We start from the raw sequence: 55,643 nt of genomic DNA, 5'->3' as shown, positions 1-55,643 counted from the left end.
CGCGCTGTGCGAGGGGGACGGGCTCGCCTGTACGCCCCCGCCCAGCGCGGTCCGGGCGCCCTCGTCCTGGCCGCCGGCCGTCTGCGCCGCTCCCGCCTCGGAGCGGTCGTCGGCGACCTGCCCGGCGACGACGACCGCGAGCACGGTGGTGACGGCCGCGGCGGCGATACCGGTGAAGGTGCGGCCCTTGGTGCCCTTGGCGCTCTTGCCGTCGGGGGCCGCGTCGGCGGCGGGCGGCACGGAGCCGTCACCGCCGTCACCGCCGTCGCCACCACGGCCGCCACTGCCACCGCTGCCCGCGCGCGGTCCGGCGCCCGCGACCGGGCTCGTGCCGGTACCGGCGGCGGTGGGTCCCGTGGGCGGGGCGAACTGGACCGGCACCGGGCGGGGCAGCGTGCCCCGGGAGGCGCCGCGTGAGCGGGCGGTGGCGCCGGTCGCGCCGTCCTCGCCGCTCTCCGTGCCGTCGCCGTCGCCGCTCTTGCCGCCCTCTTCTGCCGCTCCGTCCCGGAACGCGTCGAGGTAGTCCTGCCGGGGACCGGCCCCCGGGGCCGACTGCGCGCGCCGCTGCCGCGGGATGGGGACGCCGGGGCCCGCTGCACCGGTGGGCACCGCGGGACCCGCCACCGAGGTCTCGCCGACGCCGGGCGCCGCGCCCGCACCTCCGCCGGAGCGTCCGGCCCCGGGGCTGAACTCCCCCCAGCCGCCCCCGGCTTCCCGCTGCTCGGGATGAGCACCGCGAGCCTGCGGCACACCATGGGCGGGTGTCCCGCCGGGGATGCGGGGCACGCCATGGGCGGGAGTTCCGTCCGGCAGACGCGGCACGCCGTGAGCGGGAGTTCCCTCGGGGAAGCGGGGCACGCCGTGAGCGGGCGTCCCGTCCGGCATACGCGGCACACCGCGCGCCGGTGTCCCGTCCGGGAAACGCGGCACGCCGTGGGCAGGCGTCCCGTCCGGCGCGGGCACGCGGGGGAACCCCTGTGCGGGAGTGCCGTCCGGCAGACGGGGTACGCCCTGTGCGGGAGTGCCGTCCGGGAAGCGCGGTGGGCCCGCCGGGCGCCTGCCCGGAGCCGGGGCGGGACCGGCGGGACCGGAGCCCGGCCAGGGAGCGGGGCCGGGGCCCCGGCCCGGCGCGGTGGCGCCCGGACCCCGTCGTGGAGGCGGCGCCTGCGCGGGACCCGCCGCCGGTCCGGGCGACGCCATCGGTACGGCGGTCTGACCGGGCGAGCCGTGCTGATCAGGTGAACCGGACTGGCCGGATGAACCGGGCCGCCCGGTCGGCCGGGCGCCGGGGACCGGTCCGGCCGGCCCCTCGAAGCCGTCCCGGCGGCCTCCTCGGTCCCGGCCCTGCCGGGCCGCGTCCGTACTCGCTGTCGTGCCCGCTGTGCCCGCGCTGTCGCCCTTCGGGGCGGGTCCGCGGCGGCTGTGGCGTCCCACCTGGTCCGTCAGCCTCCCATTTCCGCGTCGCGGGCGCCCTCGTCGGCGACCGCACCCCGGGAGCCTACGGCCTTCCCGCCCGGCGCCGCCCACGACCCCGACTCCCGCGTTTCGGCCAGGAGTTCACGGAACGCGGTCGCCACGGTCTCCGGATACTCCATCATCGCCACATGGCCCGCGTCGGGCAGGGTGAGGAGCCGGGAGTCGCGGAAGGCCCGTGCCGCGCGCTGGGCCATGCGGTATCCGACGAGCTGGTCCCGGCCGCCGTAGACCAGCAGGGTGGGCGCGAGGACCCGTTCGGCCTGCCGCCACAGACCGTGCTGACCGCCCAGGGTGTACGCGTCGACGATCCCGCGCGCGGAACGCGCCATCGCGTCCCAGAAGTACGGCAGCCGCAGCCGCCGTTCCATCTCCTGCACGGCGTCGCGGAGACCCTCAGGGGTGACCCGGCCGGGGTCGCCGTAGCAGAGGGCCATCATGCCGCGGACCCGCTGCTCGGCCGTCCACTCCCTGGTCAGCCGGGTGAAGAGCGCACAGACGCCGGGCAGCGCGAGCAGCCCGGTCGGCAGGGCGCTGCGCTGCACCCGCAGTTCGGGCAGCGCGGGCGAGACCAGGGTGAGGGTGCGGACGAGGTCGGGTCGCAGCGCGGCGACGCGCGTGGAGACGGCGCCGCCCAGGGAGTTGCCGAGCAGATGGACCGGGCCCTGTCCCGCCGTGTCCAGGTAGCGGATCACCGCGCGCGCGTGGGCGGTGACCGAGTAGTTGCCGTCGTCCGGCGGCGGGGAGTCCCCGAAGCCCGGCAGGTCGAGCGCCTCGCCGTCCACGTCGGTGTCCAGGAGGGCCATCAGCGGCGTCCAGTTCTGCGAGGAACCGCCGAGCCCGTGCACGTACAGCGCGCGCGGCAGGCCCTCGCGCGCGGGCGGCCGGGAACGCACCGTCAGGGTGATTCCCGGCAGTTCGACCGAGCGCAGCCGCTCCCCTTCCCCGGCTTCCCCGGCCCCGGACCCGGCGGGCGCCACCCTGGGAAGGACGTTCGCGGGCGGCACGGCGGGCAGGTCGGTCGAAGACATGCGGCAATGTTACGAGACGATCACGCCGCGCTTCATGTGTTCGCCGTCACAGGACGAGGCGCGGGAGGCGTTGCGCGGACGGCGCGCAGAGCCGTCCCGGATCGCATGGCGCGGGAATCGGGTGTCTCCTACGCTCGTAGCGAGGGCACCCGCATACAGTCCCGGCTTCGGCCGGGCACGTACACGGACGTACATGACGTACACAAGGACATGCGCAGGGATGTCCACCGAAGGGAGCCCACCATGGCAATCGATCCCAGCGACCCCGGGACGTTCGAGGACATCGAGGACGACGGCGCCGCCGAGGACGGCACGGAGATCGACGTCGAGGCGCCCGAGGACGACGCGGCCGAGCAGCAGGCCGACATCGCGCCGGAGGGCGACGATCCGCTGACGGACGTGGATCCCGGCCGCGCGAACGAGGCCGACCTCGCCGAGCAGGCACGGGTCGTCTCCCTTGATGAGGACGACTACCGGTGACGGTGGCGGCGACGGACCGCCGCTGAGCAGCGGCGGCGCTCGCCTATGCCCGGCCTGGGCCCGTTGGAAACCTTCTGTGCCGGTTTCCGCCCCGTCCGGTCCGTGAAATTCTGCGCTCGCACCGCGCACAGTACGGTTACCGAAAAGTACGATGGCGGCGCGGCGCACACCGCACAGGGACGACTTTGGGAGGCGGCGTGACAGCCATCGAGCAGACAGAGGCAGCGCGCCCGCGGGGCACGCGCCTGCCGCGCCGTGCCCGGCGGAACCAGCTGCTGGGCGCCGCCCAGGAAGTCTTCGTGGCGCAGGGCTACCACGCGGCGGCCATGGACGACATCGCCGAGCGGGCCGGGGTCAGCAAGCCGGTGCTCTACCAGCACTTCCCCGGCAAGCTCGACCTCTATCTGGCCCTGCTCGACCAGCACTGCGAGGCGCTGATCCAGTCGGTGCGCAGCGCGCTGGCGTCGACCACCGACAACAAGCAGCGCGTCCGCGCCACGATGGACGCCTACTTCGCCTACGTCGAGGACGACGGCGGCGCCTTCCGGCTGGTCTTCGAGTCGGACCTGACCAACGAGCCCGCCGTGCGCGAGCGCGTGGACAAGGTCACCAACGAGTGCGCCGAGGCGATCTGCGAGGTCATCGCCGAGGACACCGGCCTCTCGCGTGCCGAGTCGATGCTGCTCGCCTCCGGTCTGGGCGGCCTCGCCCAGGTGGTGGCCCGCTCGTGGCTGCACAGCGACCGCAGTGTCCCGCGCGACCAGGCGGTCCAGCTGCTGACGTCGCTGGCCTGGCGCGGCATCGCCGGTTTCCCGCTGCACGGCAGCGAGCAGCACCACTGATCCGGTCGCTTGTTCCCGTGCGCTGTTCGCTCCTGGCGTGCACCGGCGGAGCGTGTCCGTCCCCTCACCGGGCTAATGTGTGCGGAGTACGGCGCGGAAGGTCGCGCACTTCACTGACCGTCGGAGGGACATAGCCGTGGAGGTCAAGATCGGCGTGCAGCACGCGCCCCGCGAGATCGTTCTGGAGAGCGGTCAGAGCCCCGAGGAGGTCGAGCGGGCGGTGGCCGAGGCACTGGCCGGCAAGTCGCAGCTGCTGACCCTCGTGGACGAGCACGGTCGCAAGGTGCTGGTCCCGGCCGAGCGCCTCGCGTACGTCGAGCTGGGTGAGGCGGCCCCGCGCAAGGTGGGCTTCGGGGCCCTGTAGCAGGGCACGTACGAACGACGAGCGGGTCCGGCGGTCACTGACCGCAGGGCCCGCTCTCTCGTGTCCGGCCCGCCCCCGCATCCCCGGCTCTCACGTCCGCCCGTCCCCTGCCCGGCCCGCGCTCGCGTCCCGCTCGGCCCCTCCTCGCGTGCTTCACTCAGCGCACACAAACAGCTCACAGGGAGGGTTGCATTCCGCAGGTCAGGGGTATGACGGAGCTACGACCGTCAGCACCGGCCGCTCGTGGGAGGGACTGTGATGTTCTTGGAGGCCCTGGGCTCCGCCGTGCTCGGCCTGCTGCTCGCCTGGGCGGTCTTCCACCGCCTGTCGCGCCGCCTGCCGTCGCGACCGCTGGTCCTGTCGACGGGGGTGGCGGGCGCCCTCCTCGGTGACTTCGTCACCCACAGCGCGCTCGGCTCGGCCCCCGTGCTGTCCAGTCTGCTCGGCGCGGCCGTCGTCTCGGCCGCCTCCGTCTCCCTGCTGCTGCGCCCGGCCGGCCGCCTGCGCCGACGATCCCTGACGGCGTAGCCGACCGGGCCGTCCGCCGGGGGCCGCCCGTCGGCCGACCGGCCTTCCGGCCCCACGCGCGTCCCGGCCGTCCCGACGACGCCGTCCCGACGACAGGCGGCCGGGTCTCCCGCGTCCGTGCTACGCGGCCAGTCCCAGCGCGGCCATCCGCTTGGTGTGCGCCTCGGTGATGCGGGTGAACATCCGGCCGACCTCCGCGAGGTCGAAGCCGTCCGCGACCCCGCCCACGAGCATCGTGGACAGCGCGTCGCGGTCGGCGACGACCCGCTGCGACTGCGACAGGGCCTCGCCCATCAGGCGCCGCGCCCACAGCGCGAGCCGTCCGCCCACCCGCGGGTCCGCGTCGATGGCCGCCCGCACCTTCTCCACCGCGAAACCGGCGTGCCCGGTGTCGTCGAGGACGGCCAGCACCAGTTCGCGGGTGTCGGAGTCCAGCCGGGCCGCGACCTCCCGGTAGAAGTCACTGGCGATCGAGTCGCCGACGTACGCCTTGACGAGCCCTTCCAGCCAGTCCGAGGGCGCCGTCTGCCGGTGGAAACCGTCGAGCGCGGCGACGAACGGGTCCATCGCCTCGGTCGGCTCCGCGCCGATCTCCGTGAGCCGGTCGCGCAGCCGCTCGAAGTGGTGGAACTCGGCCGAGGCCATCTTCGCCAGCTCGGCCTTGTCCGCGAGGGTGGGCGCCAGCTTGGCGTCCTCCGCGAGCCGTTCGAACGCCGCGAGCTCCCCGTAGGCGAGCGCGCCGAGCAGGTCCACCACGGCGGCGCGGTACTGCGGGTCGGCGGCGGCCGTCGCCCAGTCCTGGGCGGCGATCCCGGTGCGTTCGGCGGGTGCGTCGGGGGCCTGGTCGGGCTTGTCAGAGCTGGTCATGAAGCGCACAATAGCCCGCTCCCCGGGCCCTGGAGAGATCCTGCCGACCAGTGTGACGACGGCTACGTGACCAAATCGGCCATCGCGTGTGCGCGATTCCGGGGTATGGTGGTAATGCGCCTGCTGGGTGGGCCGGGGTTCCCGGCCGTGCTTCGACAGGCCGCACGCATGAGGATGCCCGGTCGGTGGCCCGATCGGCTCCGACCCGACAGCCCTCCCTGACCGTACGGCACAGTGCGTACGACGATCGGAGGGACCCCCTCAGCGGTACGAGCGCTGGGCCGGCCCCGTGGGCAGGCCCTAGAGCGTCGGCAGAGGTCCCGCGCCACCCGGCCGGCCTGAGCGGCAAGACCGCACGGCCGCCGTCGTCCCCGGTGCGGTCCGACACGACCCCCGCACTCGCCTCGCGCCGCACACACAGAAGAGGCAGCACCCTGACTACGACGTTCCGATCCCTCGGGATCCTCCCCGAGACCGCCGAGGCCCTGGAGGCCGTCGGCATCACCACTCCGTTCCCCATCCAGGAGATGACGCTCCCCGTGGCCCTGTCGGGCACGGACGTCATCGGCCAGGCCAAGACCGGCACCGGCAAGACGCTCGGCTTCGGCCTCCCGCTCCTGGAGCGCGTCACCGTCCCCGCCGACGTCGAGGCCGGACGCGCCACCCCCGAGGCCCTCACCGACGCCCCGCAGGCCCTCGTCGTCGTCCCCACGCGCGAGCTGTGCGTCCAGGTGACCAACGACCTGCTGACCGCCGGCAAGGTGCGCAATGTGCGGGTGACCGCGATCTACGGCGGCCGGGCCTACGAGCCCCAGGTCGAGGCCCTGAAGAAGGGCGTCGACGTGATCGTCGGCACCCCGGGCCGCCTGCTGGACCTCGCGGGCCAGAAGAAGCTGAACCTCAAGCACGTCAAGGCCCTCGTCCTCGACGAGGCCGACGAGATGCTCGACCTGGGCTTCCTGCCCGACGTCGAGAAGATCATCGGCATGCTTCCGGCCCGGCGCCAGACCATGCTGTTCTCGGCCACCATGCCGGGCGCGGTCATCGGTCTCGCCCGCCGCTACATGTCGCAGCCCACGCACATCCGCGCCACCACGCCGGACGACGAGGGCGCGACGGTGGCCAACACCACCCAGTTCATCTACCGCGCGCACAACATGGACAAGCCCGAGATGGTCGCGCGCATCCTCCAGGCCGAGGGCCGCGGGCTGGTGATGATCTTCTGCCGGACCAAGCGCACGGCGGCCGACCTCGCCGACCAGCTCAAGCAGCGCGGTTTCGCCTCCGGCGCGGTCCACGGCGACCTCGGCCAGGGCGCCCGCGAGCAGGCGCTGCGCGCCTTCCGCAACGGCAAGGTCGACGTGCTCGTCTGCACCGACGTCGCCGCCCGCGGTATCGACGTCGAGGGCGTGACCCACGTCATCAACTATCAGTCGCCCGAAGAGGAGAAGACGTACCTGCACCGCATCGGCCGCACCGGCCGCGCGGGCGCCAAGGGTACGGCGATCACCCTCGTCGACTGGGACGACATCCCGCGCTGGCAGCTGATCAACAAGGCGCTGGAGCTGGGCTTCAACGACCCGCCGGAGACGTACTCCACTTCCCCGCACCTCTTCACCGACCTGGGCATCCCGGCGGGCACGAAGGGCATCCTGCCGCGCTCGGAGCGCACTCGCGCCGGGCTGGACGCGGAGGAGCTGGAGGACCTCGGCGAGACCGGTGGCCGCGGTGCCCGCGGGCGCGGCGGCCGGGGCGGACGCCCCGAGGGCCGCACCGCCGACCGCGACCGTGACCGGGATCGCGACCGAGACCGCGACCGCGACCACTCGGAGCGCACTCCGCGCCGGCGCCGCCGCACGCGCGGCGGTGCGCCGGTGGAAGCGGGCGCGCAGGGCACCGGTACGGCGGCCGAGGCCGCCCCGGCCGCCGCGGCACTCGCCGACGAGGCCGCCGCTGTCCGCACCCCGCGCCGCCGCCGGCGGACGCGCTCCGGTGCGGGCGCCCAGCAGCAGCCGGTCCAGCAGTCCGCCGCTGCCGCCGTCCCCGCGACGGCCGAGGCGGCCGTGACGGCGGCGGAGAGCCCCGCGCTGGACACCGCCGACGCGACGGACAGGCCGCGCCGCCGCCGGACCCGCCGCTCGGTGGAGTCCCCGGCCGTGGCGAGCACGGCCGCTCCGGCCGCCGAGGCCGTGAGTCCCGCTCCCGAGGCGCCGCAGGCCGCCGTCGCGGCGACCGCCGTGGCGGAGGCCGACGCCGAGGCGGTCGCCCCCGCCCCGCGCCGCACCCGCAAGAAGGCGGCCCCGGCCGCCGAGGCCGAGGCCGTGACCGAGGTCACGGCGGAGGCGCCGAAGGCCGAGCCGCGCCGCCGGACCCGCAAGGCCGCGCAGCCCGCACCGGCCGCCGAGACCGAGGCCGAGGCCGCCGCGACGGCACCCGCCGAGGCCGCGCCGAAGCGCACCCGCAAGAAGGCCGTCGCCGCCGAGGCGCCGGAGGCCGTCGCGGAGACCGAGGCCAAGCCGAAGCGCACCCGCGCCCGCAAGGCCGTGGTCGCCGAAGCCACCGACGCGGCACCGGCCGCCGAGGCGGTCGAGGCGACGGCCACCGCGGAGGGCGTGGCCGCCAAGCCGCGCCGTACCCGCAAGGCCGCGGCCCCCGCCGTGGAGACCACCGCCGCGCCCGCCGGGGCGGAGGCCGCTCCCGCCGAGGAGAAGCCGAAGCGGACCCGCAAGAAGGCGGTCGCCGCCGAGGCACCGGAGCCGGTCGCGGACGCCGAGGAGAAGCCGAAGCGCACGCGCAAGAAGGCGGTCGCCGCCGAGGCGCCGGAAGCCGTCGCGGACGCCGAGGCCAAGCCGAAGCGGACCCGCAAGGCCGCCGCCAAGGCACCCGTCGACGCCGCCGAGGGCGAGGCCGCCGAGGCCAAGCCCAAGCGGACCCGCAAGGCCGCCGCCAAGGCACCCGCGACGGAGGCCCCCGGGGCGGAGATCCCGGCGCAGTCGACCGGTGAGCCGGCCGCCGCTCCGCGTCGGCGTACGCGCAAGGCGGCCGCGGCCGTCGAATCCGCGGAGCTCTGAGCGGGCACCGCCCCGCACCGGCAGCACGGCCGACGGCCCGGTCCACCTCGCGTGGGCCGGGCCGTCGGCCGTTACCGCACCCGGCCGCGGCGCCCGGCCGCGGACCGGCCCGTACCACCCGGCCACCCTCCGCCCTTCCACCCCTCCGCCCCTCCACCCCTCCACCCCTCCGCCCCTCCGCCCCTCCGCCCCTCCGCCCGGCAGGCTCCCCGATAGCCTCACCCCATGAGCAGGCCCTTCTCCTTCGTCCCGCCGTCCGGCGCCCGGAGCTACCGGCTGCGTACCGCGCGCGGTGAGTTCGCCGTCGTCGACGTGCCCGCCGCGGCCGGTGCCGGGCCCCGGGGCACGGCGCTGCTGCTGCCCGGCTTCACCGGCAGCAAGGAGGACTTCAACGCGCTGCACGCACCGCTCGCGGCGCGCGGCTACCGGACCGTGGCCGTGGACGGGCGCGGGCAGTTCGAGTCGGACGGCCCCGAGCACGACGAGTCCGCGTACGCCCAGGAGCAGCTCGCGCGGGACGTGCTCGCGCAGGCCGCCGCGCTCGCCGTCCCGGTGCATCTGCTCGGGCACTCCCTCGGCGGGCAGATCGCCCGCGCGGCCGTTCTGCTCGACCGCTCCCCCTTCGTCTCGCTCACCCTGATGTCCTCGGGGCCGGCGCAGGTCTCCGCCTCCCAGCAGCAGCGCGTGAAGCTGCTGCGGGACGCGCTCGCGGCGCTGTCGATGGCCGAGGTGTGGGAGGCCGTCCAGGCCGTGGAGGCGGCCGCGGCGGCCGGGGGCGCGGACGAGGACGGCGGTCTGTCCGTCACCCTGGACTCGGGCGCCGAGGACCGGGACGACCTGCGACGCCGCTGGCTGGGCACCCAGCCCGCGCAGTTGCTGGCCACCGGGCGCCAGTTGTGCGCGGAACCGGACCGGACCGCCGAACTGGCCGCCGTCGCGCTGCCGTTCCATGTGCTGTCGGGGGCCCGGGACGACGCCTGGCCGGTGCCGCTGCTGGACGCCATGGCCGTACGGCTCGGGGCCCGGCGCACGGTCGTCGAGGGCGCCGAGCACTCGCCCAATGTGGACCGGCCGCTCGCCACCGCCCAGGCGCTCGCCGACTTCTGGGACGAGGCGACCCGCCAGAACACCGCCCCGGGCTTCAGTACTGCGCCTGCAGGTGGTCCCAGAAGCCGTCCCTGAGGGAGCGGCGCAGGTCGGCCTGGCCGCGCAGCGAGTACTGGAGCAGGCCCTCGGCCTCGACCAGGAGTTCCTGGTCGACGGAGCCGGGCAGGTAGGGGTGGCCGGGCAGGAGTTCCATCACGCTGTCCCGGCCGCGCGCCGCCAGCCACTTGGCGGCGATCTGCGCGCCGACGAAGCGTACGTCCTCGCGGGTCGGCCGGGTGGTGGCCGTCGGGTCGTAGGTGACCGGGGTGCGCCGGGAGACGTAGGGCTTGAAGAACTCGAGGTCGAGGGTGCGCTGGCTGTCGACCTCCCACAGCAGCGGCTCGGCCTGGTTGCGGCCCTCGGGGGCCTCGATGCCCCACAGGTGGACCCGGGCGCCGTAGCCCTGGGCGGCCTCCACCGCGGAGACCAGGTCCTCGTCGCCGCCGAGCAGGGCGGCGTCGCTGATGGCGCGGTGCCGGGCCAGCGACTCCAGGTCCGAGCGGATCAGGGAGTCGACGCCCTTCTGCTGGTTGTTGGCGTTGAGGTTGCCGAGGCGGACCTTCACGTCGGGCAGTTCGGCGATGGTCTGCTGCTCGGCGGTGTGGATCCGGCGCCGGGCGCCGTCGTACCAGTAGACGCGCAGCAGCCTGCTGTCGGCGAAGACCGTCCGGGCCCGGTCGATGAGCGCGTCGATGAGGCCCTCGGCGTCCAGGTCGAAGGCGCGGCGGTCCTCGGTGCCGGCGACGAGGCGGCCCGCGGCGGCGTAGAGATAGCCGGCGTCTACGAAGATCGCGTGGGTCGAGGGCGTCTTGGCCACCTCGGCGAGCATGCGTTCCAGTAGCTCGTTCGTGTGGTCGATGCGGGCGGCGAGCGCCGCGCGGTCTTCGTTCATGGCCTCGTTCATCACCTCCATTGTCCCGGTGGTCACGCAGCGAACACAACCGGTCCCGATCGGTCGACGGAGAGACCGTGACACATCAGTAATTAGACGTTCGAAAAATTTCCTTAGCGTAGGGAATGTTCGTGGCAGGTGAACCGTTGACCAGATATACGGAGCACGGGGCACCGATGCCGCGAGCACCATCCATCTCCAGTAATTCTCCGCAGGAGGATGACCAGACGAAGGGAGAAGCCTGTGCGCTTCGAGATCATGCGACTCGACGAGGTCGACGGGACCACCGTGGACAGCACCGTCGTGGACGCCGCCTCCGTCAATCGGATCGTTCAGCAGGCCGCCGCCGTGGGGCAGCGCCTCTGGATCCGCCCGGCCGACACCCCGGCCTCGTAACAGCAGGGGCTGTCTACACACTTCGGAGCCCCCGCACGGCACGCGTGAGCGTGGCCGGGCGGGGGCTCCGTGCGTCCTCCGGAGACTCCCCGGGCTCCGGGGCTCAGGCGCCGCCCCGTACCACCTGGGTGATGCCGTTGATGATCTGCTGCACGGCGATGGCGGAGAGCATCATGCCCGCCAGCCGGGTCACCAGGACCACACCGCCGTCCTTGATGACGCGGATGATCAGCAGCGAGTAGCGCATGACGAGCCAGAGCACCACGTGGATCGCGACGATCGCCGACCAGACGGAGACCTGGGTGGCGACGCTGTCGGCCTTCTGCACGGCCAGGATGACGGACACGATCGCGCCGGGTCCGGCCAGCAGCGGCATGCCCAGCGGGACCAGGGCGACGTTGACGTCCTTGGTCGCCTTGGGCTCGTCGGTCTTGCCGGTGAGCAGGTCCAGGGCGATCAGCAGCAGGAGCAGTCCGCCCGCGATCATCAGCGCGGGGACCGAGACATGCAGGTAGTCGAGGATCTGGTGGCCGAGGACACCGAACACGGCGATCACGCCGCCGCCCGCCACGCAGACGGCCTGGAAGGCCATCCGCTTCTGGATCTTGGCGGGCCGCCCGGCGGTCAGCGCGAGGAAGATCGGGGTGATCCCGGGGGGATCCATGATCACGAAGAGAGTGAGGAAGAGGGAGCCGAAAACGGCAGCGTCGAACATCGTCTGAACAGGCCTTGCGTACGTGCGGAGGGAAGGGGGGAAGGAAGGCGGGGGTGGGTGCGGGCGCGCGCGGGAAGGGGCAGGGGCCTCAGGCCGTGCCCGCGACCGCGCCGTCTCCGCCGGCGCCCGGCACCGGGAACGCTCCGGTCGCCCGCCGCGTGATCTCCCCGTACACGTCGGGGTGCGTGGTGAACTCGCCCAGGGCGACGGCCTTGCGGTCGCCGTGGTAGTCGCTGGAGCCGGTGACCAGCAGGCCCAGCTCCCCGGCCAGACCGCGCAGCCGGGCCCGGGTCGGCGCGTCGTGGTCCATGTGGTCGACCTCGATGCCGTCGAGACCGGCGGCGGCCAGCTCGGCGATCGTGGACTCCGGGACCGTACGCCCGCGCTTGGCGGCGGCCGGGTGTGCGAAGACGCAGACCCCGCCCGCACCCTTGACCAGGCGGATCGCCTCGAACGGGTCGGTCTCGTGCTTGGCGACCCAGGCCCGGCCGCCGTCGGCCAGCCACTGGTCGGTGAAGGCGTCGCTCACGGTCGGTACGACGCCCAGCTCCACGAGGGCGGAGGCGACGTGCGGGCGGCCGACCGAGCCGTCGCCCGCGATCCGCGCGACCTGTTCCCAGGTGACGGGCACACCGAGCGCGTTGAGCCGGGCGACCATGCCCTGGGCCCGGGGCACCCGGTCGTCGCGGACCAGCTCCCGCTCGGCGAGCAGGGCGGGCTCCTCGGGGTCGAAGAGGTAGGCCAGCATGTGCATGCTGACGCCGTCGACGCGGCACGACAGCTCGGCGCCGGTGACGAGGGTCAGCCCCTCGGGCAGCGCGGCGATCGCCTCGGCGTGGCCGCGGGTGGTGTCGTGGTCGGTCAGCGCGACGACGTCCAGTCCGGCCGCGGCGGCGTTCCGCACCAGTTCGGCCGGGGTGTCCGTGCCGTCGGACGCGTCGGAGTGGGTGTGCAGGTCGATACGCACGACACGGACTCCAGACGGTGACGGGACGGAAAGGGACACTCAAGGATAACGGGAGACAAGGGGTGCCTTGTCACCCCCGCACACCCGCCTCGCCCCCTACATGCGCCCGCAACACACCCGCAACACGCCCGGACGGGCGGGCCTACGGCTGCAACAGCCGCGGGGACAGCGCCCCGCACGGCACCAGCTCGGCCTCGGCGCCCGCGTCCCGCAGGTCGGCCAGGACCAGTTCGTCGTACATCAGCAGGCCGGACTGCTCGGGCCAGACCACCGCCCACAGCCACAGCCCGAGGGCCTCGCCCGCGAAGACGGCGCGGTCGACCGGGGCGCCGCCGACGTGCCACAGGGGGGTCGGGCGGCCCGCGGCCAGCACCTTCGCGTCCGGTGGCTTCTCCACGTTCAGACAGGGGCCGGGGTCGGGGCCCTCGATGCCGGCGTAGCGGGCGCCGAGGCCGACACCCAGTTCCTCGGCGACGAGGATCAGCTCGCCCATGCCGCCGAGCGGTCCGGGGCCCGAGCAGGCCACGGCGGTCGCCCGGCCGCCGCTGCGGTCGTCGCCCGCGGCGGCCACACCGGTGAACAGCCACCCCACGGGCAGCGGCCACGGCATCCACACGGGCACCTGGGTGCGGCTGACGACGACGCCGAGTCCTTCGACGCTCGGCGGGGTCACGGGCTGCACCGGATGCACCGTCCCGTGCTCAGCGCACTGCCAGGTGTCGCTGAAGAGGCCGGGAGCCCTGACCCGGCCACCGCACTTCGGGCAACTGGGTTCGCCCCTCATAGAGCCCCACGGTCCTACCCGGACAGCGCCGCGTCAAGGACGATCACCCGTCCGGAGGGAGGCCGTCCACCTCGGACCAAATAGATGTACCTTGCATTAATTAGCTGATCTAACTTACTATGTGCATAAGCCAACCATCGTTCGAGCATCAACCGTCCGGATTGGAGCACGCATGGCCGCGGACCCCTTCGACGCGGGCGCCGGCAGCATCCTGCGGCAGCCGAAGGCCGTCTGGGCTACGGCGGGAGCGTCCGTCGTCGCCTTCATGGGCATCGGTCTGGTCGACCCGATCCTGCCCTCCATCGCCAAGGGCCTGGACGCCACCGCCAGCCAGGTCTCCCTGCTCTTCACCTCCTACTTCCTGATCACCGCCGTGGCGATGCTGGTCACCGGCTTCGTCTCCAGCCGCATCGGCGGCAAGAAGACGCTGCTGCTCGGCCTCGCCTTCGTGGTGGTCTTCGCCGGGCTCGCCGGCACCTCGGGATCCGTCGCCCAACTGGTCGGTTTCCGGGCCGGCTGGGGCCTCGGCAACGCGCTCTTCGTCTCCACCGCGCTCGCGGTCATCGTCGGCGCGGCGGCGGGCGGCAGCGCGGCGGCCATCCTGCTCTACGAGTCCGCGCTCGGCCTCGGCATGGCCTGCGGCCCGCTGGTGGGCGCCCTGCTCGGCAACGCGAGCTGGCGCTACCCGTTCTTCGGCACCGCGTTCCTGATGGCCGTCGGGTTCCTGTGCATCACCGCGTTCCTGAAGGAACAGCCGAGGCCCGCCCGCAAGACCTCACTGCTCGACCCGCTCAAGGCGCTGGGCCACGGCGGTCTCGCCTCGGCGGCGGTCTCGGCCTTCTTCTACAACTACACGTTCTTCACCGTGCTGGCCTTCACGCCGTTCGTGCTGGACATGACGCCGTACAAGTCGGGCGCGGTGTTCTTCGTCTGGGGCCTGCTGCTCGCCGTGTTCTCCGTGCTGGTGGCGCCGCGCATGCAGGCGCGGTTCGGCTCGCTGAAGGTGCTCGGCGGCTCCCTGGTGCTGCTCGCCGCCGACGTGGTCGTCCTCGGCTACGGCGACCACACCACCGCGATCGTCTGCACCGTGCTGTCCGGCGCCTTCATCGGCGTGAACAACACCGTCTACACCGAGTTGGCGCTCGGGGTGTCGGACGCGCCGCGCCCGGTGGCGAGCGCCGGCTACAACTTCGTGCGCTGGTTCGCCGCCGCCGCGGCCCCTTATCTCGCCCCGAAGATCGAGGAGTGGAGCGACCTCCACATCCCGTTCGTGGTCGCGGGTGCCACCGCGCTGCTGGGCGCGCTGGTGGTCCTGGTGCGGCGCCGCTCCCTCACATACGAGGCCGAGCAGCTGGAACCGCGCCACGCGACCGAGGACAGCGTCACGGTTTTCGCCAACTGACGTACACGATCCGCGGCTTGGGTGAGATCGGTCACTGCGGTGGTCACTCCAGCGGGACGGACCGGCGGGCCGGGTCCCGCAGGTCCGTCCCGTGCGTCAGCCAGCGCTCCTGGAGCACCTGCGCGCCGTGCACGCGTTTGAACGCGGCCTCGTTCGGCGTCATCGGCAGCAGCGGCAGGAACCGCACGGGATCCAGCGGCGCGTCGAGTTCCAGGTCCTCCACCAGGCCGCCCGGCTCGGCCACCAGGACCGAGGTGAAGGGCGCGCCCGGCCACAGCGCCTCCCCCACGTCGAGCGAGGCACCGGGCGCCACGACCACACCCTCGACCTGCGGGGACGCGCCGAGGACGGCGAGCGGGCGGAGCACCTTGTCGGTGTCGGCGCGGCCGGTGCGCACCGAGAGGACCAGTTCGGCGCGCGGCCCGGCGACCGGGTCGGCGACCATCGCCGTGGGGTCCGCCATGGGCCGGGCCGACATGCCGAGCGTGGCGTAGCGGACGATGTCCCCCTCCTGGAAGCGCAGCACCTCGATCCGGTCCGTGCCGAGGAAGGTGACCGCCGCGCGCGCGTCCGGCTCGCCCAGCGCCGAGCGCAACCGGGCCTCGACCAGAGGAAGAACATCTGCCATGTCGCGAGCATAGAACTCGTCAGTACCCGGCAAAGCGGCACCTTGACACGTCGGCCGACTGATACTCTGACTCGGTGGTTCGGGGCAGCACGCAGAAGCGTCGCGATCAAGCCCCGACGCCGATGGGACTCCCTTACGAGGGACCGGCCGGAGGAGGTGGGGCTGTCATGGATCGAAGTCGACCGTGCAGTAGCACCCGCTCTTCCCGCCGCTGATGTAGCTGTTCCGGCTCCGGCTGACCGCCACCTCTCGCCTTCGTGCCCCTGTGCGCGTCGTACGGAAGAGCACTTCGTTTCGTTTGCCTGATCGTCCGATCTGACCGATCGAAATCAGTGACGAAGCCCGCTCACCGCGTCGGTGCGGTGCTCCCCGCTTTGTGGACGTGCGAAACATCCGCACGCCGGACGTCCTCATTCCGGGCAGTTCCGACCGCCGTAGGCGCTCTTCGTCGCTCGTCACGAAGGAGTCCCGCCATGTCGATGATCCGTGACCTGCGCGCCGTGGTCCGCCCGTCCCGCCCGGCGCAGCGCAAGGACAACGGCACCTACGACACCACCCGCGACCCGGCGACGCCCTCGGCCGTCGTCGACTGCGCCGTCTACCGCGACGGCGCCCGCGTCGAGACCCGTGCCCCGCTCACCCCGCAGGAGGCGATGCGCCTGGTGCGGCGCGACGGCGGCTTCGTGTGGATCGGGCTGCACGAGCCCACCGAGGCCGAATTCGCGGGCATCGCCTCGGAGTTCGGACTGCACCCGCTGGCCGTGGAGGACGCGGTCCAGGCCCACCAGCGGCCCAAGCTGGAGCGCTACGACGACTCGCTGTTCACCGTCTTCAAGACGATCCACTACGTCGACCACGACCAGCTCACCGCCAACAGCGAGGTCGTCGAGACCGGCGAGGTGATGTGCTTCACCGGACGGGACTTCTTCATCACCGTCCGGCACGGCGGCCAGGGTTCGCTGCGCGCGCTGCGCCACCGGCTCCAGGACGACCCCGAGCTGCTGGTCAAGGGCCCCTCGGCGGTGCTGCACGCCATCGCCGACCATGTGGTCGACGGCTACATCGCGGTCGCCTCCGCCCTCCAGGACGACGTGGACGAGGTCGAGACCGAGGTGTTCTCGCCGGGCCGCGGCCGCACCCCGCGCGGCACCGACGCCGGGCGGATCTACCAGCTCAAGCGCGAGGTCATGGAGTTCAAGCGCGCGGTGTCGCCGCTGCTGCGGCCCATGCAGCTGCTGAGCGAGCGCCCGATGCGGCTGATCGACCCGGACATCCAGAAGTACTTCCGCGACGTGGCCGACCACCTGGCCCGCGCCCAGGAGCAGGTCATCGGCTTCGACGAACTGCTCAACTCCATCCTCCAGGCCAACCTCGCCCAGGCGTCCGTCGCGCAGAACGAGGACATGCGGAAGATCACCGCGTGGGCCGCGATCATCGCCGTACCGACGATGGTCTGCGGGGTCTACGGCATGAACTTCAAGTACATGCCCGAGACCCACTGGAAGTACGGCTACCCGGTGGTCATGGCGGTCACGGCCGCGATCTGCCTCGGCATCCACCGCACGCTCAAGCGCAACGGCTGGCTGTGAGCGCCGCCGGTGCCCGGCCGGGTCTCGTTACGCTGCTGTCATGACAAGCGCACTGCTCGACCGGGCCCTCGTCGAGGAGGCCACGAAGAAGTCCGGCCTCGTCTGGGTCGCGGGCCCCGGCGGACCGGCCCGCCCCCTGTGGCACGTCTGGCACGAGGGCGCGGCCTGCCTGGTCGGTGACGGCCCCGGCGAGCAGCCGCTGCCCGGCCTGGCCGACGGGGTCACCGCCGAGGTGACGGTGCGCAGCAAGGACAAGGGCGGCCGTCTGGTCACCTGGGCGGCGCGCGTCGTGGAACTCGCGCCCGGCTCGCAGGCGTGGCAGGAGGCGGTGGCCGAGCTGAAGGGCAAGCGCCTGAACGCGCCGGACGCGGAGACCATGACCGAGCGGTGGGCCCGCGAGTGCCGGGTGCTGCGCCTGGAGCCGACCGGCACCCTGGAGCCGCTGCCCGGCACCTCGCTGGCCGAGGCGCCGCTGCCCACTCCCGCGACGACCCGTCAGCCGGTCCCGGCGGGGCTGCCCCGGCTGCTGCTGAGGAAGAAGCGGCGGCGGTAGCGGCGGCCGGGCGGCCCGTCAGGACGTCGGCAGCTGCCTGCCGTAGTCGACGGTGTCGTCCGCGTCCGGCTCGGCCAGCGGGAAGTCCTTGCCCCACTCGGTGAAGGTCAGGGTGCCCGCGTCGCCCGCGCGGGCCAGCCGCAGCGGATAGGGGGCGCCCTCCAGGGAGACGTCCAGGGTGCCGCCGCTGCCGTCGCCGCCGGTGATGCGGATGGTGCGGACGCCGGACTGCTCGTGGTGGCCGTCCGCCGCCAGCGTGCCGTGCAGCGTCAGCAGGCTGTCGAGGAGCACGCCCTTGTCCGTGAACCCGCTGAACCGCTTGTACGCGGGGTCGCGCTGGGGCACCTTCACGTACTTGCCGTCGAGCTTGCCCGCCGCCCCTCCGTTCGTGCCGTGCGTGCCGCCCTTCCCGCCCTTGCCGTCGTCGTCCGCGTTGCTCCAGAACTGGGCGTCCGCCTTCAGATACAGCTGCGCGCCGACCCGCAGCAGCCCGAACGTCACCCCCTGCGAGGTGACCGAGCCCGTGCCGCCGTCGGACTTCAGCCGCATGTCGAGCCGGTACGTACGGCCGTTGCTGACCACGTCACCGGCCAGGTGCACGGCCCCGGCGGACGTGGCGGCGGCCTTGGTCCGCGCCTGGACCTGGTCGGCCGGCAGCTTGCCGACGCCGTTGGTGCCCGCGTCCGGATCGTCCCCGGAACAGCCCGTCAGGCCCGTGCCGGTGACGACGGCCAGCGCGCACAGCGCACTCGTCAGCGTGGCCCGGCGGGTACGGCGGCCCTGGGGAATCGCAGTCACAGGCGGCACTGCCTTTCAGCTCGCGAGCGGCGGGTGCGGTGCGGCCGCGGGCGCCGCGCGGCGTGACGGCGTACAGGGGAGGCACGGCACGCGGACGGCACCACGGGCTGGGGAACCCGTAGCGGCGTACGGCAGCGTACCGGGGGCGGCGCGGCCCGGCGGAGCCAGTCCGTCCGCTCCGCTCACCAGGGCGTATCCGAACGGGACGGGCTAGCCTGAAGCCCACTTGAGCGGGCAGGCGAGAAGACACCGGACACACCGGGCACACCCGGCACGGCAGCGACAGCGCGACAGGAAGACGCCAGGAAGGAGGCACGGTCATGGCAGCGGGCGCCCCCCGGATCTTCGTGTCGCATCTCGCCGGTGTCGCCGCCTTCGACCCGTCGGGCGACCAGGTGGGGCGGGTGCGCGATCTGGTCGTCATGCTGCGGGTCGGCCGCAAGCCGCCCCGGGTGCTCGGCCTGGTCGTCGAACTCTCCACCCGGCGCCGCATCTTCCTGCCCATGACCCGGGTCACCAGCATCGAGTCCGGCCAGGTCATCACCACCGGTGTGCTCAACGTCCGGCGCTTCGAGCAGCGGCCCACCGAGCGGCTCGTCTTCGGCGAGCTGCTGGACCGCCGCGTCACGCTCGTGGAGAGCGGCGAGGAGGCCACCGTGCTGGACCTGTCGGTGCACCAGCTGCCCGCCCGGCGGGACTGGGAGATCGACCGGGTCTTCGTGCGCAAGGGCCGCAAGGGCGGCGCCTTCCGGCGCAGCAGGGGCGAGACGCTGACCGTGGAGTGGTCGGCGGTCACCGGCTTCTCCCTGGAGGAGCACGGGCAGGGCGCCGAGAACCTGCTCGCCACCTTCGAGCAGCTGCGCCCCGCCGACCTCGCCAACGTGCTGCACCACCTGTCCCCCAAGCGGCGCGCGGAGGTCGCCGCCGCCCTGGACGACGACCGGCTCGCCGACGTCCTGGAGGAGCTGCCGGAGGACGACCAGATCGAGATCCTGGGCAAGCTGAAGGGCGAGCGCGCCGCCGACGTGCTGGAGGCGATGGACCCCGACGACGCGGCCGACCTGCTCGCCGAACTGCCCGAGGAGGAGCAGGAGCGGCTGCTCGGTCTGATGCAGCCGGCCGACGCCGCCGAGATGCGGCGCCTGATGTCGTACGAGGAGCACACCGCGGGCGGGCTGATGACGACCGAGCCGATCGTGCTGCGCCCGGACGCGACCGTCGCCGACGCGCTCGCCCGGGTCCGCAACCCGGACCTGTCCCCCGCGCTCGCCGCCCAGGTCTACGTCTGCCGGCCGCCCGACGAGACGCCGACCGGCAAGTACCTGGGCACGGTCCACTTCCAGCGGCTGCTGCGCGACCCGCCGTACACGCTCGTCAGCTCGATCCTGGACGACGACCTCCAGGCGCTCTCCCCGGACGCCGAGCTGCCGGTGGTGGCCGGGTTCTTCGCGGCCTACGACATGGTCGCGGCGCCCGTGGTGGACGAGGCGGGGGCGCTGCTGGGCGCGGTCACCGTGGACGACGTGCTGGACCACATGCTGCCGGACGACTGGCGGGAGACGGAGTTCCACCTGGACGACGGGGCCGGGGCGGCGGCCGGGACCGCCGGGGGCACGGACAAGGGCGCGGGCGAGGGGACGGGCGGACATGGCGGCTGAGCGCGAGAGCACCCGCGAGCGGCACCCGGCCGGGGCCACCGCCGCCGGCCGGCCGCGGGCCCGGCTCGACCAGCCGCGCCCGCTGCGGCGGCGGCTGCTGCCCGAGTGGGACCCGGACGCCTTCGGCCGCCTGTCCGAGCGCATCGCGCGCTTCCTGGGCACCGGACGGTTCATCGTCTGGATGACGGTGGTGATCATCCTCTGGGTGGTCTGGAACGTGTCCGTGCCGCACCGGCTGCGCTTCGACGAGTACCCGTTCATCTTCCTGACGCTGGCGCTGTCCCTCCAGGCGTCCTACGCCGCCCCGCTGATCCTGCTGGCGCAGAACCGGCAGGACGACCGGGACCGGGTCAACCTCGAACAGGACCGCAAGCAGAACGAGCGGTCGATCGCCGACACCGAGTACCTGACCCGGGAGATCGCCGCGCTGCGGATGGGTCTGGGCGAGGTGGCGACCCGCGACTGGATCCGCTCCGAGCTCCAGGACCTCGGCAAGGAACTGGAGGAGAGACTGGAGGAGAGACTGGTCAGGGAACCGGACCGCGGTGGCGCCGGGGACGGGCGGGAACGGCCCGGGGTATTCCCGGCGGATCACCCGCGCGGACGTGACGTGGACGACCGCTGACAGGGGTCCCGGGGCCGCCGCCGGGCGCCGTACCATCGTCCTTATGGCTACGGAAGACGCGGTGCGCGCAGCGCTGGCGACGGTTGACGACCCCGAGATCCACCGACCCATCACCGAACTGGGCATGGTCAAATCGGTGGAGATCGGCGCGGACGGCGCGGTCGCGGTCACCGTGTACCTGACGGTCTCCGGCTGCCCGATGCGCGAGACGATCACCCAGCGCGTGACCGACGCGGTCGCACGGGTCGAGGGGGTCACCCGGGTCGACGTGTCGCTGGACGTGATGAGCGACGAGCAGCGCAAGGAGCTGGCGAGCGCCCTGCGCGGCGGCCAGACCGAGCGCGAGGTCCCCTTCGCCAGGCCGGGCAATCTGACCCGGGTCTACGCGGTCGCCTCCGGCAAGGGCGGCGTCGGCAAGTCCTCGGTGACGGTGAACCTGGCGGCGGCGATGGCCGCCGACGGCCTCAAGGTGGGCGTGGTCGACGCCGACATCTACGGCCACAGCGTGCCGCGCATGCTGGGTGCGGACGGCCGTCCCACCCAGGTCGAGAACATGATCATGCCGCCGTCGGCGAACGGCGTGAAGGTCATTTCCATCGGCATGTTCACCCCGGGCAACGCGCCGGTCGTCTGGCGCGGCCCGATGCTGCACCGCGCGCTCCAGCAGTTCCTGGCGGACGTGTACTGGGGCGACCTGGACGTGCTGCTGCTCGACCTGCCGCCCGGCACCGGCGACATCGCGATCTCCGTCGCCCAGCTCGTGCCGAACGCCGAGATCCTGGTGGTGACGACGCCTCAGCAGGCCGCCGCCGAGGTGGCCGAGCGGGCGGGCTCGATCGCCGTGCAGACCCACCAGAAGATCGTCGGTGTCGTCGAGAACATGTCCGGGCTGCCCTGCCCGCACTGCGGCGAGATGGTCGACGTGTTCGGCACCGGCGGCGGCCAGCTCGTCGCCGACGGCCTGACCCGCACCACCGGCGCCACGGTGCCGGTGCTCGGCTCCATCCCGATCGACGTCCGGCTGCGCGTGGGCGGCGACGAGGGCAAGCCGGTCGTCCTGACCGACCCGGACTCCCCGGCCGGTTCGGCCCTGCGCGCCATCGCGGGCAAGCTCGGCGGCCGCCAGCGGGGCCTGTCGGGGCTCTCCCTGGGCATCACGCCGAAGAACAAGTTCTGAGGCACCGCCGCACTCCTGTACGACGATCTCGTACGACGCCGAGGGGCGCCGTCCGCGCGGACGGCGCCCCTCGGCGTACCCGGCACGGATGCCCGGCGGGCGGCCCGGTCAGGCGTACGCGGTGATGTCCTGGACCACGGAGAAGCCCAGCCCGTAGGCGCTCATCCCCCGGCCGTACGCCCCCACGTGCACGCCCTGCGGGGTCGACCCGGCGAGCACCCAGCCGAACTCGGACTCGCGGTAGTGGAACGAGGTCGGGACGCCGTCCACGGGCAGCGACAGCGCCGACCAGTCCGGCCCGGACAGGTCGTCGGCGAGCTCCCACGCCGTCTCGGTCTGCTGGTCCAGCCAGTCGTCGCGCAGCGCGTGGTCCATCTGCATGGGCCAGGTGACCGACAGCAGGCCGACCCCGGCGAGCCAGGCCGCCGACGAGACGGAGGTGGCCTCCAGCTGGCCGGTGCCGTCGGCGAGACGCCGTTCGGGGCTGGCGGCGACGGTGACGACGACCGCGAACTTCTCCCTGGGGTCGTCCGGGGAGCCGGACACGAACTCGTTGCGCACCGAGGGTTCGTCACCGTGCCCGATGGAACCGTGTTCCACCGAACCGTCGGCCGAGGTGCCGACCTGAAGCAGCCAGCGCTGTCCCGTGAAGGCCTCGTCGAGGCCGTACCACGGGAAGGGCGCCAGCAGGTAGCCGTCGACCGTGCGCCGGGCGGAGGGCAGTGGTCTTCCGCCCTCCGCGGCCGGTGCCTGCGCGACCGCCCTACTTGTCGTCTCCATGTGCCCGGACGCCTCCTCGCTCTCGTCGGACCGGCGCGGCCCGCCCCCCTTCGGGCGTACTCGTCCGGTCCGCACAACAACTCGGCAGCATATCCACCCCGCACCGGGGCGCCGGGAACGCGCCCGGGGCGTGGCCCGCGCAGGCGGCGGGATCGGGCCGCCTGGCGCAGACGGGATCACTGAGAAGGAGTGACGCGCGCGGCGGACGTGGCGGGGAGGGACGTGGCGGTACGTGGCGGGGCGGCGGTGCACTCAGGTGGCGTCGGCGTCGAAGGGCGGGCGGTCGTCCCGCTCGGCGCTCTCCGGCTTCTTGGTCATGTCGATCCGGCCGCCGGACGCACCCGCGGAGGACTGGGCGGAGGGGGACGCCGCCGGTACGGAGACCGACTCGTCCTCGGAGTCGCGGCCGTTCACCGCGTCCGTGACCTCGGCCATCTCCTTCTTCAGGTCGAAGCCGTTGCGGATCTCCTTGAGCCCCAGGTCGTCGTTGTCCAGCTGCTTGCGGATGAACGTCTTGGGGTTGAGGTCCTCGAACTCGAAGTCCTTGAACTCCGGGCCCAGCTCCTTGCGGATGTCCTGCTTGGCGCTCTCCGAGAACTCCCGGATCTTACGGATCGTGCGCACCACGTCCTGGATCATCTTCGGGAGCTTGTCCGGACCGAACACGAGCATGGCCAGGACGATGAGCGTCGCCAGCTCGGGCAGTCCTATGTCGTTGAACACCTGAAGCTCCTTGCGATGTCCGTGGTCCTCGGCCCTCGGGTGGTCCGGTCTGAGCGGGTCTATCCGGGGTCCGGGCCGGCTCCACGGTACCCGGCCGAGGTGTCCGATCGGTACTGCCCCGAGGTGTCGGGGCCCGTGTACACGGCCAGTTTTCCGGCTTGTCCGCCTTCTGGAACGTCCGCGTCGCCCTCGGGCGCGGCGGGCGGCGCGCTCCGGGGGCGCGGCGCGGGCCGTGCGGGCCGCCGGTGAGGGCCCGTCACCCGCTGTCCGAGGAGCCGAGCACCAGGGAGATCCTGCGCTGCTTGCCGCCCCGCTCGACGGTCAGCTCCAGCCGGTCGCCGGGGCGGTGGGCGCGTGTGCGGACGATCAGTTCCTCACCCGAGTGGACGCGCACGCCGTCCACCGCGGTGACGACGTCACCGGCCCTGATGCCCGCCGCGGCGCCGGGACCGCCCGGGGTGACCGGGGAACCGCCGCCGCTCGCCCGCTCTCCGACCTTGGCGCCGTCGCCCTCGTAGGCCATGTCCAGCGTGACGCCGATCACCGGGTGGCTGGCCCGGCCGGTGTTGATCAGTTCCTCGGCCACCCGCTTGGCCTGGTTGACCGGTATGGCGAAGCCGAGGCCGATGGATCCGGCCTGGCCCGGCTGCGGATCGGACCCGGAGTCGGCGGAGCGAATGGCCGAATTGATGCCCACCACCCGGCCCCAAGAGTCCAGCAGCGGGCCGCCGGAGTTGCCGGGGTTGATGGGCGCGTCGGTCTGGAGCGCGTCGACGTACGACACGTCGCTCCCGTCGCCCTTCTCGCCGCCGGCCGTGATGGGCCGCTCCTTGGCGCTGATGATGCCGGAGGTGACCGTGCCGGCCAGGTCGAACGGGGCGCCGATCGCGACGACCGGGTCGCCCACCCGCACGTTGTCGGAGTTGCCCAGCGGCATCGGGGTCAGCCCGCGCACGCCGCGCACCTGCACCACGGCGAGGTCGTAGCCGGTGTCGCGGCCGACGATCGTGCCGCGCGCGGTCTGGCCGCCGCTGAAGGTCACCGATATGTCGCCGCCGGCGGCCGCGGGCCCGACGACGTGGTTGTTGGTGAGGATGTGGCCGCGGCCGTCGAGCACGAAGCCGGTGCCGGTGCCCTGCTCGTCCGACCCGGACACGTGCAGTGTCACGACGCTGGGCAGGGCGCGGGCGGCGATCCCGGCGACGCTGTCCGGGGCGCGGTCGGCGGGCTCCTTCCCGGCCTGCGGCAGCGTCACGGTCCCGATGCCGCCGTTGCGTTCCAGATACGCCCCCACGACGCCGCCGATCCCGCCGGCCACGAGCGCCAGCGCCACGGCCCCGCCGACCAGCGCCCGCCGGACCCGCCTGCGCCGCTGCTCCGCGCCGACGACCCCGGCCCCGCTCTCCTGGAGCGGCCCGGCGAGCGGCCGCGCGGCCCAGGGGTCGTAACGCTGCCAGGGGTCCGCGGGGGCGGCGGGGTCAGGGAGGTGCGCGGGGGCGTGCGGGGGCGGCGGCGGGAACGCCGGGGCCAGGGATGGCAGGTCCGGGGATGGCGGGGCCGGGGTCGGTGGGTGGTCCTCGCTGCCGGGCGCGGGGGCACCGCCGTGGGCTCCCAGGGGTGCCGGGGCGGCTGCGGCCGGTGCGCCGCCGGGCGCCATGGGCTGCTCACCGGACGCCGTGGGCGTGGGCGCGGACGGTGCGAGTGCCGCTGCCGGGGGGCCGAGCGGGTCGGCGGGGGACGGTGCCACGGCGGGGTGCTGGAACGGGGGCGCGGGGGCCCAGGGTCCGGGTTGGCCGTAGGGCGGGGTGCCGTAGGGGTCGGGTGCGTGCACCGGCCTGCGCTCGGCGTCGAGCGCCGCCGCCACGGGCCCGGCGGAGGCGGACGCCGAACCGTCGGCGGAGAGGTGCCCGGGAGCGGACAGGGAGCCGTACCCGGGACCAGGGGCGACAGCGGGAGCGGACGCGGCTCCCGACGCAGACCCGGGACCGGGCACGCACACGTCCTCAGCGCCGGACGACGCAGCGGCGTGCTCGGGGCCGGGCACGGGCGCGGGAGCACCGGCGGGGGCGTCCCGGGGAGCGGGCACCGGGGCGGGCGCAGCGGCGTCTGCGGGCCCAGCGGCGTCCGCGTGGCCCCCGGGCAGGTCCTCGGGGCGGTCCCCGGGCTTTGGCGTGCTCAGGCTCTGCGGATCCGGGGGCTGGGCGGGGCGGGCGAGGTGGAAGTCGCCCTCGTCGTCCGTGGTGGTGTCCTGGACGGGCGCGGCGACCGCGTCGTCCGTGGGCGCGGGCGGCCGGGGGCGGCTCCACCATCTCGGGCGGGTGGGTCTCGTGGGCTTGCCCTCGTTCATGTGCTCCCCGGCAGGTGCCCGCGGCCCGGCTCGTCGGTGGTGGCCGCGCTTCGTCGACTGCGCGCCCCGACGGATGTCAGGGGCGCGCCCTCCTGGATTCAACCAGGTTCACGGGCCACCGCGCAGTGCCCGGCCGACGCCGGTCAGGGCGCCAGATGGGAGGTGGCGGCCGACGGCGGTTCGGGCGTCGGGCCGGGGGAGGGCGCGGTGAGGAGACCGGCTGTCGTGAGCTGTGGGTCCGCCGACCACGTCAGGGAGATCAGCGGCCGGGTGCCGAGCGGGCGTATCAGCGGGGACATCAGCGCGGCCCCGGCGGCGACCACCGGTGTCGGCGGCAGCGGGCGCGCCGCCGCGTCCGCTGCCGGGGCGGCGGCCGGCGTGGGCACGCCGGGCAGCAGCGGCGCGGACAGCGAGGTCGGCGCCAGTGGTGCCGTGCCGGTCGAGCGCTGCACGGGCAGGGCCCCGGCCGTGTTCCGGCGCCGGGACGCCTCGGACGCCGTGGCGATGCCCGTGCCCGCCGGGCGCGCCGGGGTGACATTGCTGCCCGCTCCCGCGCCGCCGCGGGTCTCCGCCGCCGTGTCGCCCGCCGCGCCGGTGGTGACACCGCCGAGGGCGACCGCGGCCAGCGACACCGCCCCGGCGGCGACGAACGCGAACCGGCGCCCGCGCGAGGCCGACCGCTCGTTGTCGGGGCGGTTGACGTGATGGATCCGGAAGCCTTCCGACCGCTCCGGCGCGGGCTCGCCCGGATACGGTCCGGCCGGCCCGTACCCGAACGGGAACTGCTCGCCGCGCCGGGCGCCGAACATGCCGGTGTCCCCGGAGTCCGCGGGGAACGCCGGGAAGCCGCCCGGGAACCCCGCACCGCCCAGCGGTGAGCCGGAGCCGGGGTCGCCGCCGGGCAGCCCCTGGAGGCGGGCCAGGAAGCTCTCGGAGGGCGGCGGCGGGGCCGACTCCGCGAAGACGTTCTTCAGGCGGCGCTGTGCGTCGACCTCCGCCTTACACTTCGGGCAGGTGGCCACGTGCGCCAGGACGCGCTCGCGCGTCTCATGACCGAGCTCTCCGTCCACCAGGGCGGAGAGTCGGTCTCCCAGATGCTGTTCCGCGAGCCCCCTCGCGGCGGGGTTGGATCGGGAACCACTCACGCGGTCGCGCCCCCTCCTCCCAGCGCCGCGACGCGGGGCACGAAGCGGCGCCGCTCGGCCCGCCGGGCCTCGGGCGAACGGTGCGCCAGGGCCTTGCGCAGCTGCGAACGGCCGCGGTGGATACGGGAGCGCACCGTGCCGAGTTTGACGCCGAGGGTCGCGGCGATCTCCTCGTAGGACAGTCCCTCGATGTCGCACAGGACGACCGCGGCGCGGAACTCGGGCGCCAGCGTGTCCAGGGCCTGCTGGACGTCGGCGTCGAAGTGCGCGTCGTTGAAGAGCTGCTGCGGGGTGGGCTCCTTGCTGGCCAGCCGCTCGGCCGCGTCGTCACCGAGCGCGTCGAAGCGGATGCGCTGCTTGCGGCGGACCATGTCCAGGAAGAGGTTGGTCGTGATGCGGTGCAGCCAGCCCTCGAAGGTGCCCGGCGTGTACGTCGACAGGGAGCGGAAGACGCGGACGAAGACCTCCTGGGTGAGGTCCTCGGCGTCGTGCTGGTTGCCGGTGAGGCGGTAGGCCAGGCGGTAGACACGACCGCTGTGGGTGCTGACGATCTCCTCCCAGGTGGGCGGAGTCCACGCCTGCCCGTCCGCGTCGCTGGAGAAGGTCGCGGTCGCGGCCGGGGCGGTGCCCTCGGCGTGGGTACGGTCAGCTGCGGTGTCGTTCACGGATTTCGGCCTGCCCGCCGATCCGAGAAAGCGCCGGAGCACTCCTCCCCGATCCACAGGCGAAGCCGCACCTCCCCTGTCGGCTCTGGTGGTGTCCAGTGGAGCCCCTACCATAACCACCTCGCCCGTTAGCTCCGGATAAGCGGTTTTACTTGAATTTGACACGCCCTGCCACGGCTGATGCGGCCGCGTCAGCACTTGCTCGCCGTCCCGTTCCATCCCATACCCCCCGTCCGGACTCCGGTCACGTCCCCCGGTGCTTCCCCACCCCTTCAAACGACCGGTCCCATCTGCGGGTTCCCGGCCCCAACGGATACAGTCACGCCCAGGCATCCAGGGGACAGGAGAGGGTCATTACCGGCAACCGGCAGACGAGCTGGGCGTTCGCCGACGCCTATGTCGCCGAGGACGACGCTCTGCGCTGGGCCCGGGAGCGGGCAGGCGAGGCAGGAGTGCGCTCGGTGACCCCCGCCGCGGGCGCGGCGCTGCGGTTGCTCGCCGCCACCGTGGACGCGAAGGCGGTCGCGGAGATCGGGACCGGCACCGGCGTCTCCGGCATCCACCTCCTGTACGGCATGCGCCCGGACGGGGTGCTGACCACGGTCGACCCCGAGCCGGAGCTCCAGCAGTTCGCCCGGCAGGCGTTCCGCGCCGCCGGCTTCGCCAGCAACCGCGCCCGCTTCATCCCGGGCCGCGCCCTGGAGGTCCTGCCGCGGCTCGCGGACGCGGGGTACGACCTGGTCTTCTGCGACGGCGACCGGCAGGAGTTCCCCGACTATCTCGCCGAATCGTTGCGGCTGCTGCGGCCGGGCGGACTGGTCGTCTTCGAAGGCGTGTTCGCGCACGGCCGGACGGTGGACTCGGGGCCGCAGCCCGCCGAGGTCGTACGGCTGCGCGAACTGCTGCGCACCGTGCGCGAGAGCGCCGACCTGGTGCCGTCGCTGCTGCCGGTGGGCGACGGCCTGCTGTGCGCGGTCAAACGCTGAACCGTCCGCCGGGCGGAAGGGCAGGGCGGCCGAGCCGAGCGGGGAAACAGCGACCCCGGTACCGCATGCGGTACCGGGGCCACCGAAAAGGCTGTGATCCGCTCGCGCGTCAGCCGACGACCTTCTTGAGGGCGTCGCCGAGCGCGTCGGCCTCGTCAGGGGTCAGCTCGACGACGAGCCGACCGCCGCCTTCGAGCGGAACTCGCATGACGATGCCCCGCCCCTCCTTGGTCACCTCGAGCGGGCCATCACCCGTCCGCGGCTTCATGGCCGCCATGCTCGTTCCCCTTCCTGAAACCCAGCTCATCGTCAAAGCCGACGGCGCACCGAAGGGCACGCGCGCGGTCCACTCCCGGAACGGTGCAGGACACACGGCACCGGCATCGAACACATTGCTTCCCAGCCATTATCCCGCATCTCAGGACCCGATGACCAACATCAGTCGGCATCGCTTGGGCAACGCGCGCGAGCAAAACCACTCAATTCGGGGATGTGGCTGCGATACTGCGCTCCCTCTCCCGGGTCTCCCGGCGGCCCGGCCGCCGGATTTCTTTGACGCAGGTCACACGTCCACCGCCCGCTCCGGCCGGTGATCTCCGTCATGCTGTCCCTCGGACACAGGACGTACCGAACGGTACGTCGGAGCCGACACCGGAGGGGAAGTCCCATGGCCGACACCGTGCTCTACACAGTGAGCGACGGACTCGCGACGATCACCCTGAACCGCCCCGAGGCGATGAACGCGCTCGACATCGCCACCAAGGTCGCCCTCCGGGAGGCCGCCGAGTCCGCCGCGGCCGACGACGCCGTACGGGCGGTGCTGCTGACCGCGGCCGGGGACCGGGCGTTCTGCGTGGGCCAGGACCTCAAGGAGCACATCGGGCTGCTGAACGCCGACCGGGAGGGCGGGTCGGGGCAGACGATGAGCACCGTACGGGAGCACTACAACCCGATCGTGCGGGCGCTGGCCGGGGCCGCCAAGCCCGTCGTCGCCGCGGTGAACGGCGTCGCCGCCGGTGCGGGCTTCGGCTTCGCGCTCGCCGCCGACCACCGGATCGTGGCCGACACGGCGTCCTTCAACACGTCCTTCGCGGGCGTCGCGCTCAGCGCGGACTCCGGCCTCTCCTGGACGCTGCCGCGCGCGGTGGGCGCGAGCCGCGCCACCGACCTGCTGCTCTTCCCGCGCACCCTCACCGCCCAGGAGGCCGCCGAGCTGGGCATCGCCCACCGGGTCGTCCCGGCGGCCGAGCTGCGCGCCGAGGCCGAGAAGACCGCGCGGAAGCTGGCCGCCGGGCCGACGCTGGCCTACGCGGCGATCAAGGAGTCGGTGGCCTTCGGCCTGACGCACTCCCTGGCGCAGACCCTGGAGAAGGAGGACGAGCTCCAGACGCGCGCGGGACAGTCCGAGGACCACGCCATCGCCGTACGGGCGTTCGTCGCCAAGGAGAAGCCGGTGTACCTGGGCCGCTGACCGGGCACGGCGCGCCGCCGCCCCGCCGCCCCTCCCCCGGCCGACGGCCGCGAGCCGGGGGGCGGCAGGGTCAGGGACGGCAGGGTCAGGGACGGCAGGGTCAGGGACGGCAGGGTCAGGGACGGCAGGGTCAGGGACGGCGGGCCACACAGTCCGCGAGGTGGTCGTCGACCAGTCCGCACGCCTGCATCAGGGCGTACGCCGTCGTCGGGCCGACGAAGCGCAGGCCGCGCTTCTTCAGCGCCTTGGACAGGGCCGTGGACTCGGGGGTGACGGCCGGGACGTCGGCGAGGGTCCCCGGGACCGTACGGGCGCCCCGGGCGGGGGCGTGGGACCAGATGAGGGCGTCCAGCTCGCCCGGGGACCACGCGGCCAGCTCGCGCGCGTTGGCGAGGGTCGCGTCGATCTTGGCGCGGTTGCGGATGATCCCGGCGTCGGCGAGCAGGCGCTCGCGGTCGGCGTCGGTGAACTCCGCCACCGCGGAGATCCTGAAGCCGGCGAAGGCCGCGCGGAAGCCGGGCCTGCGGCGCAGGATGGTGATCCACGACAGACCGGACTGGAACGCCTCCAGGCTGAGGCGTTCGAAGAGGGCGTCGTCGCCGTGGACGGGCCGGCCCCACTCCTCGTCGTGGTACGCCACGTACTCGGGCGCCGACAGCGCCCACGGGCAGCGCCGGGCGCCGTCCGGGCCCGCGACGGCGGCGCCGGCCGTCGCCGCCTCGGCCACCGGGCTCTCCGGCACCGGGCTCTCGGCCACCGGGCTCTCCACCGCTTCCTCGGTCACTGCTCGTCCTCCGGTCGGGGCTTGGTCAGGTGCACCCGCGCCCCGGTGTCGCGGACCCCGGTGTCGCGGGCCCCCGCCAGGGCGGTCTCCAGGGCCGACTCCAGGTCGGCGATCCGGGCGTCGCGCTCGGCGATCTCGGCGCCGAGCCGGTCGAGCGCGTCGTCCACGTCGGCCATCCGGTAGCCGCGCACGGCGAGCGGCAGGCGCAGCTGCTCCACGTCGGCCGGCCCCACCGGGCGGTCCTCCGGCAGCGGGTCGTGCAGCCGGTCGGGGACGGCCTCGGGCAGCGGGCCGGTGCCCCCGCCGCCCACCACCGCGAGGGTCACCGCGGCGACCACGACCGCCAGCGCGACGACGAGGAACAAGAACATAACCATCGCTGAGGTCCCCACGGAGTCCGGAGTCTGGGTCTGGGTCTGGATCTGGATCTGGATCTGGTGCCATCTGGAGTCTGGCGTATGTGCCAGGGTCCGATCGTGCCATGCGGCACCGACAGTTAAGGTCGCAGGCGGCCGAAGACCGCGACGTGGGAGAAGAGGTCACAGGGGATGCTCAGGCTGGGCAGGCGTGAATTCGACGCGCACGAGCCGGTGATCATGGCGATCGTCAACCGGACCCCGGACTCCTTCTACGACCAGGGGGCGACGTTCCGCGACGAGCCCGCCCTCGCGCGCGTGGAGCAGGCCGTGGCCGAGGGCGCCGCGATCGTCGACATCGGCGGGGTGAAGGCGGGCCCCGGCGAGGAGGTGACGGCCGAGGAGGAGGCGCGGCGCACCGTCGGCTTCGTCGCCGAGGTGCGGCGGCGCTTCCCGGACGTGGTCATCAGCGTGGACACCTGGCGGGCCGAGGTCGGCGAGGCGGTGTGCGAGGCGGGCGCGGACCTGCTGAACGACGCGTGGGGCGGGGTGGACCCGCGGCTCGCGGAGGTCGCCGCGCGCCACCGGGTGGGCCTGGTGTGCACGCACGCGGGCGGCGCCCAGCCGCGGACCCGGCCGCACCGGGTGGAGTACGACGACGTGATGGCCGACATCCTGGAGGTGACCGTGGGGCTGGCCGAGCGTGCGGTGGCGCTCGGGGTGCCGCGGGAGTCGGTGCTGATCGATCCCGGGCACGACTTCGGGAAGAACACGCGGCACAGCCTGGAGGCGACGCGGCGGCTGGGCGAGATGGTCGCCACCGGGTGGCCGGTGCTGGTGTCGCTGTCCAACAAGGACTTCGTCGGGGAGACGCTGGACCGGCCGGTCAAGGAGCGGGTGGTGGGCACGCTGGCCACCACCGCGGTCTCGGCGTGGCTGGGCGCGCAGGTCTACCGGGTGCACGAGGTCGCCGAGACCCGGCAGGTGGTGGACATGGTGGCGGCCGTCGCGGGGCACCGGGAGCCCGCCGTGGCGCGGCGGGGACTGGCGTAGGGCCGGTCCTTCCCGCGCCCGCGCCGCCCCGCCTGCCGCACGGGCCGCCGCCCGGCCGCTTCGCCGCCTCGCTACTTGCCCGCTTCCTTCGACATCAGGGCCACGGCCTCCTCCACGTCGTCCGTGACGTGGAAGAGGGTCAGGTCCGCCTCGGCGGCCTTGCCCTCGGCGATGAGGGTGTGGGTCAGCCAGTCGACCAGGCCGCCCCAGTAGGCGGTGCCGAACAGGACGATGGGGAAGCGGGTGACCTTCTGGGTCTGGACGAGGGTGAGCGCCTCGAAGAGCTCGTCCAGGGTGCCGAGGCCGCCGGGCAGGACCACGAAGCCCTGCGCGTACTTCACGAACATCATCTTGCGGACGAAGAAGTAGCGGAAGTTGAGGCCGATGTCGACGTAGGGGTTGAGCCCCTGCTCGAAGGGCAGCTCGATGCCCAGGCCGACCGAGGTGCCCCCGGCCTCGCAGGCGCCCTTGTTCGCCGCCTCCATCGCGCCGGGACCGCCGCCGGTGATCACCGCGAAGCCCGCCTCGACCAGACCGCGCCCCAGCCGCACCCCGGCCTCGTACTCCGGCGAGTCCACCCGGGTGCGGGCCGAGCCGAAGACGCTGATCGCGGGCGGGAGTTCGGCCAGGGTGCCGAAGCCCTCGATGAACTCCGACTGGATGCGCAGCACCCGCCACGGGTCGGTGTGCACCCAGTCGGTGGGTGCGCGCTCGTCCAGCAGCCGCTGGTCCGTGGTGCTGGCCTGGACCTGGCCCCGGCGCCGGAGCACCGGGCCCAGGCGCTGCTCCTCCGGTGGCACCTTCTTGCCCTCGGGATTGCCTGTAGGCATATGCGCTCCCTCCACGTGCGGTCGTTCCACCCCACCCTAGGGCCCCTCGGCGGGTCCGGAGCGTGGCCGCGAGGTCAGCTCGTCAGCCAGGCGCGCAGCCGCTCCTCGCCGGTGAGGATCTTCGCGGTCTCCACCCGTTCGTCCCGCTTGTGCGCCAGGTGGGGGTTGCCGGGGCCGTAGTTGACGGCGGGGACGCCGAGCGCGGAGAAGCGGGAGACGTCCGTCCAGCCGTACTTGGGCAGCGGGATGCCGCCGACCGCCTCGATGAAGGCGGCGGCGGCCGGGTGGTCGAGGCCGGGCAGCGCGCCGCCGCTGTGGTCGTCGATCACGAACTCCTCGACGCCGCAGTCCGCGAAGACCTCGCGGACATGGGCGACGGCCTCCTCCTCGCTGCGGTCGGGCGCGTAGCGGAAGTTGACGGTGACGACGCACTCGTCGGGGATCACGTTGCCCGCGACTCCGCCCGAGATGCCGACCGCGTTGAGGCCCTCGCGGTACTCCAGGCCGTCGATGACCGGGTGACGGGGCTGGTACTCGGCGAGCTTGCGCAGGATGGGCGCGGCGGCGTGGACGGCGTTGGCGCCCATCCAGCCGCGCGCGGAGTGCGCCCGCTCGCCCTTGGTCTTCAGCAGGACGCGCAGGGTGCCCTGGCAGCCGCCCTCGACCTGGCCGTCGGACGGCTCCAGGAGGATCGCGAAGTCGCCCGCCAGCCAGTCCGGACGGGCCTCGGCGACGTGCTTGAGGCCGTTCAGGTCGGCGGCGACCTCCTCGTTGTCGTAGAAGACGAAGGTGAGGTCGCGGTTGGGGGCCGGGACGGTGGCGGCGATGCGCAGCTGCACGGCCACGCCCGCCTTCATGTCGCAGGTGCCGCAGCCCCAGAGCACGCCGTCCTCGTCCAGCCGGGACGGCACGTTGTCCGCGATCGGGACGGTGTCGATGTGTCCGGCCAGGATCACCCGCTGGTCGTGCCCGAGGTGCGTGCGGGCGACGACGTTGTTGCCCATGCGGTCCACCGTCAGGTGCGGCAGGGCGCGCAGCGCGGCCTCGATCGCGTCGGCGAGCGGCTTCTCGGTGCCGCTCTCCGAGGGGAAGTCCACGAGCTGCGCGGTGAGTCGCGCGGCGTCCAGCGTGAGGTCAAGCGGGGTATCGGCCATGCCTGCGACCTTAGCGCCCGGCTCCGGCCACGCGCCGCCGTGTCCGCCGTCACCGGCTCCTGCGGCGGTGTCCGTCTCCAGTACCTTGTACGCGTGCCAGAGCCGTCCCCCACTCCGAAGCGTCGTGGCCGCCTCCTCAGGTCGGGGGCGGCCCTCTGCGTCCTGCTCGCGGTCGCGGGCTATCTCACGGTGCAGTACCTGACCGGCGGTACGGGCCCCGGCTGCGAGGTCGTGGCGGCCGGCCGGGACGGCGGGTCCTACGAGTTCACCCCGGAGCAGGCGGTGAACGCGGCGACCATCGCGGCCGTCGGCACCGGGCGCGGCATGCCCGAGCGGGCCGTGACGATCGCGCTGGCGACCGCCCTCCAGGAGTCGGACCTGCGCAATCTGGACCACGGCGACCGGGACTCGCTCGGCCTGTTCCAGCAACGGCCCTCGCAGGGCTGGGGGTCGGCGAAGGAGATCATGGACCCGGCGTACTCGGCGGGGATGTTCTACCGGCACCTGGACAAGGTGGACGGGTATCAGCGGCTGCCGGTGACCGTGGCGGCGCAGCGCGTGCAGCGCAGCGGCTTCCCGGAGGCGTACGCCCGGCACGAGCCGGACGCGGCGCTGCTCTCCGCCGCCCTGACCGGACGGGCCGCGGCCACGCTGACCTGCCAGGGCAGGCCGGGCATCAGCCCGTCGACGGGTCCGGACGCGGTACGGGCGGCGCTGGTGCGGGACTTCGGCCGCGAGGTGGTGCAGGTGGCCGCGGCCGAGGCGGGCGGCGGCCGCGGCGCGTCGGCCGCGCCCACGGCACCGGCCGCCGGGGCGGCCACGGACGGGCGCACGGTGACGCTGCCGGTGCGGACCGGCTCCGGTGACGGGCGCAGCACCGCCGAGCGCGGCTGGCAGCTGGCGCACTGGGCGGTGGCCAACGCCTCCGCGCTGCACATCGAGCGGGTGGCGTACGCCGGGCGGGAGTGGACCGCCGGGGTGACCGAGGGCGAGTGGCGCGCGGTGGACGGGAAGAACGGCGCTCGATCCGAGGGCCCGGCGGGTTCGGCGGGTGCGGCGGCCACGGTCCGCATCACGACGGGCCGTTAGCGCCTCCCGTCCGGCTCGCCGGGCCGTGCGCGGCGGTGGGGAGCCGTGCGGATCTTCACTCTCCCGGGTGGTGGGCGAGGCGTCGGGGCGACGGCCGGGGCGGGTTTTCGCGGGGGCCGGCGGGCGGATCGCCACAGCCCTTGGGGAGACAGTGCCGGAAGGATTCAGCAGCCGTTCCGGGCGGTCGGCCTTTGCCCGTTTTTATCCACACCTGATAATGCGACGCATTACCAACTCTTTACGTTGTTCCGCCGCAACCTTCGCGCGCTTCGAGCGGTAGTCACTGCGTCCGAGCCCGGCCCGCCGGGGGCCGCACGGCCTCCGGGAAGCGCCCGGCCCGGTCCGATACCTCAAGGTTCCCCTCCCGTCGAAGGAGCAACATGTCCCTCCCCCTGACCCGCCGTATCGCCCGCGCCGCGCTGCTCGTCGCCGCCGGGGCGGCTGCCGGGGTCGGTGCGGCCGGCTCCGCCGGTGCCGCGCCCCAGCTGCCGGCCACCCCGAGCCTGGGCGGCCTCACCGCCCTGGACGCGGCGAGCGTCGGCAACACCGTGGACGGTGCGGCGCAGCACGTCACCGGGGTCGCGGGCGACACCGGCGGCAAGGTGGTCAAGCAGGCGGTGCCCGCCGCGGGCAAGACCGGCGGCGGCCTGGTGAAGAAGACGACGCCGGTGGCGCAGAAGGCGGCGGGCGACGCGGCCGGGACCGCCGGCGGCCTCCTCGGCGACACCGCGAAGACCGCGACCCAGGGCGGGCTGCCCACCCAGGGCCTGCCGGTGCAGGGCCTGCCGCTGGGCGGCTGAGCACCGGCCGCAGCGCCCTCTCCCGTGTCCTGCGGGACACGTCCTGCCGAAGCCGTGCGTGCACACGGCGAAGGGGCCCGGGAATCCTCCCGGGCCCCTTCGCCGTGTGCACGCCGCCGTCCTGCGTCTTCGTACGCGCCTGTCCCGCGCCTCCGTACGCGTCTGCGGGCGGGTCAGAGGCGGGCGACGGCCGCCGCCACCCGCTCGTCGGTCGCCGTGAGGGCCACCCGGACGAAGCGGTCGCCGGCCGGGCCGTAGAAGTCGCCGGGGGCGACCAGGATGCCGAGACCGGCCAGGTGCGCCACCGTGTCCCAGCAGGACTCGTCGCGGGTCGCCCACAGGTACAGGCTGGCCTCGCTGTGCTCGATGCGGAAGCCGTGGCCGAGCAGGGCCGCGCGCAGGGCGGCGCGGCGGGCGGCGTAGCGCTCGCGCTGCTGGTGGACGTGGACGTCGTCGCCCAGCGCCGCCACGACCGCCGCCTGGGTCGGCGCCGAGGTCATCATGCCGCCGTGCTTGCGGATCTCCAGCAGCGGACCGAGGACCGCCGGGTCGCCCGCGAGGAACGCGGCGCGGTAGCCCGCCAGGTTGGAGCGCTTGGAGAGGGAGTGGACGGCGACGATGCCGTCGTGGGAGCCGCCGTTCACCTCGGGGTGCAGCACCGAGACGGGCTCGGCCTCCCAGCCCAGCTCCAGGTAGCACTCGTCGGAGACGACCAGGACGCCGTGCTCGCGGGCCCAGGCGAGGGTCCGGGTCAGCTCCTCCTTGCCCAGCACCTTGCCGGTGGGGTTGGAGGGCGAGTTCAGCCACAGCAGCTTCAGGCCCGCCGGGTCCAGCTCGGTCGGCTCGTCGTAGGCCACGTACTCGGCGCGGGCCAGCCGGGCGCCGACCTCGTACGTCGGGTAGGCAAGGCGCGGGAAGGCGACCTTGTCGCCGGGGCCGAGGCCCAGCTGGGTGGGGAGCCAGGCGACCAGTTCCTTGGAGCCGACGATCGGCAGCACGTGCCGGTGGGTGATCCCGCGCGCGCCGAGGCGGCGCTCGGTCCAGCCGGTGATCGCGTCGCGCAGTTCGGGCGTGCCCCAGACCGTCGGATAGCCCGGCGAGTCGGCCGCGGCGACCAGCGCCTTCTGGATCAGCTCGGGGACCGGGTCGACCGGGGTGCCGACCGACAGGTCGACGATGCCGTCCGGGTGGGCGGCGGCCGTCTTCTTGTACGGCTCCAGCTTGTCCCAGGGGAAGGCCGGAAGGCGGTCGGAGACTGCGGACACGGGATCAGGCTCACTTTCTGGTGCGGGAAACGCCGCGGTCCCGCACGGCCGCCGACACGCTCGAGGCGGTCAGGCCGTACGGGACCGGGGCGGCGGGGCCACCGGACGGTTACTCGGCCTGCGGCGGCAGCGCGGCGACGAACGGGTGGTCACGCTCGATCAGCCCCAGCTTGCTGGCGCCGCCCGGAGAGCCGAGCTCGTCGAAGAACTCGACGTTGGCCTTGTAGTAGTCCTTCCACTCCTCCGGCACGTCGTCCTCGTAGAAGATCGCCTCGACCGGGCAGACCGGCTCACAGGCACCACAGTCGACGCATTCGTCCGGGTGGATGTACAAGGACCGCTGGCCCTCGTAGATGCAGTCGACCGGGCACTCCTCGATGCACGCCTTGTCCTTCACGTCGACACAAGGCTGCGCGATGACGTAGGTCACGCTGTCGTTCCTCCTCGATAGGGCGCTGGCGGGCCTCCACAGGCTCCGCCGCCTGGCGCGCGGGAGCGCGGCGTCGTCGATGCCCGCCCCTAGTATCTCCGTTCCGGGGCATGATCCATACAGGAGGGGTGAACTGACCTGTGGAAATCTGGGCGCCAGGGCCGCCAGTGGTCCGTATCACCGCTGCTGACGTGGGCAAACGGGTCTCCGTGCGGCGCTTGAGCGAACCTCGGGGAACGGGTGAGAAGTTCACCGACACGGTCGGAGTTCTCACATCATGGGACAACGGTGTGCTGCTGATCACACGCAAGAGCGGTGAAACCGTGCGTGTCGCGGAGTCCTCCATGGTGGCCGGGAAGGTGGTTCCGCCGGCCCCGGCCCGCCGCCGGGGACCCGCCGCCTCCTACCCCGAGCTGGCGCGCGCCGCGGCCCGCGCCTGGCAGCCGGTGGAGAGCGAGCGGCTCGGCGACTGGGAGCTGCGGGCGGCCTCCGGCTTCACCCGCCGCGCCAATTCCGTGCTGCCGCTCGGCGCCCCCGGCCTTCCGCTCGACGCGGCCCTGGCCGCCGTACGACGCTGGTACCGGGAGCGCGGCCTGCCCGCGTACGTGCAGACCGCCACCGGCGCCGAGGGCACGCAGGAACTGCTGGGCGCGGAGCTGGAGCGGCGCGGCTGGACGCGCGAGGTGAGCGCCGAGCTGTGGACCGGGGCGCTCGCGCCGGTCGCCGACCGGGCGGACCCGGCCGCGGCCGCGGCGGTACGGCTGTCGCGCACGGCCGACGAGGCGTGGCTCGCGCGCTACCAGCGCAAGGGGGTGAGCGAGGTGGCCCTGAAGGTCCTGGGCGGCGGGCCCTCGGTGTGGTTCGCGACGGTCCCGGGCGCGCACGCCGGGGACGCGCCCGCCGCGATCGGGCGGTGTGTCGTGGACGGCCGGTGGGCCTCCTTCGCCGCCGTCGAGGTGGATCCGGCGCTGCGCCGCCGGGGCCTGGCCGGCGCCGTCCTGGCCGCGCTCGCCCGGCGCGCCCTCGACGAGGGCGCCTCGGCCGCCTGGCTCCAGGTGGAGACCGACAACACGGCCGCGCGGGCGCTGTACGCCGGACTCGGCTTCACGGCCCACCACGCCTACCACCACTACCGCGAGCCGGAGCCGCAGGCGGACGGGGACGCCGCCGGGCCGCCGTCCTCCCCCGCGTCGCCGTGAGGGAGCACTGGCCCGCCATGCGCCATCCCGCTCCCCCGCCGCCCGGCCGGTCCGCCGAACTGCGCCGGCGCTTCGCCGAGGAGGCGCGCGCCGAGCGGCCCGACCTGGCGGCGCTGTGCCTGCTGACCGGCGCGGTGGGCGACGGCACGCTGGACGAGGACGGGCTGGACGCGGCCCAGCTCGAACTGGACCGGCTGGCCGGGCAGCTGCCCTACCGGCCGGGCACCCCGCTCGCCTGGGCGCGGGCCGTGGGCGCCCTGCTGGGCGAACGGTACGGGTTCCGCGGCGCGGCCGCGGACTACCAGCGGCTGGACTCCTCGCTGCTGCACGCGGTACTGCGGCGGCGGCGCGGGCTGCCCATCCTGCTGTCCGTGGTGTGGCTGGAGGTGGCGCGCCGGGCCGGGGCGCCGGTGTACGGGGTGGCGCTGCCGGGGCACTTCGTGGTCGGGTTCGGCGAGGCGGCCGAACAGGTGCTCGCCGATCCGTTCGACGGGGGCCGGGTGCTCACCGGGGCGGACGCGGAGCTGCTGGTGACCGGGGCGACGGGCGCCCCGCTGGACCCGTCGATGACGGTGCCGACCGAGCCGCTGGACGTCGTGCTGCGGATCCTGAACAACATCCGCGCCTGGGCGGCCCTGCGGCCCGAGCGCTCCGACGTGGCGCTGTGGGCCCTCGACCTGTCGCTGCTGCTGCCCGCGCACCCGGCGCGGCTGCGCCACGAGCGGGCCCGGCTGCTGGTGGAGCGGGGCGAGTTCACCGAGGGCGCGCGGGCGCTGGAGGAGTACGCGGACCTGGTGGCCGCCGTGGACGAGGACGCCGCCGGGCAGGTGCGCGCCCAGGCGCGGGCGGCGCGGGCCCGGCTGAACTGAGCCCGCCGCGCTCCCCGCGCGCCCTGTGGTGCTACAACCAGCCCTTCTCGCGGGCGATGCGGACCGCTTCCGTCCTGTTGCGGACGGCGAGCTTCTGGATGGCCGTGGAGAGGTAGTTGCGGACGGTGCCCTGGGACAGGTGCAGGGCCGCGGCCAGCTCGGCGTTGGTGGAGCCGTCGGCGGCGGCGCGCAGCACCTCGCGTTCGCGGTCGGTGAGCGGGTTGGCGCCCTCGGCGAGGGCGGCGGCGGCCAGCGTGGGGTCGATGACCCGCTCCCCGGCCAGCACCTTGCGCACGGCCGCGGCGAGCTGGGCGGCCGGGGCGTCCTTGACGAGGAAGGCGTCGGCGCCCGCCTCCATGGCGCTGCGCAGATAGCCGGGGCGGCCGAAGGTGGTGAGCACCACCAGCCGGACGTCCGGCAGCTCCCGGTGGAGCCGGGCGGCGGCCTCGATGCCGGTGCAGCCGGGCATCTCGATGTCGAGCAGGGCCACGTCGATCCCGTGGGCGTGCGCGGCGGCCACGACCTCGTCGCCGCGGGCCACCTGCGCGACGACCTCGATGTCGTCCTCCAGGCCGAGCAGGGCGGCCAGCGCCTCGCGGACCATCGACTGGTCCTCGGCGAGGAGGACCTTGATCGTGCTGCTCATGCCCGGGATCCTACGTTCCCCCCGGCGGCGGCCGGCACCCGGGCGACCAGCCGGAATCCACGCTTGAGACGGCCCGCCTCCAGCATGCCGCCCGCCTTCTCCAGCCGTTCGGCAAGGCCGGTCAGGCCGTTCCCGGGACCACCGCCGGAGCCGCTGCCGGAGCCGCCCGTGCCGTCGTCCTCCACGCACAGTTCGAGCAGCGGCCCGTCCAGGGTCTGGCGGCGCACCACCTCGACCGCGCAGCGCCGGGCACCGCTGTGCCGTACGACGTTGGTGACGGCCTCGCGCAGCGCCCAGGCGAGCGCGGACTCGCTCTCCTCGGGGACGCCGTCGAGGGCGGGCTCGGCGGGCAGATCGCAGCTCACCCCGGCCGCGGTCAGGGCGACCCGGGCACCGGCCAGCTCGGCGGCCAGGCGCGGGCGCCGGTAGCCGGTGACGGCCTCGCGCACGTCGACCAGGGCCTGCCGGCTGACCTGCTCGATGTCGGCGACCTGCTGGGCGGCCTTGTCCGGGTGGCCGGGCAGCATCCGCCCGGCCAGCTCGCTCTTCAGCGTGATCAGGGAGAGCGAGTGGCCGAGCAGGTCGTGCAGGTCGCGGGCGAGGCGCAGCCGCTCCTCGTTCGCGGCGAGCTGGGCGACCGTGGCGCGGGCCTGGCGCAGCTCGATTGTGGTGCGCACCAGCTGCCGTACGCCCGTCATGGCGAACCCGACGAGCAGCACCAGCAGGACCAGCGTCCACATCGCCCCCGCGCCGACGGCCTGGCCCACGAGCACCATCACCACGGTGGTCGCCGGGATGGCCGCGTAGGCCACCCGCAGCGGGAACGTCGTGCCGCAGACCACCGAGACGTACACGAACAGGCCGATCCAGGCCCCGCCGAGGGTCAGGGTCAGGACGACGGCGAGGACCCCGAGGACGGCGACCATGCAGGCGACGACCGGCTCGGAGAAGGGGCGGCCCATGTTCCGGAAGACCAGCGCCAGATAGGTCCCGGTGAAGGCGGCGAGCCCGGCCCAGCCGGCCGCGGTGGCCGCCGGCTGGTGGGTGCCTGCGGCCAGGTCGTGCACCGGCGAGCTGAGGAAGACCAGCCAGGGCAGGATCCACACCAGCTTGCGCCAGGCCTCCCCCAGGGTGCGCGGCGGTTCGCCCATGCGCAGCAGCCGGTCCTGGCGGCCCTGCTCGGTGCGCTCGTCCGTCATGGTGCTCACGCCTTCAGCGTGTCCTTCCGGTACAGCCAGGCCGCGCCGCCCGCGAACAGGGCGAAGAAGACGACCAGGACGGCGATGTCCTTGGCGTGCGGGGCCTGGCTCTGTTCGATGGCCTGCCCCAGAGCAGCGTACGCGTGCGTGGGCAGCCACCTGGCGATGTCCTGGAGCCACTGCGGGAAGGTGGTCGCGGGCATCCACAGGCCGCCCAGCAGGGAGAGACCGAAGTAGACGATCATGGTGATGGGGCGGACCGCGTCGCCGGTGGCGAGGTAGCCGAGGGCGACGCCGAGCGCCGCGAAGACCAGGCTGCCGGCCCAGATCGCGCCGGTCAGGGCGAGCCACTGCCAGGCGTCCAGGCGGACCTGCTTGACGACGGCGGCGACCACGAAGACGACCACGATGGACGGCAGGCTGACCACGGCCGCGCTGGCGGTCTTCGCGAAGACGTAGCCGCGCCCCGGCAGGGTGGTCAGCCGCAGCTGCCGCACCCAGCCGCTCTCGCGCTCCTTGGCGATCCGCTCGCTGTTGCCCATGAGCACGGCGGTCAGCGCGCCGAAGGAGGCCATGGAGACCATCATGTACGTCGGCAGGGTCAGCCCGGTGCCGTCGACCTTCGTCGTGCCGTCGGCCTGGCCCGCGATGATCAGGAACAGGATCGAGGGGTAGAGCACGGAGAAGAAGAGGAACTTGCGGTTGCGCAGGGCGCGGGCGAGTTCCAGCTTGATCAGACTGTTCACGACTGCTTGGCCTCCTCGGCCTCGGTGATGGCGACGAACGCCTGCTCAAGACCGAGCCCGGCGACTTCGAGATTGCGGGGGTAGACGCCGAGTCCGTACAGGGCGTGGACGGTCGCGTCGGCGTCGGTGGACTGGGCGCGGACGGTCTGCCCCGACACGGTCAGCGAGGTGAGGAAGGGCAGACCGTGCAGCGCCGCCTCGTCGATCACGCCCTCCAGGTCGAAGGCGATCCGGCGGGCGCCCGCCTTCGCCTTGATCTCGGCGGCGGTGCCGTCGGCCAGCAGCCGGCCCCGGTGCAGCACGAGCACCCGGTCGGCGATGGCGTCGGCCTCCTCCAGGTAGTGCGTCGCGAACAGGACCGTGCGGCCCTGGTCGGCCTGCTCGCGCATGGTGGCCCAGAACGCCTGCCGGGCGGAGACGTCCATGCCGGTCGTCGGCTCGTCCAGGACGATCAGGTCGCTGTCACCGGCCGTGGCGAGGGCAAAACGCACCCGCTGCTCCTGGCCGCCGGAGAGCTTGTTGACCTTGCGGTCGGCGATCTGCGTGACCCCGGCGCGGGCCAGCACGTCGGCCGGCTTGTACGGCCTGGGGTGCAGGTCGCAGGCGAGCTTGACCAGCTCGGCGACGGTGACCTCGTCCATCAGCCCGCCGCTCTGGAGCATGGCGCCGACGCGCCCGGCGACGATCGCCTCGCGCGGGCCGGTCCCGAAGACGGACAGGGAGCCGCTGTCGGGCTGCTTGAGCCCGAGCAGCAGATCGAGGGTGGTCGACTTGCCCGCCCCGTTCGGGCCGAGCAGGGCCACGGTCTCCCCCGGGTACAGGGCGAGGCTCAGCCCGTCCACGGCCCGTACGGTCCCGTAGCTCTTGGTCACCTGGTCGAACGCCACCACCGCGGTCGCGTGCGCGGTGGTGGTCTCCGCTGTCGTCGTCATGCCCCCATGGTGGCCGGAGGCGGGGGCCGTCCGGCAGTGTCGGCGGTCCTGGGCGCGGGATGACAGATGTCATGGGCCGCGCATGACAGGCGCCGACATGCGCAGGGCCCCGGCGCGCGCGGGCGGCGCGCTCCGGGGCCCTCGCGGGACAGGCCCTAGGGCCTGTCGTCAAATTCCCGCCTGCCCCGCGACGCCATGCACGCACTCTCGCCGCACCGGGCCCAGACCCGAGTACGTCCAGTACGCGGGCCAGGGCCCGGCACTCCCCCGAGCTCTCCGAGCAGGGGGGACCCCCAGAGCACGCACCTGACGCCGCGAAGCCCGCCCTCCGGGCGGACGACGGGAATTTGACGACAGGCCCTAGTTCGGGTTGGTGTCGATGACCCCGACCCGGTCCGTCTTGCTCACCAGCGCCGGACGCAGCGCGGAGATCACGTCCGTGACGGTGACGGGGGTCTTCTGCCCGTTGCCGCGGGTGATCAGCACTCCGTCGAAGATGCCGCCGTAGAGGTCCTTCAGCTTCGCCTGGTCGTAGTACTCGACCAGCTTGCCGTCGACCGCCTTGACCCCGAGGAACTTCCAGAGGGACTTCTCCGGGCTCATCAGGAGCGCGTGTCCCGGCCCCGCGCTCACGGTCACCTTGGCCGACATCGCCGGCTCGGCGAACGCCTTCATCATCCGGTCGACCTCGGCGTTGGAGACGGTCGGCTGCCGGACGGTGGTCGGGACCTGGACGGGCGCGGTGCTGCCCGTCTCCACCTGGGCGCGGTACGCCTGCTCGACGGCCTGCACGGAGCGGGCGGCGTCGATGCCCTTGCCCGTCTTGCCGTACACGGCGACGGCCTTGCCCGATTCGAAGCGGATGGTGCCGTCGGTGGCGGAGCCCGCGCCGCCCGCCGCGTTCTGCAGGGCGGCCTGGAGCTTCTCCTCGTCGACGGGCATCTGCGGCTCGACCACCCGGTGGTTGCCGAACAGGGAGCCGATCACGGAGACGGGGTTGTAGTCGCTCTGCGCCGCGGCGCTCGCCGTCGCCTGGGTGTCGAGCTGGAGGCCGGCCTGGTCGGGCCTGAGGCTGACCGTCCTGCCGTCGACGCTCAGCTTCAGCGGCTGCTTCTCCCGCTTGCCGAAGGCGTCGTCGAGCTTCTTGACGGCGTCGTCGCGACTGCCGCCGCCGACGTCGACGCCGAGCACGGTGGTGCCCTTGGGCACCTCGGAGTGGTTCATCAGCAGCCCGGCGCCGTAGGCGACACCAGCGGCCACGACCACCAGACCGCCGAGCAGCGTGATCTTGCTGCGCCCCTTCTTCTTGGGCCTGGCGGCCTTGCCGGACTTCCCGGCGGGCGGGGCGCTGCGCTGGTCCGGCTCGGGCGCCGGGGCGGCCGGGTCCGTACGGGGGCCGCCCGTGCCGTCGGGGGAGATCACCGGCATGCCGCTGGTGACGGTGTGTCCGGAGACGTTGTCCGGCCGCGGGCCGTGGCCCGGGGCGCCCGGCTCGGGGGTGAAGTTCTGCGGGGTGAGGATCGCGGTGTCGTCGCTCAGCCCGCCGCCGGGGAGGGAGGTGCCCGCGCCCGGGTGCGCGGAGAGCGCGCCGGGTGCACCGGGCATGCCGGGAGTGCCGGGTACGCCGGGTACGCCGGGAGCACCGGACGTACCGGGTGCGCCGCCGGTGCCCGCGCGGGGCGCGCCCGGTACGCCGCCGTGCGGCAGCAGGGACGCGTCGCCGGTCATCGGGCCGCTGGTCGGTCCGGTGGGGCCCGGTGAACCGCCCGGTCCGCCGAGGCCGCCGGGGACGCCCGCGCCGTCGAAGCCGCCGGGACCACCGGGGCCGCCGGGACCACCGGGTGCGCCCTGGCCTCCCTGGCCGCCTTGGCCGCCCTGGGCCGGGTAGTCGGCGGGTGCGCCCTGGCCGTTGCCGGTGAAGTAGGGCAGGTCGTCCCGGCGCGGCTCGCCGCCGCCGGAACCGGAGCCGGGGCCGCCGGGCCGCGAACCGCCGGACAGCGGTCCCGCGGCCAGCGCCTCGGTGACGTCGAAGGAGCCCGTGCCGCCGCCGTGGCCCGGGGCGACCGGGCCGCCGGTGGCACCGGGCAGCCCGGAGCCGCCACCGGAACGGGAGGAGCCGGTGGGGGCCCGCATGGAGCCGACCACACCGCCGGGGCGTCCGCCGCCGCCCGGCACCGTGCCGCCGGGGGCGTCCGGGCCGGGCGCGGCGCCACCGGGTCCGCCCGGGGCCGTACCGCTCGCGGAGCCGCCGCCCGCGTCCGAACCGCCCGGCAGGCCCGCGCCGTTGGTACCGCCGCCACCCGGACCGCCCTTGGCCGCGGGGGACTTGCGGGGCGCGAACCAGTCGCTGGTCGGCTTGTCCTCGCCGGACGCGGCGGACGCGCCGGACGCGGCGGTCTCGGCACCGGAGTTCGCGGCGCCGGAGTTCTGGGTGCCGGAGCTCCCGGCGCCACCGCCCGGGGACCGCGGGTCGCCGGTGCCTCCGGCGGGACCGGCGGGACCGGCCGCCGGGTCGCTGCCGCCGCCCGGCCGGGACCCGGCGGCGGAAGGCCGGCCGGCCGCGCCCTCGGTCCGCGTCCCGGCCGTGTCGGCTTCGCCGTCGGCGACGGGCTTGCGCACGACCACCGGCGGAATCGGCCGGGAGCCGGGGATGTTGATCCGGATCCGGGTCGTCAGCGTGGTCTCGGTCTTGCGTTCCTCCGGCTGCGCGGCCGAACGGCCCGCGTCCGCACCGTCGTCGGAGACCGCCGGCACACCGTACGGCGGGGTCCCCGAAGGGTAGGCGGTACCCCCGCGCCCGTTGGGCCCGGAGGACGGAGTGTCAGTTTCACGACTCAAGGCAGGTTCTCCCGGTTGGCTCCGCCGCCCGACACGACCTCACTTCGCGTGGGGGTCCCCCCTGCGCGAGCGGAGTCGAGCGTTTGGGGGAGGCTCGGCGGCGCGCACCACCATACTGGCCACGTCCGCCCCTCATCCCGGGACCGCTGGGGAAACCCCCACCGGACCCGCACCGGGACGTCGGGAAGAAGTGGTACGTCACTCGCCAAGTCGGACGTCACGGCCGTCCGGTTGCCCGGCCCGCGCCCCAGGTGGCACAGATCACAGCCACGGCCATGCCGCCGAGCAGGAAGAGATAGGAGCCGCCGCCCGCCGCGAAGAAGAAGTCGCCCTCCGGGCGGCTGGTGGTGAGCAGCACGACGGCGACCAGCCAGCCGACCACGCCCGCGACGGCACCGCCCCGCCCGCGCAGCGCCCGTGCCCCGCCCAGGAAGAGCCCGGCCGCACCGGCGAGGGCGAGCAGCAGCCCGCCCGGGAACCAGGCCGACTGCACCAGCGACCCGGCGATGCCGACCACCGCGCCGAGCACGAACAGCACGAGGTAGGCGGCGGCCCGCCCGGCGGACGGCGGCCGAAGGGGCTGCGCCAGCATCGACCCGCCGGCAGCACCCCCACCGCCTCCGCCGCTCCCGCCGCTCGCGCCGCTGCGCGCGGCTCCGCGTCCGGACGTACTCATCACGCCCCCGCCCCTTCTTCGTCCTTTTCACCGACGCCGATCCCGGCGAACAGATCGGTCGAGGCGCCCTCGGCGCCCGCACCGGCTCCTTCCCCGCGCACCAGCTCGTAGTACTCGGTGGTGAACAGGGGCTGGGCGAGCTGGTTGGAGAGCGCGAAGTACGGCTCGGCCACCTCGATCTGGGTGGTGTGGGCGCGCATCGCGGCGGCCTTGGCGGCGGCGTGGGCGGGGCCGCCCTCGATCCGTACGGTGATCCGCTCGTCGTCGACGACACCGGGCACGTCGTCGATGCCCGCCGCCTTCTCGAACGGCAGGCCGGGCAGCTCCCCGTCCAGCCGCGCGAAGGCGGCCTCGGCGACGGAGCGCGGCACCCGGTTCCAGTACGTCCTGGCGATCTCCCAGGGCGCGCCCAGGTCGGGGCGCACGGCGGGGTCGGCGGCCAGCTCGCGGGCGCGCATGGCGACGCGGTGGGCCTGGATGTGGTCGGGGTGGCCGTAGCCGCCGTTGTCGTCGTAGGTGACGAGGACCTGCGGGCGCACCTCGCGGATCACGGCGACGAGGTGGGCCGCCGCCGCGTCGGGCCCGGCCTGCCAGAAGCAGTCCGGGTCGTCGTTGTCGGCGAGGCCTGTCATCCCGGAGTCCTGGTAGCGCCCGGCGCCGCCCAGCAGCCGGAAGTCCGCGACCCCCAGCTCGCCCATCGCGGCGGCCAGCTCCTGCCTGCGGTACGCCCCGAGCGCGGCCCCGGTCAGATGCCCCAGCTCCGGCGGGATGACCTCACCCCGCTCCCCCAGCGTGCAGGTCACGAGCGTCACCAGCGCGCCCTCGGCCGCGTAGCGGGCCATGGTCGCGCCGTTGTTGATCGACTCGTCGTCGGGATGCGCGTGCACCAGCAGCAGACGCCGGTCGGGCAGTTCCGTCATACCCCCACCCTACGAGGCCGGTCCCTGCGCCCCGCCGTCCTGGTAGCGGGGCAGACCCTCGGTGAGGATGGTCCAGTCTCCGATGGTGACCTCCTCGCCGTAGACGAAGTCCTTGCGGGTGGCGTAGCGGGGACCGTCGGGAGTCGGGTGGATGTCGGTGAGCACGGCACCCGTGCCGGTACGCGGATCGAAGACGGCGTAGACGGGGATGCCGAGGAGGGGATAGTCGCGCATCTTGCCGATCCAGTCGTTCTCCGGGTTGGAACGGGAGACGATCTCGATGGCGGCGATCACCGTACGGGGATCGAAGGACCCCGGGACGTCCATGTCCTCCAGGGCGATCACCCATGACGTCCGGGCGGCGCATGATGCCCCGGGACTCGTCCTCGACGTCGGGCTCCCCGGTGTGCGCCACGATCTCGTCCGGCATGAGCTTTTCGAGGCGTCTGCGCAGGTGCAGGGCGGTCAGTTCGTGCGGTCCGATCGGTGCCGTGATGTCGTGGACGATCCCGCTCGCGGTGACCTCGAATTTCCCCGGGACGGTGTCGTCCAAGGTGCGAACGAGGTCGCGCATGGCCCGGTAGACGTGGGAGGAACCGTGCCGCGCGTTGTCGCGAACGACGGTGTTCATGCTAGGCGGCCTCCTCCTGGTCGGTGCGGCAGTCGCGGCAGCGGCCCGGGGCCGGGGCGCGGAAGGCCCGTTCGCAGCCGTCGCAGGTCTGGAGCGGGAGGCGTACGGGCGGTGGGGCGGCCGGGGGGCGGAACGGCGGCGGGGGCGGCAGCTGGGCGGACAGCCGGTGCGCCAGGAGGGCGGCGGGCCGTCGCAGTCCCTCGGCCGGCAGGCCGGCGGTCAGGGCGTGGCGTACGGCGGCCGCCGTGACGTCACGCTCCAGCCAGGCGGCGACGCCCGGGGCCAGATGGGCGGTGTCGCAGGCGGAGAGGAGCAGTCGGGGGTCGTGGCGGCGCAGACCCGCGAGGAGGTCGGCGGCGGCCCGGAGCAGGGCGGGGGCGGGGTACGCGGGCCGGGGGACGGCGGGGAGGGGCTGGTGGGGAGCGCGCTGCTGCGGCTCGGGCATCGGCTCGGGCATCGGCTCGGGCTCGCGTGGGACGGCCACGGCAGCGGCTGTGCCTGTGCCTGTGCCTGTGGCGGTCCCCGCCGCAGCGGGCTGGTTGCAGGAGACCGTGCGGGTGACGATACGGCCGCCGGGGACGCGTTCGCGGACGCGGCGCAGGTATCCGTGCGCCTCCAGCTCGCGCAGCGCGGCGGCGATCCGGGTCGTCCCCTCGGGGAAGCGCGCGGCGAGGCTCTTGATGTCGGCGCGGGCGCCCCGGGGCAGCGACTGGAGGTGCACGCCGAGCCCGATCGCGAGCAGGGACAGCTCGCTGTGCTGGGCGAGGTGGTTGCCGATCACCGTGAAGCGGGTGGTGTGGCGGGTGTTGTCGTGCACCAGGCCGCCGCCGGTGCGGGGACGACGCCGGTTCGGGTGCTTGTCGCCCGCAGTGCGGGACGGGGCGTGTGGGCGCACGCTAGGGTTCTGGATACCCACGGGAAGCTCGATTCTTCCTCGGTGGTCAGGCCCTCGCACTGGGATTGCCGTCCCGGCGGGGGCCGTCTCATGTCTGCGGTTGTGTCGCGCTGAGCGTAGAGCCGCGTGGGGCTCCGAAATCCAGCCGATCCGGGGATGTTCACCCGCCCGAGTGAGCGCACCCGGGCTCGTGCGCGGACACGGCGGGCGGCCTGCGGCGAGGCGGGGTTCGGCGGAATTCCTTTCCCCCGCACGTCCTTTGTCTGTCAGCCACCGGCCGCACCGGAGCACGGTGTCCCGGGTTCCGGTGATCCGAACCCCGGCGCCCCGAGCCGCAGCTCGGCCCAGACGGTCTTCAGCGGGAACCGCCCGGCGGTGACACCCCACCGGTCGGCGAACGCCTCGACCAGCAGCAGCCCCCGCCCCGACTCCGCGACGGTGTCCGGCTCCTGCGGCGCGGGCCACCGGTCGCCCCGCGTGTCGCTGACCTCGATGCGCAGCGTCCCGCCGAGCACCTGGAGCCTGAGACGGAAACTGCGGCCCGGCAGCCGCCCGTGCGTCGCCGCGTTCGCCGCCAGCTCCGCCACGACATGCCGCGCCGCCTCGCACCGGACGCCCCACTCACGGAGCTGGTCGGCCGCGAGCAGCCGGGCGAGCCGGGCCCCGCGCGGGGTCGAGGAGAGCAGCACGTCGAACGTCCGTCCAGCGGCGTCGAGTTCGGGGTGGGAAGCGATGATTGCCTGATTCACGTCACTCAGCGTGGCCGCCCCGACCTACCGTGTGGAGTGTTTGACCCGTTGCGTAGAGCGACTGTCCAGGGCTTGTCCGGTGCTGTCCACGCTGTAGACGGCGTTCTTCTGGACAGGAGCGCGGCACCAGGAGGGGCGCGGATGACAGTGGACGGCGTGGTGGAGGAGACGGACGAGCCGGGCTGGGAGGTGGACCCGGACGACGACTGGGCCCTCGCGGTCGTGGCCACGGTGGGACGGCAGTTGAAGCTGCGCCGGGAGTCGGCGGGCCTGCGCGTCGGCGAGTTCGCGGTGGCGGTCGGCTACGGCGAGGACCTGGTCTACAAGATCGAGTCCGGCAAGCGGATCCCCCGCCCCGAGTATCTGGACACGGCGGACGAGGTCCTGAAGGCCGGCGGCCTCATCTCGGCGATGAAGGAGGACGTCAACAAGGTCCGGTACCCGAAGAAGGTGCGGGCGCTGGCGCAGATGGAGGCTCGGGCGGTGGAACTCCAGCTCTACGATCCTCTGAACATCCATGGGTTGTTGCAGACACCGGAGTACGCCCGAGGGCTCCTCCTCATGCGACGGCCCGCCTACTCCAGTGACGAGTTGGAGCGATACATCACCGCACGTCTGGCCCGTAAATCCGTCTTCGAGCGGGATCCGGCTCCCGAACTCAGCTTCATTCTCGAAGAGTGGACCCTTCGACGCCCTCTCGGTGGCAAGGAGTACCTGCGCCGCCAGTTGCAACATCTGCTCACCATGAGTCAGCTGCGCAACGTCGAACTGCAAGTGATGCCGATGAACCGCGAAGAACACGCCGGTCTGGCCGGTGGCATCGAAGTGCTGAAGTTCGCCGACGGCACCGCGGTGGGCCGCTCACCGGCGGTCGCCAACGGACGCCCGGTCTCCGACCTGAAGCAGCTCCGTATCCTGGAACTCCGGTATGGCATCATCCGGGCGCAGGCCCTCACACCCCGTGAGTCGATGGCCTTCATCGAACAACTGCTGGGGGAGACATGATCCTCAACACCACGTCCGTGGACGCCTCCGGCCTGGCGTGGTTCAAGAGCAGCTACAGCAGCAGCAGTGAGGGCGACTCCTGCGTGGAAGTAGCGCTGGACTGGTTCAAGAGCAGTTACAGCGACGGCAACGAGGGCGACTCCTGCGTGGAGATCGCCACCGCCGCCGCCCACATCCACGTACGCGACTCGAAGCACACCCCCGGCGGCGGCCCCCAGGTGGCCTTCGCGGCGACCGCCTGGGCGGACTTCGTCCCGTACGCGGCGAGGTAGCGCTCGCCCGGGTCGGTCAGGTGGGGGACTCCCCCAACCAGTCGTGCTGGAGCAGGTGCTCGGGCAAGTACTCGGACCCGGCACCATGGGCATCTTGCCGTCGTAGGCCAGGCGGGCGTGAACCCCTCCTCGTCCCTGCGGACGAAGTGGTAGAAGAGGTTGATCGGCGGATACAGGATGCCCTGGAGCAGGTCACGCGGAGCGATCGTGGCCACCGCCGGATCCGACGCCTCGAAAGTGGCGGTCAGCTTCTCCACCAGACCGGGCCGCCGCAGCCAGTACGTCTGCAACGTGTCCACCCAGTGGTAGACGTACTCGTCGTACTGCCCCTCCGGCGCCCGCAAGCGCTCCAGCGGAATCTCGCACAACTCCGTCATCCGCTGCCGCTCCCGGCAGATGACGGCCAGCCAGAACGCGGCCAGCCACGAACCCGCATCCGCACTCGACAACGGCCCCACGGCCGGAAGACTCCGCACCTTCCGGTCAATCCGGCACTGGACGGTCCCCTCGTCCACCCCGGTCACCGCGAACAACGCGGAACCCAACTGCATCGCGGTGACCGCCGCTTCCCACGTCTCCACCGCCGCAGCCGACGGATCGACCACACAACGGGCGGACAACAGCAGTTGGTACCCGCTGAATGTCGAATCGATCTGGTCGGAAGAGTCTTCGAGTTCTTCGACCTCCCGCGCCAAGTACTCACCCAGCCGCTCCGAGTACCGCTCCGCCTCAGGCCCAGCCGACAGCCCGTGCCGGGCGATATGCCCAGTCACCAGAAGGTCCCCTCCGCGCAACCGTCACGTCTCGAACTCACCGAGCCAGGAACGCCTGAGAAGGTGTTCCGGCAAGTACTCGGACTCCACGTCGATGGACATCCCGACATCATGGGCGAGGCAGGCCATGGCAAGCGGACCCAGAGCGACCGCACCGTCCGTACTCTGTCGGCGGTCCTCGCCCGCCGTCCAGTACTCCTTGTGGGACTGCAACGCCCGGACGAGCGCCGCGTTGAACTCCCGCTCGTCCCGCTGGAGAAAATGCAGGAACAATTCGAGCGGCGGATACAGCAGCTTCAGCATCAGCTCGCGGTCGGCGACCCGCAGCACCTCCGGGTCCGTTCCCTGGAACGCGTCGGTGAACTTCTCGCCGAGCCCCGGCCGCTCGGTCCAGTAGGTCTGAAGAGTGTCGACCCAGTGGTAGATGTACTCGTCGTACACCGCCCCGGAGGCACGCAGAAGGTCCACCGGCACTTCGGCCAGTTGTGTCATCCGCTTCTGGTCCCGGCAGACGACCGCCAGCCAGAACGCCGTCACCCAGGAGCCCGCGTCGGTGAAGTGACGGACACCGATCGCCGGGATGGTCCGCATCTCATGGGCGATGCGGCACTCGACCGTCCCCTGCTCGACCACGGCGGCGGCGAACATGGCCGCCCCCACCTGCATCGCGGCGACCCACGCCTCCCACGTCTCGGAGGTGTCGGCGGTGGGGTCGTGCAGGCAGTGCAACTGGGCGGTGCTCAGAGCACTGCTGAAAGTCATACCGAAAGCGGCGGGCCGTCGCGAAAGGTCCTCGAACCGTTTGAGAGCCCGTCGGTCACTCATTTCGATGAAGTCTGCTGCATCCTCTCCGGGCGGATCGTCCTCGCGGGACACGTAGATGGTCATCGCTTGCTCCCGACGTCACCGATATCGAACTGCTTCATCTCATACCCGGCATATTTCCCAGCCGGTGTGGCCTCCGCCTTGACCAGGACATAGTCCACTTTCCCTTCAGAAAGCGCAGCTTCCAGCTCCGAGACCAGATTCAGCTCATCCATATCCTTTTTCCTGAGCGCACGTTTTTCCATCTCCTGCAAAATGGTGTCGAAATATTCCCGCGTACCCTGCTGCACCCGGTTTCCGAAGTGGCTCGTGCGTTCTCCCAGTTGGGCCCTGAGCGATCCCTTTGCCTCGATGACCACGAAGCGTCCGTCCGTGGTCTGGTACACCTGGTCGAATCTGTTGTTCCCGAATTCCCTGTTGTCAATGCGCTTCGCAGTCGGGTACGCATCCGGAACGGCATGGTACTCGGCCACGTTCTCGCCGAACATCTCGCTCTGCTTGAGCATGTCGCCGTGCAGGGGGGAATGCGCTTCCTCGGCGGCGTCCCGGGCGGCTTCCCGTTCGGGCGTGGGGTCCTCGGCGTACGCGTGTTCCGCTTCTCTGAGGTGGGCTTCCGCAGCCGTGTCCGCCACGACGGCTTTATGACGGGCGTGAGCCCACTCGTTGAGCCGGCCCAGCAGCTTCTTCGGCATATCGGCGGCGCTGCCCGGTCCGGGCGACTCGGAAGGCAGGTACCTGGCCGGTGTCGCAGGCGGCAGATCACTCTTGGCGATCCACTGACCGGGGTGGGCGGGGTCCCGGACCAGGGTGGGCAGCCGCTGGCCGATCACCTCACGGCTGGCGTACCTGCGGTAGCCGTTCTTCCGGTAGTGCTCCTTGAACCACGCCTTGTCCGTGTTGGCGAGTTCGACATGGCGACGCATGATCGTGCGTGGATCGGCCGCTTCAGGGTGCCCGCCCTCGGCGTGCCCGTCCTCCGCGCGGCCTATGTCGTCCGACCCGCCGGCAGGTCGGGGCAGATGCGATGACGGCGGTCCACCATGGCCATGCCCGGGAAGCCCGTCCCCGCCGTGCACGCCCGCGTGCGCACCCGCATGCGCACCCGCGTGTGCGCCGACCGACCGTCGCTCCGGTGTGCTGGTGGTGCCGTCGTGGGCCGTGGCCGCCCGCTCCTCCGCCGTGCCCTCGCGGGCCATGTCCTCCAGCGACTGCCGGACCGTGCCGTCGGCGTCGCGGACGACCATCGTCCGGGTGTCGAGGTAGACGACCCGGCCGCCGTGTTCCATGCGGACGGAGTTCTCGGGGGTCAGGCCGGCGGGCAGTTCCTCCCGGGCCAGCGGCTGGTCGGTGATCCGGTACGTCCGCCCGGCCAGTTCGACGTAGGTGCCCTTCGTGACCGCCCTCAGGCTCGCCAGCGCGTCACCGACCCTGGTCAGGCCGACGCCCGCCGTCCTCGCGACGTATGTCATCGGGTCGACGAGGCGCCCCGCCCGGCCCGCGAGGGAGATGGCCTTGGCGACGCTCCCGGTCTTCGCGGCCGTCCCGGCGCCGCCGGTGAGGACCGTGGTCAGGACATTGAAGGTGACCGCGCCCGCCGCACGGGCCGGGTTCTTCCCCCACTCGTCCCACGCAAGCAGGGCCTTGCCCGTCTCCTTGACCGCGCGGCGCGAGTCACGCAGCCAGGCCGGGAGCTGGTCGTCGGAGGCCGTCCAGTAGGCGGCCGGGGCGACCACGGTGAGGGCGACGCCCGTCAGCAGTTGCCCCAGGCCCTTCCACGCCTGTCCGGCCGCGTCCCAGCCGTCCACGCCGACGAGGGTGCCCAGGCCCCGGACGGTGCCCCAGACACCGTCCACGAAGAAGCCCTTGGCGAAGTTCCAGACGTGCTGGTCGATCCGGTACCAGGGAGTCTCCTCGTCGACCGGGTCGCCCCACGGCAGTCCCTGCGCCTGGTCGAGGTCCTCGGCCCGGTAGCCGTACATGCCCTTCTGGTGCGACCCGTCGTCGACCGTCAGCGGAGCGCCGCCGACCAGCCTCACGATCTTGTCGTGGCAGGTGCGTTCGGCGGCCTGGAAGGCGGCCCAGGCCGCGTTGACCTGGCGGCGGCGTTCGTTGTTCTCGTCGACCTTGCCGCCGTCCTCCTGCCAGTCGTCGTCGTGGGCGACCGAGGCGCGGAAGGTGCGGGCTTCGCCGCGCAGCCGGTCCAGCGTGGCCACCAGCGGCCGTATCTCGTCCGCGTAGGCGGCCAGCGCGCTCGATATCTTCTCCAGTTCGCCGCGGAGTTCGTCGCCCGCCGCGGCCACCGGCTTCGTGGTCGCGAACAGCTGCTCCGCCTCCGGCGCCTTGTAGTACGCCGAGAGGGAGTTGAAGGCGGAGTCGATCCGCGAGCCCACGTCCCACAGGGACGCCGCGTCGGCGCCGATGGCCGACACGTCCTTGTCCAACTGCTCGGGGTCGCCGGTGAACTCGGGTATCTCCTCGGGGTCCAGGGCGGCCTGCCCGCTCACGCCCCGCCGCCGTTCTTCCCGCCGGTCCCCGGCATGTCGATCTTCGGTGGCTTCAGCGCGTTGCGCTGGGCCTCGGCGGCCATCTCCAGGTCCCCGTGGA

55 protein-coding genes and 2 pseudogenes (2 of these 57 cut by a window edge) are annotated in these 55,643 nt (G+C 73.4%); 22 read left to right on the top strand and 35 right to left on the bottom strand.

Annotated features, from left to right (window positions below; translation table 11 throughout):
- On the bottom strand, positions 1-609 hold the 5' portion of the coding sequence (locus R4Z62_RS22210; protein WP_491520698.1) for a DUF3152 domain-containing protein. Its footprint begins 606 nt before the window's first position; the window shows 609 of its 1,215 coding nt (coding positions 1-609); the start codon lies at positions 607-609; its stop codon lies beyond the left edge, outside the window.
- 833 nt (positions 610-1,442) lie between these two features.
- The gene (locus R4Z62_RS22205) at positions 1,443-2,504 is read right to left on the bottom strand and encodes an alpha/beta fold hydrolase (protein ID WP_064535132.1); all 1,062 of its coding nucleotides are present in this window, start codon (positions 2,502-2,504) and stop codon (positions 1,443-1,445) included.
- A 243-nt stretch (positions 2,505-2,747) separates the two neighbouring features.
- Between R4Z62_RS22205 and R4Z62_RS22200 the strand changes: the two genes are divergently transcribed.
- The 4 genes from R4Z62_RS22200 to R4Z62_RS22185 all read left to right on the top strand — a co-directional run bounded on the left by R4Z62_RS22200 (position 2,748) and on the right by R4Z62_RS22185 (position 4,718).
- Entirely contained in the window at positions 2,748-2,984 is a 237-nt protein-coding gene (locus tag R4Z62_RS22200) for an Rv3202a family protein (protein WP_064535130.1), read from the top strand.
- 197 nt (positions 2,985-3,181) lie between these two features.
- The gene (locus R4Z62_RS22195; RefSeq protein WP_064535128.1) at positions 3,182-3,826 is read left to right on the top strand and encodes a TetR/AcrR family transcriptional regulator; all 645 of its coding nucleotides are present in this window, start codon (positions 3,182-3,184) and stop codon (positions 3,824-3,826) included.
- A 136-nt stretch (positions 3,827-3,962) separates the two neighbouring features.
- A complete protein-coding gene (locus R4Z62_RS22190) occupies positions 3,963-4,190 on the top strand; it encodes a DUF3107 domain-containing protein (protein ID WP_018571277.1) in 228 nt (75 codons plus the stop codon).
- A 258-nt stretch (positions 4,191-4,448) separates the two neighbouring features.
- On the top strand, positions 4,449-4,718 hold the full coding sequence (locus tag R4Z62_RS22185; RefSeq protein ID WP_064535126.1) for a hypothetical protein: 270 nt from the start codon (positions 4,449-4,451) through the stop codon (positions 4,716-4,718).
- Between the two features lie 120 nt (positions 4,719-4,838).
- On the opposite strand, the gene R4Z62_RS22180 is transcribed toward R4Z62_RS22185, so the two are convergent.
- Positions 4,839-5,585, bottom strand: a complete 747-nt coding sequence (locus R4Z62_RS22180) for a ferritin-like fold-containing protein (RefSeq protein ID WP_064537621.1) — start codon at positions 5,583-5,585, stop codon at positions 4,839-4,841.
- A gap of 527 nt (positions 5,586-6,112) precedes the next feature.
- On the opposite strand from R4Z62_RS22180, the gene R4Z62_RS22175 reads away from it, so the two are divergent.
- Both R4Z62_RS22175 and R4Z62_RS22170 read left to right on the top strand, forming a co-directional pair.
- Positions 6,113-8,656, top strand: a complete 2,544-nt coding sequence (locus tag R4Z62_RS22175) for a DEAD/DEAH box helicase (RefSeq protein WP_491520697.1) — start codon at positions 6,113-6,115, stop codon at positions 8,654-8,656.
- 225 nt (positions 8,657-8,881) lie between these two features.
- Positions 8,882-9,838: an alpha/beta fold hydrolase gene (locus tag R4Z62_RS22170; protein WP_491520696.1), complete on the top strand. Its 957-nt coding sequence runs from the start codon at positions 8,882-8,884 to the stop codon at positions 9,836-9,838.
- Here R4Z62_RS22170 and R4Z62_RS22165 read toward each other — a convergent pair.
- The gene (locus R4Z62_RS22165) at positions 9,798-10,706 is read right to left on the bottom strand and encodes an NYN domain-containing protein (RefSeq protein ID WP_237305563.1); all 909 of its coding nucleotides are present in this window, start codon (positions 10,704-10,706) and stop codon (positions 9,798-9,800) included. The genes R4Z62_RS22170 and R4Z62_RS22165 overlap by 41 nt on opposite strands.
- 231 nt (positions 10,707-10,937) lie before the next feature.
- Between R4Z62_RS22165 and R4Z62_RS22160 the strand changes: the two genes are divergently transcribed.
- A complete protein-coding gene (locus R4Z62_RS22160) occupies positions 10,938-11,090 on the top strand; it encodes a DUF8834 family protein (protein ID WP_173860878.1) in 153 nt (50 codons plus the stop codon).
- A gap of 103 nt (positions 11,091-11,193) precedes the next feature.
- Here the strand turns inward: R4Z62_RS22160 and R4Z62_RS22155 are convergent, their stop codons facing one another.
- From R4Z62_RS22155 to R4Z62_RS22145, 3 genes are all read right to left on the bottom strand, one after another.
- Complete coding sequence (locus R4Z62_RS22155) at positions 11,194-11,805, bottom strand: MarC family protein (protein WP_491520695.1); 612 nt, start codon at positions 11,803-11,805, stop codon at positions 11,194-11,196.
- Between the two features lie 88 nt (positions 11,806-11,893).
- A complete protein-coding gene (locus tag R4Z62_RS22150) occupies positions 11,894-12,772 on the bottom strand; it encodes a PHP domain-containing protein (RefSeq protein WP_064535121.1) in 879 nt (292 codons plus the stop codon).
- Between the two features lie 142 nt (positions 12,773-12,914).
- On the bottom strand, positions 12,915-13,556 hold the full coding sequence (locus tag R4Z62_RS22145) for a DUF6758 family protein (RefSeq protein ID WP_064535120.1): 642 nt from the start codon (positions 13,554-13,556) through the stop codon (positions 12,915-12,917).
- A 172-nt stretch (positions 13,557-13,728) separates the two neighbouring features.
- Here R4Z62_RS22145 and R4Z62_RS22140 point away from each other — a divergent pair, with 172 nt between their 5' ends.
- Complete coding sequence (locus R4Z62_RS22140; protein ID WP_064535118.1) at positions 13,729-14,958, top strand: MFS transporter; 1,230 nt, start codon at positions 13,729-13,731, stop codon at positions 14,956-14,958.
- Between the two features lie 43 nt (positions 14,959-15,001).
- On the opposite strand, the gene R4Z62_RS22135 is transcribed toward R4Z62_RS22140, so the two are convergent.
- Positions 15,002-15,586, bottom strand: a complete 585-nt coding sequence (locus R4Z62_RS22135) for a suppressor of fused domain protein (protein ID WP_064535114.1) — start codon at positions 15,584-15,586, stop codon at positions 15,002-15,004.
- Positions 15,587-16,059: 473 nt separating this feature from the next.
- Between R4Z62_RS22135 and R4Z62_RS22130 the strand changes: the two genes are divergently transcribed.
- Positions 16,060-17,175, top strand: a complete 1,116-nt coding sequence (locus R4Z62_RS22130; protein WP_018571263.1) for a magnesium and cobalt transport protein CorA — start codon at positions 16,060-16,062, stop codon at positions 17,173-17,175.
- Positions 17,176-17,215: 40 nt separating this feature from the next.
- On the top strand, positions 17,216-17,728 hold the full coding sequence (locus R4Z62_RS22125; protein ID WP_064535112.1) for a hypothetical protein: 513 nt from the start codon (positions 17,216-17,218) through the stop codon (positions 17,726-17,728).
- A gap of 18 nt (positions 17,729-17,746) precedes the next feature.
- Here R4Z62_RS22125 and R4Z62_RS22120 read toward each other — a convergent pair whose 3' ends face one another.
- Positions 17,747-18,526, bottom strand: a complete 780-nt coding sequence (locus tag R4Z62_RS22120; RefSeq protein WP_355484736.1) for a hypothetical protein — start codon at positions 18,524-18,526, stop codon at positions 17,747-17,749.
- A 320-nt stretch (positions 18,527-18,846) separates the two neighbouring features.
- Between R4Z62_RS22120 and R4Z62_RS22115 the strand changes: the two genes are divergently transcribed.
- The 3 genes from R4Z62_RS22115 to R4Z62_RS22105 are packed head-to-tail and all read left to right on the top strand — an operon-like array spanning position 18,847 to position 21,986.
- The gene (locus tag R4Z62_RS22115) at positions 18,847-20,184 is read left to right on the top strand and encodes a magnesium transporter MgtE N-terminal domain-containing protein (RefSeq protein WP_064535110.1); all 1,338 of its coding nucleotides are present in this window, start codon (positions 18,847-18,849) and stop codon (positions 20,182-20,184) included.
- Positions 20,174-20,809: a DUF1003 domain-containing protein gene (locus R4Z62_RS22110; protein ID WP_355484738.1), complete on the top strand. Its 636-nt coding sequence runs from the start codon at positions 20,174-20,176 to the stop codon at positions 20,807-20,809. Before R4Z62_RS22115 ends, R4Z62_RS22110 begins: the two co-directional genes overlap by 11 nt.
- 43 nt (positions 20,810-20,852) lie before the next feature.
- Positions 20,853-21,986, top strand: coding sequence for an Mrp/NBP35 family ATP-binding protein (locus R4Z62_RS22105; RefSeq protein WP_491520694.1), 1,134 nt, complete (start codon positions 20,853-20,855; stop codon positions 21,984-21,986).
- A gap of 108 nt (positions 21,987-22,094) precedes the next feature.
- Here R4Z62_RS22105 and R4Z62_RS22100 read toward each other — a convergent pair whose 3' ends face one another.
- From R4Z62_RS22100 to sigE, 5 genes are all read right to left on the bottom strand, one after another.
- Positions 22,095-22,766 carry a hypothetical protein gene (locus tag R4Z62_RS22100; RefSeq protein WP_491520693.1) on the bottom strand — a complete coding sequence of 224 codons (672 nt, stop codon included), beginning with the start codon at positions 22,764-22,766 and terminating at the stop codon, positions 22,095-22,097.
- A 252-nt stretch (positions 22,767-23,018) separates the two neighbouring features.
- Complete coding sequence (locus R4Z62_RS22095) at positions 23,019-23,489, bottom strand: sec-independent translocase (RefSeq protein WP_382850887.1); 471 nt, start codon at positions 23,487-23,489, stop codon at positions 23,019-23,021.
- 256 nt (positions 23,490-23,745) lie between these two features.
- A complete protein-coding gene (locus R4Z62_RS22090) occupies positions 23,746-25,836 on the bottom strand; it encodes a S1C family serine protease (protein ID WP_491520692.1) in 2,091 nt (696 codons plus the stop codon).
- Between the two features lie 143 nt (positions 25,837-25,979).
- Positions 25,980-26,981, bottom strand: coding sequence for an anti-sigma factor family protein (locus R4Z62_RS22085; protein WP_385496253.1), 1,002 nt, complete (start codon positions 26,979-26,981; stop codon positions 25,980-25,982).
- Complete coding sequence (gene sigE, locus R4Z62_RS22080; RefSeq protein WP_079159060.1) at positions 26,978-27,688, bottom strand: RNA polymerase sigma factor SigE; 711 nt, start codon at positions 27,686-27,688, stop codon at positions 26,978-26,980. Before sigE ends, R4Z62_RS22085 begins: the two co-directional genes overlap by 4 nt.
- A 248-nt stretch (positions 27,689-27,936) precedes the next feature.
- Between sigE and R4Z62_RS22075 the strand changes: the two genes are divergently transcribed.
- Positions 27,937-28,632 (top strand): O-methyltransferase, encoded by a 696-nt coding sequence (locus R4Z62_RS22075; RefSeq protein ID WP_078509682.1) that lies wholly within the window; start codon positions 27,937-27,939, stop codon positions 28,630-28,632.
- A gap of 109 nt (positions 28,633-28,741) precedes the next feature.
- On the opposite strand, the gene R4Z62_RS22070 is transcribed toward R4Z62_RS22075, so the two are convergent.
- Positions 28,742-28,909, bottom strand: a complete 168-nt coding sequence (locus R4Z62_RS22070) for a DUF3117 domain-containing protein (protein WP_003966491.1) — start codon at positions 28,907-28,909, stop codon at positions 28,742-28,744.
- A 390-nt stretch (positions 28,910-29,299) separates the two neighbouring features.
- On the opposite strand from R4Z62_RS22070, the gene chcB reads away from it, so the two are divergent.
- Complete coding sequence (gene chcB, locus R4Z62_RS22065; RefSeq protein ID WP_064535095.1) at positions 29,300-30,103, top strand: 2-cyclohexenylcarbonyl CoA isomerase; 804 nt, start codon at positions 29,300-29,302, stop codon at positions 30,101-30,103.
- A gap of 130 nt (positions 30,104-30,233) precedes the next feature.
- Here chcB and R4Z62_RS22060 read toward each other — a convergent pair whose 3' ends face one another.
- Both R4Z62_RS22060 and R4Z62_RS22055 read right to left on the bottom strand, forming a co-directional pair.
- The gene (locus R4Z62_RS22060) at positions 30,234-30,830 is read right to left on the bottom strand and encodes a DNA-3-methyladenine glycosylase I (protein WP_385496478.1); all 597 of its coding nucleotides are present in this window, start codon (positions 30,828-30,830) and stop codon (positions 30,234-30,236) included.
- Positions 30,831-30,883: 53 nt separating this feature from the next.
- Positions 30,884-31,264, bottom strand: a complete 381-nt coding sequence (locus R4Z62_RS22055; protein WP_037888131.1) for a DivIVA domain-containing protein — start codon at positions 31,262-31,264, stop codon at positions 30,884-30,886.
- Between the two features lie 171 nt (positions 31,265-31,435).
- Here R4Z62_RS22055 and folP point away from each other — a divergent pair, with 171 nt between their 5' ends.
- Positions 31,436-32,296 (top strand): dihydropteroate synthase, encoded by an 861-nt coding sequence (gene folP, locus R4Z62_RS22050; RefSeq protein ID WP_355482930.1) that lies wholly within the window; start codon positions 31,436-31,438, stop codon positions 32,294-32,296.
- Positions 32,297-32,367: 71 nt separating this feature from the next.
- On the opposite strand, the gene R4Z62_RS22045 is transcribed toward folP, so the two are convergent.
- Complete coding sequence (locus tag R4Z62_RS22045; RefSeq protein ID WP_064535089.1) at positions 32,368-33,126, bottom strand: LOG family protein; 759 nt, start codon at positions 33,124-33,126, stop codon at positions 32,368-32,370.
- 74 nt (positions 33,127-33,200) lie between these two features.
- Positions 33,201-34,280, bottom strand: coding sequence for a succinyl-diaminopimelate desuccinylase (gene dapE, locus R4Z62_RS22040; protein ID WP_382850871.1), 1,080 nt, complete (start codon positions 34,278-34,280; stop codon positions 33,201-33,203).
- Between the two features lie 93 nt (positions 34,281-34,373).
- Between dapE and R4Z62_RS22035 the strand changes: the two genes are divergently transcribed.
- Together R4Z62_RS22035 and R4Z62_RS22030 are read left to right on the top strand one after the other, a co-directional pair.
- Entirely contained in the window at positions 34,374-35,369 is a 996-nt protein-coding gene (locus tag R4Z62_RS22035; RefSeq protein WP_389601218.1) for a VldE C-terminal domain-containing protein, read from the top strand.
- A 380-nt stretch (positions 35,370-35,749) separates the two neighbouring features.
- Complete coding sequence (locus R4Z62_RS22030) at positions 35,750-36,169, top strand: hypothetical protein (protein ID WP_064535083.1); 420 nt, start codon at positions 35,750-35,752, stop codon at positions 36,167-36,169.
- A gap of 173 nt (positions 36,170-36,342) precedes the next feature.
- On the opposite strand, the gene R4Z62_RS22025 is transcribed toward R4Z62_RS22030, so the two are convergent.
- Together R4Z62_RS22025 and fdxA are read right to left on the bottom strand one after the other, a co-directional pair.
- A complete protein-coding gene (locus tag R4Z62_RS22025; protein WP_064535082.1) occupies positions 36,343-37,434 on the bottom strand; it encodes a bifunctional succinyldiaminopimelate transaminase/glutamate-prephenate aminotransferase in 1,092 nt (363 codons plus the stop codon).
- A gap of 109 nt (positions 37,435-37,543) precedes the next feature.
- Positions 37,544-37,864, bottom strand: coding sequence for a ferredoxin (gene fdxA, locus R4Z62_RS22020; RefSeq protein WP_018571242.1), 321 nt, complete (start codon positions 37,862-37,864; stop codon positions 37,544-37,546).
- 140 nt (positions 37,865-38,004) lie between these two features.
- On the opposite strand from fdxA, the gene R4Z62_RS22015 reads away from it, so the two are divergent.
- Entirely contained in the window at positions 38,005-39,063 is a 1,059-nt protein-coding gene (locus R4Z62_RS22015; protein WP_491520691.1) for a GNAT family N-acetyltransferase, read from the top strand.
- A gap of 17 nt (positions 39,064-39,080) precedes the next feature.
- A complete protein-coding gene (locus tag R4Z62_RS22010; protein ID WP_491520690.1) occupies positions 39,081-39,932 on the top strand; it encodes a transglutaminase-like domain-containing protein in 852 nt (283 codons plus the stop codon).
- A gap of 31 nt (positions 39,933-39,963) precedes the next feature.
- On the opposite strand, the gene R4Z62_RS22005 is transcribed toward R4Z62_RS22010, so the two are convergent.
- The 10 genes and pseudogenes from R4Z62_RS22005 to R4Z62_RS21960 all read right to left on the bottom strand — a co-directional run bounded on the left by R4Z62_RS22005 (position 39,964) and on the right by R4Z62_RS21960 (position 50,164).
- Positions 39,964-40,578, bottom strand: coding sequence for a response regulator transcription factor (locus R4Z62_RS22005; protein WP_064535076.1), 615 nt, complete (start codon positions 40,576-40,578; stop codon positions 39,964-39,966).
- Positions 40,575-41,786 (bottom strand): sensor histidine kinase, encoded by a 1,212-nt coding sequence (locus R4Z62_RS22000; protein WP_491520689.1) that lies wholly within the window; start codon positions 41,784-41,786, stop codon positions 40,575-40,577. Before R4Z62_RS22000 ends, R4Z62_RS22005 begins: the two co-directional genes overlap by 4 nt.
- On the bottom strand, positions 41,783-42,523 hold the full coding sequence (locus R4Z62_RS21995; protein WP_064535074.1) for an ABC transporter permease: 741 nt from the start codon (positions 42,521-42,523) through the stop codon (positions 41,783-41,785). The genes R4Z62_RS22000 and R4Z62_RS21995 overlap by 4 nt, the downstream gene beginning before the upstream one ends.
- Positions 42,520-43,455 (bottom strand): ABC transporter ATP-binding protein, encoded by a 936-nt coding sequence (locus R4Z62_RS21990; protein WP_355482915.1) that lies wholly within the window; start codon positions 43,453-43,455, stop codon positions 42,520-42,522. The genes R4Z62_RS21995 and R4Z62_RS21990 overlap by 4 nt, the downstream gene beginning before the upstream one ends.
- 360 nt (positions 43,456-43,815) lie before the next feature.
- Entirely contained in the window at positions 43,816-46,293 is a 2,478-nt protein-coding gene (locus tag R4Z62_RS21985) for a hypothetical protein (RefSeq protein WP_491520688.1), read from the bottom strand.
- Positions 46,294-46,510: 217 nt separating this feature from the next.
- On the bottom strand, positions 46,511-46,969 hold the full coding sequence (locus R4Z62_RS21980; protein WP_382850186.1) for a DUF6113 family protein: 459 nt from the start codon (positions 46,967-46,969) through the stop codon (positions 46,511-46,513).
- Positions 46,969-47,889, bottom strand: a complete 921-nt coding sequence (gene mshB, locus R4Z62_RS21975) for an N-acetyl-1-D-myo-inositol-2-amino-2-deoxy-alpha-D-glucopyranoside deacetylase (protein ID WP_491520687.1) — start codon at positions 47,887-47,889, stop codon at positions 46,969-46,971. The genes R4Z62_RS21980 and mshB overlap by 1 nt, the downstream gene beginning before the upstream one ends.
- 9 nt (positions 47,890-47,898) lie before the next feature.
- Positions 47,899-48,520 (bottom strand): annotated as a pseudogene (locus R4Z62_RS21970) (Uma2 family endonuclease).
- Position 48,521: 1 nt separating this feature from the next.
- Complete coding sequence (locus tag R4Z62_RS21965; protein WP_491520686.1) at positions 48,522-49,415, bottom strand: helix-turn-helix domain-containing protein; 894 nt, start codon at positions 49,413-49,415, stop codon at positions 48,522-48,524.
- 266 nt (positions 49,416-49,681) lie between these two features.
- Positions 49,682-50,164, bottom strand: a complete 483-nt coding sequence (locus R4Z62_RS21960; RefSeq protein ID WP_491520685.1) for an ATP-binding protein — start codon at positions 50,162-50,164, stop codon at positions 49,682-49,684.
- A 141-nt stretch (positions 50,165-50,305) separates the two neighbouring features.
- Between R4Z62_RS21960 and R4Z62_RS21955 the strand changes: the two genes are divergently transcribed.
- Complete coding sequence (locus tag R4Z62_RS21955) at positions 50,306-51,169, top strand: helix-turn-helix domain-containing protein (RefSeq protein WP_491520684.1); 864 nt, start codon at positions 50,306-50,308, stop codon at positions 51,167-51,169.
- Positions 51,166-51,441, top strand: coding sequence for a DUF397 domain-containing protein (locus tag R4Z62_RS21950; RefSeq protein WP_491520683.1), 276 nt, complete (start codon positions 51,166-51,168; stop codon positions 51,439-51,441). Before R4Z62_RS21955 ends, R4Z62_RS21950 begins: the two co-directional genes overlap by 4 nt.
- A gap of 170 nt (positions 51,442-51,611) precedes the next feature.
- Here the strand turns inward: R4Z62_RS21950 and R4Z62_RS21945 are convergent.
- The 4 genes and pseudogenes from R4Z62_RS21945 to R4Z62_RS21930 form a co-directional block, all read right to left on the bottom strand.
- Positions 51,612-51,992: pseudogene (locus R4Z62_RS21945) on the bottom strand (immunity 49 family protein); the annotation flags it as partial.
- A 246-nt stretch (positions 51,993-52,238) separates the two neighbouring features.
- Complete coding sequence (locus R4Z62_RS21940) at positions 52,239-52,976, bottom strand: immunity 49 family protein (RefSeq protein ID WP_491520682.1); 738 nt, start codon at positions 52,974-52,976, stop codon at positions 52,239-52,241.
- 122 nt (positions 52,977-53,098) lie between these two features.
- Complete coding sequence (locus R4Z62_RS21935) at positions 53,099-55,543, bottom strand: hypothetical protein (protein WP_491520681.1); 2,445 nt, start codon at positions 55,541-55,543, stop codon at positions 53,099-53,101.
- Positions 55,540-55,643, bottom strand: the 3' end of a protein-coding gene (locus R4Z62_RS21930; RefSeq protein WP_491520680.1) for a DUF6507 family protein. Its footprint extends 325 nt past the window's final position; 104 of the gene's 429 nt are visible here — the last part of the coding sequence; its start codon lies beyond the right edge, outside the window; it ends in the stop codon at positions 55,540-55,542. Before R4Z62_RS21930 ends, R4Z62_RS21935 begins: the two co-directional genes overlap by 4 nt.

It is taken from the genome of Streptomyces sp. PL-25 (assembly GCF_058344915.1).
This window is presented reverse-complemented; position numbering and strand designations above follow the sequence as displayed.

Bases quoted from the DNA above. Each gene is read 5' to 3' on its own strand.
- R4Z62_RS22205 (WP_064535132.1), bottom strand. From the start codon at position 2,504: ATGTCTTCGACCGACCTGCCCGCCGTGCCGCCCGCGAACGTCCTTCCC.
- R4Z62_RS22200 (WP_064535130.1), top strand. From the start codon at position 2,748: ATGGCAATCGATCCCAGCGACCCCGGGACGTTCGAGGACATCGAGGAC.
- R4Z62_RS22185 (WP_064535126.1), top strand. From the start codon at position 4,449: ATGTTCTTGGAGGCCCTGGGCTCCGCCGTGCTCGGCCTGCTGCTCGCC.
- R4Z62_RS22180 (WP_064537621.1), bottom strand. From the start codon at position 5,585: ATGACCAGCTCTGACAAGCCCGACCAGGCCCCCGACGCACCCGCCGAA.
- R4Z62_RS22175 (WP_491520697.1), top strand. From the start codon at position 6,113: ATGACGCTCCCCGTGGCCCTGTCGGGCACGGACGTCATCGGCCAGGCC.
- R4Z62_RS22170 (WP_491520696.1), top strand. From the start codon at position 8,882: ATGAGCAGGCCCTTCTCCTTCGTCCCGCCGTCCGGCGCCCGGAGCTAC.
- R4Z62_RS22165 (WP_237305563.1), bottom strand. From the start codon at position 10,706: ATGAACGAGGCCATGAACGAAGACCGCGCGGCGCTCGCCGCCCGCATC.
- R4Z62_RS22155 (WP_491520695.1), bottom strand. From the start codon at position 11,805: ATGTTCGACGCTGCCGTTTTCGGCTCCCTCTTCCTCACTCTCTTCGTG.
- R4Z62_RS22145 (WP_064535120.1), bottom strand. From the start codon at position 13,556: ATGAGGGGCGAACCCAGTTGCCCGAAGTGCGGTGGCCGGGTCAGGGCT.
- R4Z62_RS22140 (WP_064535118.1), top strand. From the start codon at position 13,729: ATGGCCGCGGACCCCTTCGACGCGGGCGCCGGCAGCATCCTGCGGCAG.
- R4Z62_RS22135 (WP_064535114.1), bottom strand. From the start codon at position 15,586: ATGGCAGATGTTCTTCCTCTGGTCGAGGCCCGGTTGCGCTCGGCGCTG.
- R4Z62_RS22130 (WP_018571263.1), top strand. From the start codon at position 16,060: ATGTCGATGATCCGTGACCTGCGCGCCGTGGTCCGCCCGTCCCGCCCG.
- R4Z62_RS22125 (WP_064535112.1), top strand. From the start codon at position 17,216: ATGACAAGCGCACTGCTCGACCGGGCCCTCGTCGAGGAGGCCACGAAG.
- R4Z62_RS22115 (WP_064535110.1), top strand. From the start codon at position 18,847: ATGGCAGCGGGCGCCCCCCGGATCTTCGTGTCGCATCTCGCCGGTGTC.
- R4Z62_RS22110 (WP_355484738.1), top strand. From the start codon at position 20,174: ATGGCGGCTGAGCGCGAGAGCACCCGCGAGCGGCACCCGGCCGGGGCC.
- R4Z62_RS22105 (WP_491520694.1), top strand. From the start codon at position 20,853: ATGGCTACGGAAGACGCGGTGCGCGCAGCGCTGGCGACGGTTGACGAC.
- R4Z62_RS22100 (WP_491520693.1), bottom strand. From the start codon at position 22,766: ATGGAGACGACAAGTAGGGCGGTCGCGCAGGCACCGGCCGCGGAGGGC.
- R4Z62_RS22090 (WP_491520692.1), bottom strand. From the start codon at position 25,836: ATGAACGAGGGCAAGCCCACGAGACCCACCCGCCCGAGATGGTGGAGC.
- R4Z62_RS22070 (WP_003966491.1), bottom strand. From the start codon at position 28,909: ATGGCGGCCATGAAGCCGCGGACGGGTGATGGCCCGCTCGAGGTGACC.
- chcB (WP_064535095.1), top strand. From the start codon at position 29,300: ATGGCCGACACCGTGCTCTACACAGTGAGCGACGGACTCGCGACGATC.
- R4Z62_RS22055 (WP_037888131.1), bottom strand. From the start codon at position 31,264: ATGGTTATGTTCTTGTTCCTCGTCGTCGCGCTGGCGGTCGTGGTCGCC.
- folP (WP_355482930.1), top strand. From the start codon at position 31,436: ATGCTCAGGCTGGGCAGGCGTGAATTCGACGCGCACGAGCCGGTGATC.
- R4Z62_RS22045 (WP_064535089.1), bottom strand. From the start codon at position 33,126: ATGCCTACAGGCAATCCCGAGGGCAAGAAGGTGCCACCGGAGGAGCAG.
- dapE (WP_382850871.1), bottom strand. From the start codon at position 34,280: ATGGCCGATACCCCGCTTGACCTCACGCTGGACGCCGCGCGACTCACC.
- R4Z62_RS22030 (WP_064535083.1), top strand. From the start codon at position 35,750: ATGTCCCTCCCCCTGACCCGCCGTATCGCCCGCGCCGCGCTGCTCGTC.
- R4Z62_RS22010 (WP_491520690.1), top strand. From the start codon at position 39,081: ATGCGCCATCCCGCTCCCCCGCCGCCCGGCCGGTCCGCCGAACTGCGC.
- R4Z62_RS22005 (WP_064535076.1), bottom strand. From the start codon at position 40,578: ATGAGCAGCACGATCAAGGTCCTCCTCGCCGAGGACCAGTCGATGGTC.
- R4Z62_RS21990 (WP_355482915.1), bottom strand. From the start codon at position 43,455: ATGACGACGACAGCGGAGACCACCACCGCGCACGCGACCGCGGTGGTG.
- R4Z62_RS21980 (WP_382850186.1), bottom strand. From the start codon at position 46,969: ATGAGTACGTCCGGACGCGGAGCCGCGCGCAGCGGCGCGAGCGGCGGG.
- mshB (WP_491520687.1), bottom strand. From the start codon at position 47,889: ATGACGGAACTGCCCGACCGGCGTCTGCTGCTGGTGCACGCGCATCCC.
- R4Z62_RS21955 (WP_491520684.1), top strand. From the start codon at position 50,306: ATGACAGTGGACGGCGTGGTGGAGGAGACGGACGAGCCGGGCTGGGAG.
- R4Z62_RS21950 (WP_491520683.1), top strand. From the start codon at position 51,166: ATGATCCTCAACACCACGTCCGTGGACGCCTCCGGCCTGGCGTGGTTC.
- R4Z62_RS21940 (WP_491520682.1), bottom strand. From the start codon at position 52,976: ATGACTTTCAGCAGTGCTCTGAGCACCGCCCAGTTGCACTGCCTGCAC.